The organism is uncultured Lactobacillus sp. (genome assembly GCF_945290125.1).
Lineage (GTDB): Bacteria > Bacillota > Bacilli > Lactobacillales > Lactobacillaceae > Lactobacillus > Lactobacillus rizhaonensis.
This window is the reverse complement of record NZ_CALYQV010000007.1, coordinates 1-48,692: the sequence shown is the minus strand read 5'-3', so window position 1 is coordinate 48,692 and position 48,692 is coordinate 1. Positions and strand designations below refer to the sequence as shown.

Here is a 48,692-nt window from a genome sequence, read left to right as displayed (position 1 = left end):
AGAGCACGTCATTAGTAATGATGAGGTCGGAGGTTCGAATCCTCTAGTCAGCATTCAGAAGAGTAAAATTAGTAAAATAACCTTGATATATCAATGTTTTCTGTTGGTAAGTTAAGGCTATTTTTTGTTTATTAAAGATAATTATGCACACAATTAGGTAGGCATTATGGCTGATATAGCAGGCTTTTTGCCCGCTTTTTTGTGCACTAAGTTTAATCAAAATTATAAAAATATTATTGAATTTGAAAAATTAGTTAAAAATTAAATTATAAGAGTATAATTGAATAATAAATTTTAAAGAACTAATAATTCTTAAGATTTAAAATATTTATTATGAGTTAAAACTAGAAGATCATAGGTAAAGTAGGATCTGCTTTGTTAGATTTAAAGGTTGAAGAAAGTTAAGCTAATTCATAGATTAAAAAACTATGTTAAAAACTATTGGCATATGTATTTGGTCAAGTTTTAGTCCATTGCAACATATTGCAGCCTTAGATTAATTTATAAATCTAATCAAAGCTTTTGGGAATAATAACTAAGAGATTTTTTACAAATCGGAAAGTGGATTATATTAACTCAATTCTAAATATAATGACTCATAAAATAAAATGGCAAACGGGTTAGTTGTATTTATACTAAAAGGTGGTTATTATGAATCGATATTATTTTAAAGCTAATTTTAAAATTGCAATAAAATCGAAAAAGAACTTTCTTTTAGTCTGTTTATTAATAATTTCTATGACTTTCTTCCTCTTTGTAGTTGAAACTCAAAAAATTGGCGATGGCTATCGCCAGTGGCGGGACTACTATGAATCTGTACAAGTAAATGAAGATTATTTTGATGGTAGTTCTCTTCGTCAAAAAAATTATAAACAAACTTATGCAAATTTATGCAAACAATCAGCTTATATTGCTGTTTTGCAAAATGGTGAAGTGTTTTCCGATCCACAGACTTATTTAAGAGGATCGGAAAATCTAATTGAGACAATGCTTGACGGTTATAAGAATAATTATAAAGGTGCTAAAACTCTTAATGTGCCGCCCAAATATGAACTTTACCAAAAACTGGCTACATACAAATACCTTTATCAACATCACATTCCAGTTGTGATGAACTCTAAAGCATCTTCAACATATTTAGTTTATATTTTGTCCATGTTAGGAAGCCTTATTTTCCTTTATATTCTTTTTATTTCAAATGATGTTTGGATATTGAAATTACGACATAGCAGTCTTTTGAAAAATATTCCTTATAGAAATAAAGATGAAATTTCTGGGAAAACTACAATCAATATTGTCTTAACTATCATCCCTGTGTTAATAGAAATTGTAGCTGCATATATTTTTGCGGGTGTGCGTAATGGTTTTGTTACGTTAAATTATCCTAATGTATTTTACTTTAATAAAATTTTCGCAATACCATTATGGGCTTATTGTTTATTATTTTTGGTATATGTTGTTCTGCTTGTATTATTTACTACATCATTGACTTTATTTCTTAATCAACTAACTAAGAATGTTTATTTAACAACTTTAATAGGGATGTTAGTTTATGCTATTTCTTATCTTCCTGGCACCATTAGTAAATATCTTTTTTGGCTACCATCATCATATCTAAATATTACTAATGTTTTTAATGGAACGGTAGCTAATACAACCGAATTGAATTTCTTAAATTGTTGTACTGGTGCACTAATATTAATGATTTGGTCACTAATATTTATGAGTTGTTTTAGTTATTTGGTCAATAAAGGGAAGAGAGTAAGATGAGATGGCATTATTTTATTTCTCAATTAAAAGCCTTTTTTGTTAATCCTAAAAATATCGGATTATATATTGCCACTGCTTTGTTATCTCTATATTTTGGCCTGGTAAGTGTACCTAATCATCATGTCATTAATCGTGTTGATCCATACTCTATTCAAAAAGAATATAAGAATGATACTGCCTTTCTTAAAAGTGCTAAAAAACAATATGAACAAGTAAGAAAGCCGTGGCTTACAATAGATCCAAGCGCAGGAGCAAAAGATGCGATTGAAACCTATCCTACAATACTTAAATATGATAAAAAAAGATTAGCAGCATTAAAAGCAAATGACTGGAAAGAGTATGCTTTATATTCTAGTAAGTGGTACAAGTATGTTGATAATTTGATCTTCGTTGAAGAAAATCAAAATTATATGTATCCAGTTGAGTATGGACATAATGGAATTTATAAAGAAAATGGGCATTATGGCTATCAACAAACTTATCACCTTTATAATGCACTTTTAGCTAGTAAAGCAAAATTAAATAAGAACGTGTTAGAAGAAAGAACAGCACTGCAGTGAATTCAAAACTCTTTATCTGGTTGGACAACTTTAATTTTAATAATAATTGTTATCTTTTTTGCAGCTGATATTCTTACTAATGATTATAAATATCGTACGGTAGTAAAAAATATTCCCCTAAGCAAAAGTACTATCTTGTGGCTAAAAACCGCAGTAGTTGAGATTAGCGTCCTGCTTGATTTCTTGATGGCTTTTATTATAGCAGTAGTATGTATTGCTCCCAAATATGGACTGGGATCATTTAATTTAAGGACTACTTTTTATATGGGAAGACTATATTTTAAAGTGCCATTTACTTATTTAACGTTAGGAACGTATTATTTGCAGCTGAGTATTTTTGCAATACTGATTGTGTTTATATTTATTCGTTTAACACTCTTGATATCTTTATTAAGCAGAAATGAATACGTTGCAGAAATTCTTTCCAGTTTATTTGCGGTAGCTGGGAAGGTACTGTATTTCTCATCGGGGATGGGTTTTGTTTATCCATTTTTACAATATTTGCCAACCACGTATTTTACAATTGGTGATAGCCTATCTGGTAACTTATCTTATTTAATGGATACTCCAGGATGGGGCTTCAATGCCGGAATTGTGCCTTTAGTACTAACAGTTTTAGCTATTGAACTAGTTATGTTGTTAATTTATAGGATAAAGAAAATACCTTTAATTAAATGAGGTGAAATGCAATGTTAAAAATTAATCATTTAACTCTAAATTTTGGTGAAAAAAAGATTTTTACTGATTTATCTCTTGCCTTTGAAAAGGGACAAATCATTGGATTAGTTGCACCTAATGGTACAGGTAAATCTACTTTAATTAATATTATTTTGCATAACCTTACACCTCAAAAAGGTTTTGTTGAATATAATGGGATGCGCTATAAAAATGAGCATGATATTGTTAAATTACATAAACAGATATGTGCTTTTCCCGATCAAAGTGAATTATTTCCATTTATGACTGGACGAGATCATTTAAAACTTTATGCGGACTTATGGAATAAGCCTGAAAAATCCGTTAATGGAATTATCGACGAACTGAATATGAGTAGTTATGTTGATCATAAAGTTGAGACCTGTTCATTAGGAATGAAGCAACGTTTATGTTTTGCAATGGTTGTGGCTGCTGATACTCCTGTTATGTTATTAGATGAGGTAATGAATGGACTAGATCCCAAAACGTAGCATTAATTTCAAAAGTGCTTGTTAATTTAAAAGAGAAACAAAAGCTAATTATTATGGCTTCACATTTATTATCGAATTTACAAACTTATGCGGATCGAGTCCTGTTTCTAAAAGATGGTGCTATAAATAAAGATTTTGATAATAAAAAGCCAGATAAACAATACTTGAAAGTTGAAAAAACTGAAGAACTTTTGGGATTTCTAAGTAATTTGAAGTATGAAGAATTACCCGATAACTTAATCTTGATACCTATTTCTGAAAATAATCAAGATGACCTAAAAGCATTATTTTTAGAGCTATTACAACACCATATTCAATGCTCAATAGGAAGAATAAGTATTGAAGAATTATTCGACAAAATTTATGAATAAAATAAAAGGTCTAAAAAATATATTGACATTTAATTATCAATAAAGATTACATCTTGAGTAATTCAATTATTGTTTTAGCCGTAACAAGACTGTGAGATGTACATCTTAAAAACAATGTTTTGGTCTTTAATAGTGAGAGCAAATTAATATATTTACTAAAAGAGGACAAAAACCTTATAAAAATATTGAGTAGAGTTAGTATTTATTATAAGGAGCAAGAGTAAGATGTCCTCTTTTTTATGCAATAAAAAAACTACTAGCAGCTTATCACAGGGATAAGTCATTGATAGGATAAATTATAGAACCGTTTTTTTGCGTACACTTTTGCTGTAAAATGAATTTATGATATTTATGAGGTGTTTTAATGGCAAATCAAAATTTGACCAATGCTAAAAAAGATAAAAAAGATGAATTTTATACCAGATGGGAAGAAATAGAAAAAGAAGTTAGTGCCTATATTGAATATAATAAAGATGTTTTTAAAGGAAAGACTATTTTATTACCGGCAGATGATCCATTCGAAAGTAACTTTTTTAAATATTTTGCGGTTCATTTTAATGATTACGGGCTAAAAAAGCTTATTGCTACAAGTTATGATTCTAGTCCTATTGTTAATCAACAACTTTCTTTATTTGGAGATGATGAAAAAGAAAAGAGAGCAGGTAAGGCTTATAAAATACAATTAACCTATGTAAATGACTTTGATAATGATGGCGTTTTTAACATAGAAGATGTGGAACAGGCTCTCCAAGCTGAGAAATTAAATTTGAATAGTTCTAAAGGATCAAAAGTACTTAGCTATTTACATGGTGATAAGGATTATGTTCCTGGAGATTTCAGAAGTAAAGAGGTAACAAAACTCCGCGATGAAGCTGATATTATTGTTACCAATCCACCGTTTTCATTATTTAGAGAATTTATGAATTGGGTTGAACCCTTAAGACGTTGTGTCTTAGTAATAGGCAATTTAAATGCTATTACTTATAAAGAAATTTTTCCTTTAATAAAAAATAATAATTTATGGCTTGGGGCTACAAACTTTAATACCGGAATGTATTTTAATGTTCCTAATAATTTTGAATATAAAAAGTCTTATCATTTCTTAAAAGAAATAGATGGTCAGAAGGTTAATCGTGTTCCTGGTGTTTGCTGGTTTACTAATCTTGAGCATGGGAGAAGACATGAACCCTTATCATTGATGTCTATGGCAGACAATATAAAATTTAGTAAACATAAGCAGGTTAAGGATCATCAATATCAAAAATATGATAACTATGATGCTATCGAAGTACCGTTTACTGATTCTATTCCTGCTGATTATAATGGCATCATGGGTGTTCCTATAACTTTTTTAGATAAATATAATCCTAATCAATTTGAAATATTAGGCATGTGTGAAAATAAAGACTTATATCACTTAAAAACAAGAGTTTTCACTACAGAAGAATGTCATCAGGCTTATGAAGCTAAATTTCATAAGAAAGGGACGTATGACTTAAATGCTTCTGGAGTTATAAACAAAGATGGAAGGTTCGAAAAGGTTTATCAAAGAGTTTTGATAAAAAGGATATAAAATAATATGCAAACTACATTAAAACAATATAAAATTAGTAAAATAGTAGATGGATTCGTTTACAATGAGTACGAAGGAAAAGGGTTGTTTGGCTTATCTGGTAAATTAACAATTCAACCAGAGTATCAACGAAATTATATTTATGCTGAAAAAAATCGTGAAGAAGCAGTTATTGATTCGCTTTTAAAAGGTTATCCGTTGGGACTAATTTATTTTAATAAAATTGGAGAAGACAAGTTTGAAGTTTTAGATGGTCAGCAACGTATAACCTCAATTGGTAGATTCACGAAAGGCAAATTTGCTATCAATATTAATGGTAATGAAACTTATTTTTCAGGTTTAAGTCAAGATCAAAAAGATAAGATTATGAATTCCAGTTTATTAGTTTATATTTGTGAGGGTTCAGAGAGTGAGATGAAGGAATGGTTTAAAACTATCAATATTGTAGGTATTCCACTTAATTCTCAAGAATTATTAAATGCTATTTACTCAGGGCCGTTTGTGACTATGGCTAAAGAAGAGTTTTCTAATAGTCAAAATGCAAATATTCAAAAATGGAGTGCATATATTAAAGGTGTAGCTAATAGACAAGATTACCTTAGAACAGCATTAGACTGGGTTAGCCAGGGTCGTATTGATGAATATATGTCTAAGCATCGCTATGATTATGATATAAATGAATTAAAATCTTACTTTAATACTGTTATTGATTGGATTTCAGGAATATTTATTATAGTAGAAAAACCTATGAACCAGCCTAATTGGGGTGAACTATATGAAGAGTATCATAAGAATGCATATGACCCTAATAAAATAAATAAACTTGTACAAGATTTAATGGCAGATTCTGATGTTACAAAAAAAGCTGGAATTTTTGAGTATGTCTTAAGTGGAGAAAAAGATCCTAAATTATTAAATATTAGAAAATTTTCGGATAATGATAAAAGAACAAAATATAAGTCTCAAACAAATCAAGCTAAAAAAGAGGGAACTTCTAATTGCCCAATTTGTAACACTGATAAAAATTATAAGCATACAGATTATATTTGGAAGTACAAGGAAATGGAAGGAGATCATATAAAGCCTTGGTCCGAAGGTGGAAGAACTGAACTTTCAAATCTCCAAATGTTATGTAAGCATCATAATAGTATGAAGTCTAATTATTGATTTACAAAAAACTAGGTTTTTGCTAAATTTGAGTAAAGAAAAGCTCTTTTATAATACATTGTATTATACCTATATCATTCATGAAAGATGTTACTGGTAATTTGAAAGCAAGTACTAAAGGCTATTTTGACATAGTAATAGTATTACTTCAGTTTTATAAAAATATACTATTATTTTTATTTTGTTGATTTAAGAATTGTTTAATGCTATTATTAAGCAACTAAAAATTTATAAAATAATAGTCTGTAACATTTTATTAGAAACATTTTATAACTAGTAACTTGTTTTATGACTTAATGCTGCTACTAGACTTTTAATGTATTAATCTTAGGGGTTTTTATGAAAGAGTAAGGTAGTATGATGAAACTATATTTTTTAGCTTATAGCAAGTGTTATAGTTCTTCTAACATTGCTTATAGCAAAAATCAGATTACTGTACATAAACAGTCTTTTTGTTAATTATTTTAATCTTTGTTTTAAAAAGGGATGTGAAAAATCATGAATTATTATAAAGCCTTTGATGCTGGAAGTAGTATATATCTGGTTGCATTTATGATTGATTATATTATAGAGCTGTTTAGTATTAACAGTTCAGGTATCAAGACTACCGCATTAGGACTGAAAATAATTACGAATATGAATGAGCATTCCTTAAACACTAATTTTTCATTAACATGGGGAATATTAATTTCGTATTTAGTATTTATCTTATTTTTTATGTCTGCCTTTTACTTTTTTAAAAAGATAAAAACCAGATGACTATATGGCAATGTGAGCTTGAATAATAGTCTTATTCAGAAGAATCATTTACTCTGATTAGCCTTGATTTATCAGCATTTCACGCAGATAAGTTAAGGCTGATTTTTTGTGTGGTAACAAATATTTTTCGGTGCAATAAACAAATTTACGGTGCAAAATAATTAAATTTTGCACTGATAAACTTTTAAATACACTGATACTTGGTATAAAATATGTGGGAAGAAACTAGTTTCTAAAGGAGACGTAATACTTTGAAAGTTTTTGATTACCAAACTTTAAATGGTTTGAAATTAACCACAAAGATAATTGAAAAACTCAATCTGATCTATGAGTTGAAAGGTAAAACGGATCATATCTCCTTAAAAGCGAAAGACATAATGAATAAGCTGTTAGTGGTCGCAAAGATTGAGAGTACAGACTCATCAAATCGAATTGAAGGAATTGCAACAAGTGACGTACGACTTAAGAAATTAATGGATCAAAAAACGACTCCGAAAAATCGCAGTGAAGAAGAAATTTCCGGCTATCGTGATGTTTTAGCTATAATCCATGACAATTATAAATATATCAAGATCACTCCTAATAATATATTGACATTACATAAGCAATTATTTAATTTTACTGAAAGCAGCTGGGGCGGTCAATTTAAGGACATTGATAATGCAATTATTACTACCTTTGCAGATGGTCATAAAGAAACTCGCTTTACTCCACCACCAGCATATATCACACCTGAATTAGTCCAAAGTTTATGTGAAACTTATAATAATGCAATTTGTGATAATTCCCTCCCACCATTAATACTAGCGGCAGCATTTATGTTGGATTTTGTATCAATTCATCCATTTAGAGATGGTAATGGCAGAATGTCACGCTTGTTAATGTTACTTGAATTACAACAATTAGGTTTCGGAGTTGGTAAGTATATTAGTTTGGAACGTTTAATTGAAAAAACTAAGGCGCAATATTACCGGACTTTGTTAGAAAGTTCAGGAAAGGCATGGATTAATAATGAAAACGATTATGGACCATATGTTGACTACTTTTTGAGTATCGTATTGCAAGCTTACCGTGAATTAGATTCACGAATTGATTTCACTAGTAATACGGAAAAGGATCCGGAATCATTGCTATTGAATAAAATTACTAATAGTTTAAAACCGCTATCTAGACAAGAACTAATGAATTTGGTACCGCAATATGGTGAAAGTACTATTAAACATGCTTTAGCTAGGTTGCGCAAAGAAGGAAAAATAGGTTTAGTAGGCAAAGGAAAAGCAAGTCGCTATATTGCAAATAACTAAAGCAGGGCAGTAAATAAATTATCGGTGCAAAATTTAATTATTTTGCACCGATAACTATAGCAACGGGCGAATTAAGAGAGTTATTTCAGATATTATCACTGACGATCTATTTCTGAAAACAGCAAGTTTATTAAAATTAATAAAATAACTAGGTAATATTAAAAATTTAATTAAACACTTATCCTAGTGAAGAATGGTTGACAACTATCTTTAGCGCTCTTTGAGTAGTTTGGATATCACGGATTCACTGGTATTTCTATTTAAGTATCTCATTTTAATATGAGCATTGATTGCTGTGCCAGACTGTGTAGAGCGTCAATCTGGAGCAGACAGATAGCTTGAGGTGCAATAGTAAGGCACTATTAGAAGTTTTATCTGATAATTTATAAGTTAAGGTATAGTTTAATGGAATATGTCATAAGCAAACTACTAGATACATCTGAATATACCAATAAAAGGCATAAGTTTTCTTTGTTCTGTAAGAAAGATGTGGTCAGTGGAATAGCATAGAAACCAAATAACTATTAATAGAATTTATTACAGGGTTATTTTATATGATACACTAAGGAAAAAATAGTTGTGCTTTTATAGTTCTGACAAAACACATCAAAGGTTAGTATCTATTAAATAAATTTGTTAGTTTATTTGAGGGCTCTATGAAAAATAAAAAACGAAAATTGCAATTTTAAGTTGAACGCTCTACTTGATCTGATAGATGCAATCTAATCTTCTTAAAATTGCAATTTTCGAACATTAATTTTTTATTTTAATTTTTTATTATTTTAATGTATACTAAATGCGTAAACGAATAGACAGGAACGACTAGTGCCATTGGCTCAGCCTGTTTTATGAAAGTCAAAAAAGATTTGGACTATATGAATAATACACATCTACAAAATTATATTTATATAGATGTCAACCTTACAGGAATTTATATCATAGCAGTTCTTTAATCATGATTAACAGAAAGTGATGAAATTATGTCTGAAATAATAGGGTACATGGCTGTTATAACCGCAATGTTTCGCCTTGCACAAATTTATAAGGATAAGCCCTTTTTTAAATTTATGAAACAGAATCGTGGGATACTCCTGCTTTCGTATTCTGTAATAACCCTCTTAGGATTTGGAATAGTACAGGGATTTGGCCGCTTATTCCCACCATTTATTACACTATTAGTAGTGTTTATGCTGCTTGGCGTTTTCTACATGCTTAGAGATCGTAAAATCAGCTAGTTTAAATTAAAATTACTAATTCTATAGCAATCGTTCCTAACTTAGTTAGTGGTGATTGCTATTTTTAATCTTCGGAATAAACTACCTTAATAAACCCTTTTTTTACTTATTTGGATGATGAAACAATGACTTGGGCAGTTTCTTCTCTTTATTGCAATTAGTATAAAGTATTTAATGAGAAAAGTTAGTTAGAAATTATTATGCAAGTTCTGCTTGTTTTATCTTGTTAACTTTTATCATTACAAGCAAAGTAGTAGTGAAAACTATGACGCTAAGTCCTAAAACGCCATAAAGTGCATAATTAACATTGATTGTTCCAGCAATAGATGTAAAAAACGTCGTCATTACTGGTCCTGCAATTGCTAAGATCGTATTTAAAAGACCTGCTGAAGATGCTAAAATTTTACGGTCTACTGAAACAACTAGCCATTGCATTAATTTAGGACTACTTGTACCAGCTAAAAACCCAAGGGTTGACATTAGGATAAGGCAAAATACAATATTTTTATTTAGAATAGCAATTGCCATAACAGCACTATTAACAGTAGATAATAAAGAAAGCTGGAAAAGTGAAACGTTCTTTAAGAGCTTAGTACCTATGGCACTACCTGAAGCTAATCCAATAGCTGCAGCAGCTCCTAAGAGTGCGATTGTGAAGCTATAGTTACCAATAAGCATACTTTTATGACCAGCGATAACAATTGAAATTAGTGGTTCTATTGAACTAAGTAAGCCATTAAGTAAGGCTACAACTAAAACGATGGTTAAGAGTCCATGTGCTTGTCGTACTTGTTTAAGTGAAGACTTGATTGTTGTAAAAAAGTTCTGATCATTAACCTCTTCTTTTTGAATGTGTTGCTTACGAACTTTCGAGCCTATATTGGCAAAAATTAATCCAGCCGCTAAGAAAGTTAATGCATTGACAATTGCTAATTCTGAGTAAGACATGAAAAGTAGGAGACCAGATCCAATAAATTGTGCAGCTAATGTAATTAACTGCGAGATACCACTGGTAAAACCTTGTGCTTCTGCCATTTCATTTTCTCCAACTAAGCCAACAATTAGGGGAGTTTGTAAGCCATCAGAATACATACCAGAAAGGTCAGATATAAAATTAAGTCCAATAACTATTAACACAAGATTCCAACCGTTAATGTTGGTTGCAAAGAGTATGCCAACTAGCATGTACAATGCAAAACGAATAATAGCAAGCCAGACAATTACACGATATTTATTATGTGTTCTGTCGGCCAAGTAACCACTAAGGCTTTGAACTAAATCTGGGAGAGATTCAGTAATAGCTATTAAAGATAATGCTAATGAATAATTTTGTAATTTGCTGGCATAGGTCATAAGAGCCAGGTAAAAAAGAATATTGCCTGCTCCAGATAACCAGCTAGCAATCGTGAATTTTCTATAATTTTTATTTTTTAAAAAGATACCCATGACTTCTGTTTCTCCTTCATCAAATATTATTTCTTCGTAATGATATTTACAGTATATTTTGACTATAATAAAAAATATAAAAGTTTCGTATTCGAAATTTTTTGTCAAATGGGAATGTTATATTGGAAATAAGAGGAGGAGTACATGACTATTGGTAACTTGTTAAAAAAATATCGCTTAAATAAAGAAAAAACGCAACGAGAATGGATAGGAAATATTGTAAGCCCTTCTTATTATTCTAAAGTAGAGAAGGGAATCCATCGTATATCTGCAGAAGACTTAATAAGTTTGTTAAATTATAATTCTGTTTCTTTAATTGATTTTTTTAGCGAATTAAATAATTCTAAGCAGAAGGGTTACAATCAAGAGCAGGAGTTAATGGATGTAATATATGATGCTTATTATCGCAATGCCAAAAATGAATTGGTAAAATTGAAAGAGATTGTTAAAGAAAGTGATTTACCTAATAAAGAAGATGATCTACTTTATCTAGATGCTTATATTGCGGATGTAAACAACGAGGATTTAAATGATAAAGAAAAGCAAGCTTTAAAAGATAAGATCTTTAGTAGACCCAATTTTGATAAATCTACGTTAGTCCTTTATTGCAATTCTATGATGTTTTATGATCTAGAAAGTAATGTGATAATTTCTAGAGGGATAATTAAACAATTTCAAGGATCAAATGATGTAAAAATTTTAGAAATGATTTTAACTGTTATTGGTAATTTATTAATCCAGTGCATTGAAGAAAAAAAGTATGATGAAACCAAATTTCTAATTAAGGCAGCAAATCAAATATCAACCAAACCAGAATTGTTCTTCTATAAAAATGCCATAGTATTACTTGAAAACATGATTAGGTATCACTATGACGCTAAGGATAAATATTTACGGATTTGTCATAAGGCAATTGAAAACTTTTCTTTATTAGGGATGCCTGAATATGGCAAAGAAATAAATAAATTTTTTGAAAAACAAAAATAAAAATATCGTATTTAAATAAAAATTGATGTAAGTCCCAAAAGTTAAACATCTTTTGGGACCCATTTTCTTAGCCAGTTATGAGATTAATCTTTTGGACTAACCTATAACTGAGTTAGTAGTCTTTAAAGCTGCTGCCTGAAATTCAGAGAAAAAGTCTTGGTTGCAAGGTTTCTTTTTTTACATTTACATTATGGCCAAGTCATTTAAGTAAAATAGGTATTTGAATCTACAGCTTGTTATTTTTGACGAAATTAATGAAAGAACGCAATTCAGGTGAATGGTTGTCTTTACGGTAGACAAGCTTCATATTATAACTTTGATCTACTTTTTCGGAAGCAAAAGGTTTCCAAACTATATTAGGGTCTGCCACTAGAAACTTCTGTACTAGTTTGTCAAGCATATAAGTAATACCCTTATTTAGAGAGCAATCAATCATAAGATTTTCAATAGAATAGTAATTTTTTATGTGAAAGTTACTTACCTTAGCTTTCAATGTTGAATAGAATGTTTCTTCAAAATAATCGGTTTTTTCGCTATTATAAAATAGTAAATTTTCTTTGCTTAATTCTTTTTCAGTAATTATTTCTTTTTTACATAAAGGATTTAATTTGCTAACCCCTAATTTCATTTGTCCACGAAAAATACTGATAAAGCTAAATAAATTACGATTAATAAAGTTATATGTACCATATTCGTTGATATATCCTAGATCTATGTTTCGTAAGGTTAAATCGGCTAGAATCCGTTCAATATTTTCTTCGTTAGGTAAAAAAGTGATATGAAGATGTCCCTTTGCTTGTTGATAAGTGAGTATTTGATCGCGCATTAAAACTCCATCAAACATTGAGTAATAGCCTATTTTTAAGTTAAAAAGATCATTGTTTTGCAGTTCATGCAGGTTACTAATAGTTTGGTTCATTTTTCGCAAATATTCTTGTACTTCGTCAGCAAAAACTATTCCTGCTCTAGTTAAAGAGATACTGTTGCTTTTACGTAAGAATAATGTAACGCCCAATTCTTTTTCAAGTTTATTAATTTTACGTGAAATTATTCGTTGTGTGGAATAGTTTTGCTCGGCTACCCTGTCAAAACTACCTTCTTTTGTCACTTTAATAAATAATTGTAATTGTTCAAAATCCATTTTAATCCGACGCTTTCTGACAGTGTGACGACACATTTACACCTCCATTATATTGTGATTACTTGATAATATGAAACTATAAATTATTTAACATGGAGGTTTTAAGTATGCAAGAAAAATTCCAATCACTTTATGAGCCAATTAAGTTGCCAAATGGTCTTGAATTGCCCAATAGGTTTGTTGTTGCACCAATGTCAATTGAAGGTGCCGATAAAAATGGTGCTCCAACAATGGAAGATGTTAACTTTTGGAAGAGAAGAGCTGATACGGCGGCACTTTTAATTACAGGTGAAACTAGCATTAGTCTTTATGGCATGACTTCCGAACATCAACTGGGACTTTTTGATTCGAATTTAGATGCATTTAAAAAAATAACTGCAGCTATGAAGTCTAAAGGCAATAAAGCAATTGTCCAGATGTTTCATGGTGGTTTTAAGGCACAAACTTCTTACGAAAAATTAGGTTCGGCTTATGGTCCCTCTGTTTTGGATACTGACATTTTAGGCTATCCTTTGACAGAATTAACAGATGAACAGATTCAGTTAATTATCAAGCAATTTGGTCACGCGACAGAACTAGCTATTGAAGCGGGCTTTGATGGTATTGAATTGTCAGCGAATTTTTATTTATTATATTCTTTCTTCTCGCGGTACTATAATAAACGTCAAGATAAATGGGGAGCTGCCAGTTTAGCAACGCGTTCAGCACTTGACTTAGCAGTCTTAGATGAAATGATTAAAATTATTAAAGCAGAAGCACCAAAAGATTTTATTCTTGGAGTTAGATTTAGGCCAGAAGATTATGTAGTCACTAGAAATATGTCGAAATCTGATGGTGGTGAAGTTAACCACACTCTTGATGATACGATTTATTTAATGCATGAAATGATGAAACGGCCGATTGATTATATTCACTCAATGGGTTGGGGTGGAGCTGGTGCCTATAAGAAACTTGAAAAGATTGGTGATCAACATCGTCAAGTAACTGGTACTATGAAAAAAGAAATTGATGGTAAGGTATTTAATTGTTAACGGTGGAATAGTAAATGCTGAAGATATGCTTGATTCTTTAAATTATGGAGATATGTTTTCCTTTGCCTCTTTAGCAGTAGTAGAACCTGATGTTAAAAATAAGATTGCTCAAGGACAAGACTTGAGTTTAAAAATTGGCGAAGATGCATGTTTGCCTAAATTACTTTCTTATCGTGCTGATTCATTTGTTTCTGCTAATCCTAAAATTGCTGAAGCTAATCCGGAATTAACTGGTAATACTGATGTGTCTAGTGGCGCCTCACAAGCATAAGTAAAGAACAATTTGTTTTAGTTTTAATTATATGAATTAAAACTTGAAAAATAGAAATTAGAGTCAATTTTTTAAAATTATTATTGTAAACCTGTTATGCAAGCAAAAATGGACTGTATAACAGGTTTTTTACTTATAACTTAAGTTAAAAAGTGAGTAATACATAATGAAAATGGTATATTCTTGAAACATGTTTCATAAAAATATTGACTTTTTGAAACAAAATGTTTATATTTTATATGTAAACGATTGCATAATCGCTTTTAAACTAGAAGTAGGAGTGAAGAAAATGTCTGAGAAAAAAGAAAGTAATTTTCTTAACGAAAAATTGATTCCTTTTTTTAACAAAATATCTAGTGCCAGACACATGGTTGCGCTGCGTGATGGAATGACAGCTGCTGTACCAATGATCATTATTGGTTCAATTTTTATGATTATTGGTCAGTTTCCTGTTAAAGGCTATTTGGACTTTATGGCCAGTATTTTTGGCCCCAATTGGTCCAATGTTGTGCAGTATATTACCAATGCGTCATTTCATATTATGGGGCTAGTGGCTGTAGCCGGTATTTCATATAGTTTAGCCAGAAGCTATAAAGATATTGATCCATTTTCAGCAATGATTGTGGCAATAGGAGCTTTTATCTTAACTATTCCAATGCAGGTAGGGAAAGATGGCGGATTACTAATCCCTCTGAATCAATTTGATTCATCAGGTTTGTTTACTGCATTATTAGTTGGGTTATTTGTCACTGACTTGTATGTTTGGCTGATGCATAAAAATTTGGTGTTTAAAATGCCAGATTCTGTTCCACCAGCTGTAAGCAATTCATTTGCGGCACTATTTCCGGGAGCAATCTCATTATTTGTAGTTTGGTTAATCAGAATTGGGGTTGAAGCGACTCCAATGAAGAGCATTCCTAATGTGATTACTTTCTTCTTACAGGCACCAATGAGTAAAGTAACCAATACTTTAGGCGGAGCAATCGTAATCGAATTAGTAGTATGTATACTCTGGTTCTTTGGTATTCATGGTGCTAACGCGATTTCCGGTGTTATTGACCCAGTATTATATGCTGCATTGAGCGTGAACTACACAGCTTTTAAGGCTAATAAGCCTCTTCCCAATATCATTACCAAAACATTTTTTGATAACTTTGTCCGGATAGGTGGATGTGGCGCTACGCTCGGTTTTGTAATTTTAATGGTTTTTGTTGCTAAAGATCAGGAAATGAAAGCACTTGGAAAGCTTTCTATCGGTCCAGCTATTTTTAACATTAATGAGCCGGTAGTCTTTGGTGTACCTATTGTATTAAATTACCGTATAATTATTCCGTTTATTTTAGCCCCAATGGCCAATATTATTGCAACATACACAGCAATGAAAATGGGTTGGGTCGCCAAAACAATCGGGATATATCCGCCTTGGACAACACCACCAATTTTATCCGGAATTCTTTCTACGGGACATATTTCCGGTGGAGTGATGCAACTGTTTAATATCATAATGGATACCTTGATATATTATGGCTTCTTTAAGAGTATGGATAATGCTAAACTAAAAGTTGAAAAAGAAATGGAGCAGACAAAAGCTTAAATTAAATCTAAACTGAGGAATAACGATGCGTACAAAGCAGAAACTGACAGCAACACAATTGCAAATATACAATTATATTGTAGCTAATAAAAAAGAAGTAAAAGATATTACTTTACGTGAGTTAGCTGGTATTCTGTCTGTTTCACCTGCTTCTGTAGTACGGACCATAAAAGCTTTAGGCTATAAGCATTATTACGATTTGCAAAATGAAATTAAGGAAGAGCTAAATAGAAATAAAGTAGTTGATGACATTACTTATCAGGCACAATATTATTTCTCGCAAGATTTTTTGACCGATTATGATCAAAAGATTGCTGCTTTTAAAAAGATTGCCAGCAAGACGACAGACTTTATCTTTTTTGGAATAGGCTCTTCCGGTGACTTATGTGAATACGGTGCCCGCCAGTTTGTTAATAATGGGCGCAATGCCTTTGCAATTGGCGATCCCTATTATCCAGTGGAGCTAAGCCGGGATTTATTTCATGGTAAAACCGTTATTGTACTATCAGTAAGTGGTGAGGGTCAACCGACTATTGACCAGGTAAAAAATTTTCGGCAATTAGGTGCGACAATTGTCAGTATTACTAATAATGAAAATAATACAATTGCACATTTGTCGGATTTAAATTTTGCTTATCATCTGGAATTTAAAATTATCGGTCAAACTATTAATTTAACCACCCAAGTTCCAGTTGTATATTTGCTTGAACGCTTATCGCGGGCACTGCAAGATAATAAATAAAAATTACTAAAATATTTAAGTCCCAAAAGTTAAACAGCTTTTGGGGCTTTTTATGATTAAATTGTCTAAACAAAAACTCTTACTATGGTATATGTCAGTGGAAACAATTTTTTCGAGATAGTAAGAATTAGATATTAGCTAACAGCTAGAAAACTACCTGATTTTAGGTTTCACACCATCAGTACCCAAGTATTTTTTAGTAACATTGCCATTTTTTGCATAATCTTCATTATAATTAGAGTGATGCGAGAAGTTAGTATAATTCAAAAATAGTAATGGCAAACTTGAAGTAGCCACTAAAAGTATTAAATTCTACGCTGGAATAATTATTATTGACTTAATTGGCTTAATTTTATGGGTATTGGTATCCTTTCTTTAAGGCTTATGATAAGCAATTATATGAGAAGGAAAAGAAAGCTTCTTAAGATTAAATATAGAAATGAGGTATAAAAATGAGTTTTAAGAAAGATTTTTTATGGGGTGGCGCGACTGCCGCTAACCAATATGAAGGAGCTTTTGATGTTGACGGTAAAGGACTTAGTGCTGCAGATGTGATCACACAGGGTTCCTATGAAAATCCTAGAAAAATAACATGGAAAAACCCTAAGACTGGGGAAACAGGATATGTGCCTTTAAGCATGGATGTTGATAAGATGAACTTTCCTGAGAATTCTGTGCCAGCTGTTCTTGATGGGTATTACTATCCTAGTCATAAAGCAACTGATTTTTATCATCATTATCGAGAAGATATCAAGTTAATGGCTGAAATGGGATTTAAATGCTTTAGAATGTCTATCAACTGGACAAGAATTTTTCCTAATGGCGATGATGAAGAGCCTAATGAAAAGGGACTAAAATTCTATCAATCTGTTTTTGAAGAACTGCAAAAGTACCATATTGAGCCGCTAGTAACTTTGTCACACTATGAAATGCCACTAAATTTAACGATTAAATATGGTGGTTGGAATAATAGAAAATTAATATACCTGTTTACTAGATATGCTGAAACGGTAATGAAGCGTTATAAAAGTCTAGTTAAATATTGGTTGACATTTAATGAAATTAACGCCTTAAATTTTTCAGGTTATATGGCAGGTGGAATTTTAAATCCAACTTCTCAAGATATTGCTCAAGCTGCTCATAACCAGTTTGTAGCAAGTGCCTTAACTGTAAAGGCTGGTCATGAAATAGATCCTTATAATAAAGTTGGTCAAATGCTCGCTTTCGCAGCAGAGTATCCGTATACTTGTGATCCTGCAGACCAGATAAAAGTTATGAATGATATGCACAGCTTTCTGTTTTATTCTGATGTGCAAACTGGTGGCAGGTATCCTGAATATAAGATTGAAGAATATAAAAGAAATGGTATAAAGCTTGATGATTGTCCAGAAGACTATGATTTACTGAAAGAATATTCAGCCGACTTTTTAAGTTTTTCCTGCTATTCTTCATCTACAACTACAGTTCATAAGGATCAAGCTGCTACAGCTGGTGGCAATTTCGCAGCAGGTGTTAAAAATCCCTACTTAAAGAGTAGTGAGTGGGGCTGGCCAACCGACCCTTACGTATTGCGCTATGCTCTTAACGTATTGTGGGATCGTTATCATAAACCGCTTTGGATTGTTGAAAATGGTTTGGGAGCGCGTGATCAAGTCACTGAAGATGGCAAGATTCATGATCCGTATCGAATTGATTACTTACAAAGTAATATTAAATCTATGAAAGAAGCTGTTGATATAGATGGAATTGACCTTATGGGTTATGAAATGTGGGGCTGTATTGACTTGGTTTCTGCTGGCACGGGTGAGATGTCTAAAAGATATGGTTTCGTTTATGTAGACCGGGATGATCAAGGAAATGGTAGTTTGAAACGTATCCCGAAGGATTCTTTTTACTGGTATAAAAAGGTCATCGCTTCTAACGGTGAAGATTTATCTAATTAATCGTACTCTTGTAAGAAAGCAACTGATTCAGTAAATTTTAGGTTGAAAGTTGGTTTTAACTACATTAAAAAGCTCTATTTTTAAAAAATAGGGCTTTTTTTGTGTGCAATTATATAGCAGTTATCCTTATATTAATTGGTTTGAAAATTGGTTCTATTTTAAGTGTGATTTACTAAATTGGTTACATTTGTTATTGATATAAAGCGTTTTCAATAATAGAATTTGGTTGATAGAAAAAAAAGCTGATTAAAGGGGGAGATTATTATTGCAAGTAATTTTAGCAAGTCATTCTCAAATGGCAAAAGGTTTAAAGCAAACCGTTGAATTGATTATGGGTAAACAGTCCAATTTGCATGCAAATGCCGCTTACGAAGATGAACAAGAATCTTTAAAAAAGCAGATTGCTGAACAAATAACACCCAATTCCCATGACCTGTATCTTTTTCTAACCGACATTATTGGGGGAAGTGTTAATACTACAATCGCACAAATGATTGAAGACAAAGAAAATATGTTTTTAGTAACGGGTATGAATTTACCTTTAGTACTAGCGGTTTTAACCGCTAAACTGGACAACTGTTCTTCTGACCAGGTAGCTAATAAATTAGAGGAGTACTGTGAAGAGGCACGTAAGGAACTTAAAGTTGTCCGTATAACTGCCCAAGAAGCAGAAGATTTCTAAAGAGGTGGTATTTAAATGATAAAAATGTTACGTGTTGATTATCGTTTAGTTCATGGTCAAGTTGCTTTTGCCTGGACTAATTTTTTATCAGCAGATGCGATTTTGTTGGCAAACGATGATGTTGCTAAAGATGATTTTCGTAAAAGAGTGTTAAATTTAGCCAAGCCTAATGGTGTCAAATTAATTTTTAAAAGTATTGCAGATTCTCTCAAAGCAATCAAAAGTGGAGTTACCGAAAAATACAAAGTCTTTATTGTGGTAGAGAACATTCAAGATGCATACGAGATGGCGAAAGGGACAGACGAAATTAAGCTAATTGATATTGGACTGGTGGCTGATCGAGAAAATACTAAAAATATTGCCAAATCTGTTTATGTTAATGAAAAAGAAATACAGCAATTGACTGAATTAGAAAATAAGGGTGTTGAGGTTGTAGTTAAACAAGCGCCTACTGATCGTGATGTTCAATTCTCTTCACTAGTTTAAAAAGGAGTGATGACAAATGGTAGGACAAGTAATAGGAATATTCTTTATTTCTTTAGTCGCTAATTCGCAGTACTTTCTTGGTACCAGTTTTATTGGCAGACCGATTGTAACCGGTATGTTTGTCGGATTATTATTTGGAAACCTCAAAGAAGGCCTGTTAATGGGAGCAGCTTCTGAATTAATCTTTATGGGATTAATGGGAATTGGAGCAAGTGTCCCTCCGGATGAAGTTATTGGCGGTATTCTAGGTACGGCTTTTGCCTTAAAAAACGGATTAGGTGTCAGTGCTGCGATAACTTTAGTATTGCCAATAGCATCTTTAAGTTTAATCGTTAAAAATATACTATATGTTTTGGTTTTTCCAGCAATGACTCACCGTGCAGATCATTTAGCGGATGAAGGCAAAATAACTAGAGCTGGAAATATGCACTTATGGATGTGCTTTTTACAAATTGCAGTGTTAACAATAGTGACTACTCTTGCTTTTGCAGTCGGAAGCAATGCTGTAGGCAATTTAATAAAAATGATTCCCAAGGCAGTAACCGATGGCTTAACCATTGCAACATATATTCTTCCAGCTATTGGCTTTGGGATGTTAATTAATATGACATATTCTAAAAAAGTTGCTCCATTTTTCTTTTTAGGATTTGTCTGTGCTGCATATTTAAAATTAAATACTATTGCTACAGCTATTATTGGTGCAATTTGTGCGGCAATAATGTACATCATCTTTGTTGAAATCAAAAGCAATAGTGAAAAGACAGCAGCTAAAGGGGATGAAATTTATGACGACTTCTAATCAAAGTGAAGGCAAAAAGCTGAGTAAAAAAGATTTAAGGGGTATTTTTTGGCGAACACTTCCAATGGAAGCTTCGTTTAACTATGAACGAATGATGAGTGCGGCTTTTGCCTATTCAATGACGGGAGTAATTAAAAAATTATATTCCGATCCAGAAGACCAAAAAGCTGCGATGAAAAGACATTTGGAATTTTTTAATTGTACTTCAGCAATGTCACCGTTTATTGTTGGTGTCGCAGCATCAATGGAAGAAAAGAAGGCTAACGACCCCAGCTTTGATGTTTCTTCAATCAATTCCATGAAAGCAGGTTTAATGGGGCCACTTTCCGGAATTGGTGATTCAATTTTCTGGGGCAGCTTAAGAATAATTGCAGCTGGTATCGGAGTTTCTTTAGCAAAACAGGGTAGTGTATTAGGTCCTATTTTATTTATTTTAATTTATAACATTCCGAACATGTTAGTGCGATATTTCGGTACAATGTGGGGTTATAAGCTAGGTGTATCACTGGTTGATAGGATGAAATCGGACCTGATGGACAACATTACTTATGCAATTAATATTTTAGGTAATACTGTTATTGGTAGTATGGTTGCATCAATGGTCGTCATTAAGATACCTTTAAAAATTTCTAGTGGTAAAGGTGCACCAACTGTCCAGTCCATTCTTGATTCTATTTTACCTGCATTATTGCCATTACTTCTGACATTCTTTATTGCTCATCTTTTAAAGAAGAAGGTAAATGTATTATATCTTTTATTAATAATTTTAGTTGTAAGTATTTTAGGTGCAATGTTTGGCTTTTTAGGAGTTTAAGATGCCCGAAAGCTCTAAACTAGAAAAAAGACTCTTTGAGATTTTGCTAATTCATTTTCGTTTTGTATACTATCGTAAACAACAATCTAAGTTAGTTAACTGGATATCACAACAGTTCTTTACGGATTATGAAAAGAAGCAAAAAGGTTTTTTCTTGACTAAAGCCGAAAATAAAAAATTATTGATTGTTAATTGTTCTGCACCGACCAAGTCTTTTATTGGAAAAAGAAGTTTTAAGATCAATCATTGGCTGAAAATACCAAAAATTATGACAATATTGCAATTTTTATCTTTATTGCTGTTAATAATTCTTATCTTCATAAGCAGCTATCTTTGGTACAGTGGGCAGTTGTTTCAATTATGTATCAGTTTAATTATCTGTGGAATTTTATCTATAATTGCAATTGGTCTGCCACAGTTTAAGTGCTTTTCACATATAGCGACATTAACTACTGCGATTATGATTGCTCAAAATAGTCAAATGGACCTGCTTTTCTTGAAAGAAGAGATGGTGGAATTGCCACATAAATTAATTGCTAATAGATACAGTAAGATTGTGTGGTTGAGAGATATTTACAATGGTGAGCAGCTATTATCAACTAAAAATAAAGTTGATAATAGTGTTGAAGAAATGATGTTTGCTGCGGATAAGACCCAGGATAACCAATTTGTGGTTAGAAATGTTAATCGTTACGGGAATGAAGTAGTTCCCAAATCATTAATAGTTTCTTTACAGCAATTAGAACGGCTATCTAAAGAGATAATGATTTAGATAGAAATAAGTTTTTAAATCTTAGATGCTGCTAATTAGGCTTTGAAGTTTAATTAGCAGCATTTTTTGTAGATTGTGACACATAAAAACATAGATAGAGTCTAAAGATAATCATTTAAAGAAGCCAAATAAAGTATGTAAGTTATGAAACTGTAAGGCTAGCAAGAAAGATTAGAGAACTAGCTTTAAAAGAATTTTTAAGTAGTATTTTAAAGTAAAAAAGACCTGTTTCTCAAACGTAAGAAACAGGTCTATATTTAAAAACAATAATTATAATAGCCGTACCTAAAATAAAATGTAAGACTTTTTAATTATTTAAAAATGAGCAAAACTATGTGCCTTTAACGGATACTTAGAAGTATCATAGCCAATTGCTTCACAGTTGCGTGAGGCAATAATTTGGAACGGTATAATGAGATTAAATGGTGATAGTTCATCATTATGTAATGAGGGAACTTTAAGAATTTTAGCACCAGAATCAAAGGCAATATTTTGGTCAGTGATAATAAAGATATGTTTAGTTATTTGTTTAAGAAATTCAATATATTTATTTGCTAAGGATTTTTCTGGTCCGTTGGCAATAATTAAAAAGATATATTGATCTGCATCAAAGGCCATCTCATAACCATGAATCAGTTCTCCGAATTCATGCACGCTTAAAGGAGCATGGAAAGTTTCATATAATTTCAAATAGGCTTCCATTGCTGTTGCGTAATTATAACCATATCCCGCAATAGCTCCTTTTCTCATAGTAACCAATTCGTTTTTATGTTGTTGATAGAATTTTTCTGCAGTGTTCAGAGTTGTAGGTAGTTTAGTAATATCTTCTTTAGTTTGAGTTAAAAAGTCCTGGTATTTTGCTTCATTGAGTTTGTTTTGTGCCAATCCCAGTCGTAAAGCTAAGACTAACCCCAACATAATTGTAGAAGTATACCCCCGAGTCTCTACGGGAATACCTTCATCACCTGTATTTAAGTAAATAACGTTATCTGCTTCTTGAGCTATTTTACTTTTAGTTTCTTCTGAAATAGCAACAGTATTAAAATTAAGACTGTTTGCCTTTCGTATTGCATCCAGTGTGGAACTTGATGTACCAGATTGAGAAATTCCTATTAATAAGGTTTCATCCGGCTTGAAGTATAACGAAGGTACAAAATAATGAGTAAAGTTATCAGGTATAACTGCTTGTGTATCCAAAGTAGTAAACTTGTTAAAATACATTGAAATTAAAGTAGAAGCATGAAAGCTAGTACCTGAACCGGTGAAATATACTTTTTTAATGTCCTTCTGTTGTACGAGCTTAATCAGACTATCAGCAATGGTCCCCTCAGTATCCAGAATTTTTTGCAGCCTTTCAGGTTGGTTATAAATATTGTCAATAATTTTCATTTTAAAACCTCTTTTAATTTGTACTATAAAATTAAGAAATATTTAGTTCAAAAAAATGATAGAAGAAACAAGCTGTAAATTTATAATATTTCTTAATTAACTAGATTTTATATTTGATTTTTGAAGTAAACAATCAAAAATAGACCACATTTGGAAATACCAGCAAAATGCAAACCAATTTTAGAACCAATTAAATAAAATTAGTTAACTTATATATTAATAGAGATAAATAATTCCTTGAGTGCTAGAATAAATTTAAGTTTAAAGTGCAACATTAAGGATTTAACAATAATGCAAACCAATTTCATTAGAAGCTTAAGACGCTTATTTATATTTATTCAAGATAAGTGGTGATAAAAATTGATTACTAATAAATTAAAAAATTATTTAACACCTCAGGAACGAGAAATAAGTTCAGAATGGCAAATTCAGTTACTTAGTTCAGAAGTGATTGAACAAAGTGATTTCTGGGATGATCTTTTTATGAATGAAGTGGGTTCAATATTGCGACGGCTTTTTTTGTTAAAGTATCAAAACGATCCATTTTCTCTGATTAAATCCTTTATACCGCAAAGGTTAGTTAGAAATAAGCCTAAACAGAGTAATGATATATCCAAGCAGAATCTGGAATTAGATATAGACTATATCAATAAGGCGGATAGAATTAAGAAAAATATTCTTTTAACTTGGCCCACTTCAGAAGAATGTCGGCTTTTGTTATTGAAGCAGGAAGCACAGGTCTTTGTTGAAAAGAATTATATTTTGTGTGATAAAAATATTATTAGGTATGAAGAAGAAATTATTATTCCAGATAAAATTGAGTATGAAGATTAAAAATGACTAGTTTTTTATATACTGCAGCTAAAGAAAAAATTATCTCTTTAATTGAAAGTAATGAGATTTCTATGGATCAGAGATTACCTTCTGAAAGAGCTTTGGCTCAAAAATTAGGGTTTACACGAATGACAATTAAAAAAGCGCTGAATAGTTTAGTTGATGATCACGTTTTAATTCGTCATCCCGGAGATGGCACCTATCTTTTACACGGCAAACATTCAGGAAGAATTGATGCTGGTGATGATGCTCCCTGGTCATTAACTCAGACTATAAAAATAAAAGGGGGAGTTCCTAACAGTGAAATAAAATCATTTAAATTAGTTTATGATGTTCCGATGCTAACTAAAATATTTCCTGATTTCACAGAATTTTATGAGCTAATTAGAATAAGAAAATTTGATGATATCGTTTTTTCGATTCAGAAAGCATATATACCTTTTAGGCTATTTGAAGATGCTCACCGTTATGACTTTAGTAAAATATCATTATATGATTATCTGAGCTACAAAAATATGCGTCCTGCTCTTTTCCACAGAAAAATTAGAACTTGTCCTGTAACTAGTGACTCGCTTTTCAAAAATTTTAACGTTGGACCAAGTAAATTAGTTTTAAGTGTGGAATACTTGGGTTATACGAAACCCGATTGTTTAGTTGAGTATACTCAATCTTATTTTGATTCCAATCAGGTTGATTTCAAAGTCGAAATTCCATACTCTTTTAAATAAATGCTAGTAATTCATACTAGAAAAGTTAAAATCATCTCTTTAGTAATCTATTGGTTACAGTAGAAATATTAGAAGAACGGCAATTTTACACGCGCTGTAACTTTTATACTTTTTAATAAAAAGCTTAAAATATCGAATACGACATTTTTTATTTGCCTTGCTTTGTTAATATACCATTATGATAATAAAAAAATTAAAAGCAAGGAGAAAATAAATGACTAAATTTAATATTCGAGGTGGCTTTGGCGATTCTTCTAAGCCTGATGTAAATGCTCGTGAACAAGATAACCTTTACTTGGCTGTAAACTCAAAATGGTTAAAGGACAATCCTGTCCCTGCAGGTGAATCATCGATTAATGGTTTTGACATAGCAGAACAGCAAACACGCAAACACCTTTTAAAAGACTTTTCTGCTTTTGTTGCTGGTAAAAAACCAGTTCCTCAAGTTAAGAACTTTAACAAAGCAGTTGAATTTTACCGTGTAGCTGAAGATGAAGAAAAAAGGGCTGCTGACGGTGCTGCTTCAATTAAGGAAGACTTGACTTTTTTAACCGGTTTCAACGATTTAGCAGATGTCAATAAGAACTTGGCGAATTTGTTGCTAGCTGACAACTTGCCCTTTAAATTTGAAGTGGAACCAGATTTCAAAGATGCACAGTTGAATATTGTCACTTTTTACCGGCAAAATTTGATTTTGTCCGATACCAGTTATTATGGTAATGAAAAAACTGCTAACTTGCTTGATGTTTGGCAAAAGTAAACCATTAACTTGCTGGTAATGAGTGGTATTAAGCAGGATGAAGCTGAACAATACGCCACAGGAGCAGTTAAATTGGATCAGCGTTTGGCGCAGGTTTATCAATCAGCAGAATATAATTCAGAGATTGAAAATATCTATCATCCAATGAGTGTGACAGAATTTGAAAGCCAGAGTAAAAATATTCATTTAGCTGCTTTGCTGAAAGAAACCGGACTTGAAGTTGCTAAGAAAGTTAATGTTACTGAACCAGGTTATTTAGATAAATTTGATGAATTGTTTAATGAAGAACATTTCTCTGAATTAAAGGGTTGGCTAATCGGGTATTTTATTAATCAAGCTGCTCAATATTTATCACGTGAATTTAGAGAAGCAATACTGCCACTAAGAAAAGCAATGTACGGCATAGATTCTTTAGTTACAGACGAGCGCTTTGCTTATGATGAGACGGTCAGACTATTTGGTGATGTCATTGGCCAATATTATGGCGAAAAATACTTGGGTGCTGAAGCCAAAGCTGATGCTACTAAAATCGTTAAGAATATGATTGCAGTTTACCAAGATCATTTAAAAAAGAATACTTGGCTGTCAGATACCACTAAGAAAAAGGCATTAAAGAAGCTCGATACTTTAGTCTTAAAAATCGGCTATCCAGAGCATGTTCAAGGGTTTTATGACAAATTCAAAGTAACTCCAGCTTTAGAGGGTGGCAGCTTATATAGTAATGTTAAAGAAAATAGCCAAATTAAGCTTAAGGATAACTTTGTAAATATCAACAGACCCATTGACCGCACACTTTGGGAAATGTCAGCGATAGAAGCTAATGCTTGTTATGAACCATTGAGTAATGATATTACTTTCCCGGCACTTTTACTGCAAAAGCCTTTTTATGATTTACAGCAAGATCGAGCAGCTAATTATGGTGGCTTTGGTACAGTGGTAGGACACGAGATTTCACATGCGTTTGATAATAACGGCGCACAATTTGATGAATTGGGTAATATGAAGAACTGGTGGACTGACGAAGACTATGCTGAGTTTAATAAAAGGGTCAAAGCTGAGATTAAGCTGTTTGACGGTGTTGAAGTTGGTACGAGCAAGATTAACGGTAAATTGACAGTTTCAGAAAATATCGGTGATCAGGGCGGCTTGACAGTAGCTGTTGCAGCTAACAAGCAAGAAGGTGGAGACGCTAAAGCTTTGTTTGAAAACTACGCGCGGTTTTGGGGAACAAATGCCAAACCTGAGTTATGGGAACTGGCCGCTGCCTTAGATGTTCATGCTTTTCCTCAGGCTAGAGTAAATGTACAGGCACAATGTCAAGAGGAATTCTATCAAGCTTTTAATGTTAAAGAAGGAGATGGTATGTGGCTTGATCCGGATAAACGAGTACAAGTCTGGTAAAAAGTTGCAAAAATTTAATACTATAAATTAAGTATTTTTTAAGAAAATCAGCTCCTGCTTTGTGCTAAAACAGATATAGGTCCAACACGTGATGCTAGAAAAATAGTAAAAATAATTTTTTAGGCAGGAGAAAATAATAATGAAAAATATTCAAAGACTAACTATTATATTGGCGATTATTTTGTGGCTTGTTGTGATTGGTATTTTTGCAGTTGCTATCTCTAACAATCAGTTGTGGAGTATGGGTCCGGTTATTGCATATAACCGACCGCAAAACGCTCTTGGCTGGTTAATTGTAGCTGCTATTGCGGCAACAGCGGTCAGTGTAATTTTAAAACTGACAAGGGATAAGTAAGATAAAAAGGGAATGTTGTGCCATTAAAATTGCCCTAAATAAATATGCGACCAGAAAAGGAAAGCTGCTGGTTTTATTTTTGAACCAGCTCATAGAAACCTAGTGCACAAAAGAATACGAATGATCATAATAAACGTTCACAAATTATTTCTTTGGAATATTTTATTATATTAAACGGAAACAACCCTTAAGAAGTTGCCGCTGCAATAATCAAAATGACAGACAATAGATAAGACAGATACCTGACATGTATTAAATACTGTCAGGTATTTTTGCTCACTTAATATAGATGAAGTATAATGGCTTCTTATATTAATATTATGTTGCGTCTTTGGCATTTAGATAATTACATTATTTAAATTTATTGCGTTAAAGAATAACTGTAAGGAGATAATTACAATGAAAAAATTGATGGGCATTTTCACTTGGTGCACTCAATTGCAGGCTTATCCGGTCAAGGGCGAATGACACCTTTAGGAAATGGCAAGGCAATATGGGATAATGGTACTTTTCTCAAGCTAATCCCTAATGGCTGGGGTGATCATGATTTTACGGCGGAATCTGCTTTAAAAGTAATGCAGAAAAATGAAGTAGAAAAAGCAGTTTTACTGCAAGGCAGCTTATATGGCTTTCAAAATTACTATTCTTATCAAGCTGTTAAAAAGTACCCTGAGAAATTTATTGCGGCATTTTCAGTGGACCCATTTGCAGATGATGCAATGAAAATTGTTAGGCGTCATGTGGAAGATTTGGGTTTCAGAGCAATTAAATTTGAAATTAGTCAGGGCGGTGGCTTACAAGGCTACCATCAACCATTTCGTTTGGATACTGCACCTGAATTAGACAAACTTTTTCACTTTTTTGCGGATTATCCTGGATTTGTGATCGCTGTTGATTATGGTAATTATAGGCAAATTAGCTATGAACCAGAAGCAATTGTTAACTTGGCAAAACGATATCCCAAACTGGATTTTGTTGTTTGCCATCTGTCTTTTCCCAATGCCGACCATTTGAATCGCTTGGAAAATGCTTTAGAACAATGGCAACCGTATCCTAATATCACTACGGAAATTTCAGCGATTCAAGATATTGAAAATGAAACTGATTTTCCGTTTCCACGTTGCCAAAAAGATGTTGCACTAGCCAAAAAGATTCTGGGGGCTAAAAGGATTTTTTGGGGCACAGATTCCCCGTTGTCATCAACTTTTAATTCGTACCATAATTTAGCAACTTGGCTGGCAGCTACTAATATTTTCACTGAGGCAGAATTAGAAGATGTCATGTATAATAATGCTAACCGCATTTATTTTAAGCCGCAAAATGTGCAGGCAATGCGTGATAGCGCAGATCCTGTTTTAAAAAAATGATAAGAGGCCCTAGAAAATGAAAGAGACAAAAGTTTTGGTAACTGGAATTGTTCCAGATGCAGGTCTAACGGAGTTAAAAAAGAATTTCACAGTAACTTGTAAACCAGAAGCAGCTGGTAGAGCTTGGGTTTTAGCGCATTTAGCTGAATACGATGGGTTGATACTTACTGGAATGAAAGGCGATCGGGAACTGATTGATGCCGGCACTAATTTAAAAATTATTACCGCTAATGGCGTTGGCTTTGATCACATTGATATTGATTATGCAAAGCAAAAAGGAATTGTTGTGGCCAATTGTCCTAAAAGTGTTCTCATTCCCACTGCTGAAATGACATTTGCCTTACTTTTAGCAACCGTAAGACGCCTGCACTTTTATGACAAAACAATTCGCCAAGGAAAATGGGTTAATGTTTCTCAGCCGGAAAATATGGGAACAGGACTCCAGGGAAAGACGCTGGGTATTTATGGTATGGGTCGTATTGGTTCTGAGGTAGCAAAGTATGCCCAAGTTTTTGGCATGAAAGTTATTTACCATAATAGACATCGTTTAAGTTCTGCAGAGGAAGCAAAAAAGAATGTTCATTATGTAGATTTTGCTACTTTAGTTAAAACAGCTGATGTAATCACTCTGCATGCTCCTGCTACAGCAGGCGTTTTCAACGCCCAAGTTTTTAAACAAATGAAAAATACAGCTTATATTATCAATGTTGCCCGGGGTAAATTGATTAAACAAAATGATTTAATTGCCGCATTGCAAAACGGTGATATTGCGGGAGCAGGTTTAGATGTCTATGAAACTGAACCCAAAGTGCCACAAGCACTCTGCAAATTAGACAATGTAATTTTGTCACCTCACGCGGGTTCTGGCACCCTGGCTGCACGCATAAATATCACTACTGAGGCCTCACAAAATCTCATTTCATATTTAAGGGATCACAAGCCATTAAACCAAGTTAATTAGCACAAAATAAGTATGAATAAAAACCAAGTTTTGCTTGGCTTTTTTCTTTTACCGTAATATAATATGAAGCTAACTACATGAAGCATACTTCATATTAATAAGAAGGTGAGATTATCACAAATTTGGTTAAAGAAAATAGGAAAAAGCTGCATTTAACGCAGCGTGAACTTGCCGCTAAAGTGGGTGTCACTGAAAGAACGATTATCTCAGTAGAAAAGGGGAAATATAAGCCCTCACTCGTCTTGGCGTATAAACTGGCGCAAGTTTTTAGAACTGATATTGAAACCTTGTTTTGTTTAGAGGAGTACTTAGAAAATGAAAAAGAATAAGAAAAGAAAGCTCAAATATTATTTCTCAGCATGCTTTTTTACATTATCAGCACTTCTTGAGTTGGCGCTGATCAGTTTAGAAATTCTGCAGCACCGTAGGCAAATCGATATACCGAAAAATATTGTTTATGCAGTTTCTGCTATTAGTTTTGCTGCTTATCTTTATTATAAAGCTAAAACTGTGGGCACAGATAAAGATGATGAGGATGAGCGTGATGAATTTATTGCAGTGAAAACTGATCACCAAATGTATAAAATAGCTAACTGGTTAATTTATATTCTGAGCCTGGTTTTTCTGACTGGGGCGGCGTTCATGTATGAAGCTCAAGGGTTTACGACACTGGTCATAATATTGATAACCATTGCCGCTACTTTAAGTGTTTTATGGAACTTATTATTATTAATTGAAATGATTATAGGTATTACTAATGAACTTAGAAATTAATAAGGCCTAAATATTTATAAGGATATAAAACTGGTTCTGCATTTTAGTATAAAATTTGTCCCACTTACTTTCCTGATAGTGACCTCTTAGTCAAATAGTATTGTAAACATGGCTTTCCTCAAGTTTAATTAATTTATCATCTTTGATGAATGAAAAGATTATTAACAAAACTGAGGGAGAAACGTAATGATTTACCATAACTATTCACATTTAAAATTCTTTTGGCTCAATGTTTTCGGTTTGATATACAGTACTTTAAATATCTTTGCTGCTTATATGCTTAGCAGCTTGATAAATATGGCAACCATAAGACAATTTTCAGCTTTACCTTCTTTAATGCTGCAGATCATAGTAGCGTTAACTATAATCTTAATTTCAGGATTAATATTTAATTACTTAAAAACCGATGCAGTTAAGCAGATTAACACTAAGTTGAGATCTAAAGTACTGAAAGGGATGCTGCTAAATAAAGAAGAAGACAGCTCTGATTTAGGCTTTTTAACTAACGACTTTAAGTTATTAGAAACTAATCGTTATGAAGCTGAAATTGAAATTCTGATCTATGCCTATACCGTTATTTTGGCGCTGGGTTATGCTTTATATTTAAACTGGTTTGTTACCTTAATTTATTTCGTGGGCTCAGCAATCCCTACAATCGTCTCCAACTTTTTTCAAAAACCAATTCAAAAGGCATCAGGTGATTGGACTAAGGCCAACGATAAATATGTCAGTCAAACTAAAAATATTTTAGCTGGCACCGGAACATTTAATTTATACGGCAAGCAAGACAATGCTGTCAGGCAAAATAAACGTGCCGTTAATCGCTTGGAAGAAAAACTGGCCAAAATGAATGTGCTGAATAATAATACTAATACTTACCTTAATGTTATCGCGATTGCCAGTGCCTTTTTATTACCATTTGCTTTTGGGTCATTTCTGGTAGTCAATGGTCAAATTACACTAGGGGCATTATTTGCCATCACTCAGCTTTCTAACTCTTTTGTTAATCCTATCCTGCAAATTTTGAATGAACGAAACAATCTATCTACCACTATGGGTATCGTTAACAAGATCAAGCAGTTTATTGCTAAAGGAGAACAAAAACAGCAAAATGGTGTTGCTAATGATGACTTTAAGCAACTAGAAATAAAAGATCTGACTTTAAAACGACAAGGTAAAGAATTGGCTAGTCAAATTAATTTCGCAGTCGCAAAAGGACAAAAGGTTGCGGTCATTGGACCGTCCGGCTCTGGTAAATCCACCATGCTCCAATATTTAATGTATGGTGATTATGGTCAGGCACAAGAAGAGTTGCTTAATCAAAAAGCTGTTAAGCCCGGTACTTTTACTAATCTGTTTGCATATTCAAGTCAAAGCGCGGTCATCTTTGCCGACTCATTATGGTTTAACCTAACCTTGGGTGCGGATATTTCTAGAGAAAAAGTAACAGAGGTTTGTGAACGTTTAGAACTGGGGCAGCTGGTTAAAGAAAAAGGTTTTGACTACCAATTAGGTGATAATGCCGACCAATTATCTGGTGGGCAATTAGCTCGAATTGAATTAGCAAGGGCAATTTTAGCCAAACGACCAATTTTATTACTGGATGAGGTTAATGCCTCACTAGATAAGACTACTTCTCAAGCAATTCATAATTATCTGTTTGACTCAGACTTTACTTTCATTGAGGTTATTCACCACTATGAACCGGCAGAACTGAAGCGTTATGATGCCGTGATTGATTTCAATAATTATATCTAGAATTTATATTTCGAAAAAAATCTATAGTTAACAAAAAGCTTACTTTCTAAAAAAGAAAATAAGCTTTTTTGTATATAAAAATTAAAACTACAACATTTGCTGCAGTTTTATTAAATTTCTTCGATAAGTAACCCACAGCGGAAATTGAAAACTAATTCAATAAGTAAAAAGATAATAATTGCTGAAACATTTTGTGAAAACGGAACATAGCTTTTAATCATAGGCGGAATTAATAATAAAGCTGCGATCATGACAACTATTAAAACTGAGGACTTGGGATTAGGAATAACTTTATAATGAGCGTCAGTCTTATTAATAATCATTTTTGGTGAGCGATTTAGTCCACCCTGGGTGAGTTGCAGTGTGTCTCCTTTTTTTAAGTTTAGTTTTAAAGCATAACCAGCAGCAATACTGCCTACCCTTAAAACATTGACTATTACAGTTGTAGGTTTACCCATTGAAATATTATTTTTTGATCGTTGAACTGTAATCATACCGGTACACTTTCTTTAATAATAGTTGTTTAGGATTAGCTTATTAATAAAACAAATCAATGTCAATGTTATTTACTAAAAAAAATTATGTTTACAAAACAAAATATATAAACTATAATTTTAGTGTAAGTTGATGTAAGCGATAACAAGAAGGAGGTAATGAATTGTGCAGTTAGTAAATGTCAGAGTTGATAGCCGTCTGATTCATGGTCAAGTAGCTCGTGTGTGGACTGGGCAATTAGGAGCAGAACGATTAATGGTCGTTGGCGACAAAGTTTCTAAAGATGACTTGGAAAAAAACAGCTTTAAAACTAGCTCGTCCTACCCAAGCAGCCTTAAGTATTTTGCCACCAGATCGTGCAAGTAACAATATTGTTCAAGGACGCTATGCGGACCAAAAAATATTTATTATTACACGTGAACCAGAAGCTCTAGTTAAGATGGTTGATGCCGGAGTACCGATTAAAGAAGTTAACGTTGGTAATTTGCCAAGTGGTGAAGGCAGACTGCAACTGTTCAAGAGCGTGGGAGTTAATGACGAAGAAATAAAGGCTTTTAAGGAACTTGATTCTCGGGGAGTAAAACTTTACCACCAGATGGTGCCGAACGATCCTAGAGAAGACTTTATGTCTGAATTAAATAAACGGATGGAGAAATAATAATGAATTCATTGAGTGTAGTTCAAATAATTTTGCTGTCTTTGTTTGCTTTCTTCCAAATCAATGAAATTATCACAGTTGGTATTGGTTTTGGTAACCCTGTTAACGCTGGCTTAATTGCAGGACTGATTGTCGGCGATATGAAATTAGGTTTGGCCGTAGGAGCAACATTACAGTTAATGATATTAGGTGTCGGTACTTTTGGTGGTGCTTCGATTCCTGATTATGCCACTGGCGCAATCATAGGTACTGCAATTGCGCATATTTCAGGAAAAGGTATTAACTATGGTATTGGTGTTGCTATTCCTGTTTGCCTATTGATGGTGCAACTTGATATTTTGGCTCGTTTTGCTAATACCTACTTTGCGCACAGAATTGATAAGGCAATCGATCGTAACAATGATAAAGCTGTTATACGAAATAGTCTTTATGGGGCTATCCCGTGGGGGCTTTCACGGTCAGTGCCTGTATGTTAATTTTCGGTGAAGCATTTGTCAAAAATGTACTGAACTATATGCCACAGTGGTTAATGGGTGGATTGAAATCCGCCGGAACTATGTTACCAGCTGTTGGTATCGCTATCTTAATGCATTATCTGCCTATTAAGAAATTTGGTGCATACATGATTTTTGGCTTTGTAGCCGCTGCTTATTTAAACGTACCGATGCTTGGTGTTGCACTTGTCGGAGTCGGCTTTGCCATTAATCGTTATAATTCTATCATTCATGATAAAAACCAGTCTGGTAGCAGTAACAATGGCTTAAATACAGAAAAAGCTGCTGAAATGGGTATTGTTGATAAAGGAGTAATTACCGGTGATGAAGAATAATACTACATAAAAAACTACGACGGAACAAAGTCATAAGTTAACTAAAAAAGATATTCGTAGCGCTAACTTACGCTGGATTTTTACCTCTGCATTAAGCTGGAACTACGAAACGATGATGGCTCCAGGTTATATTGGTTCACAAATGCCAATCTTACATAAGTTGTATGGTGACAAGCCTGAAGATATAAAAAAAATGATGCGGGCGCAGTCTGAATACTTCAACACCAGTCCGCATATGGGTTCCATTATCCAAGGTGTCGACATTGCTCTTGAAGAAAAAGAGGGTATTAAGTCAGTTGACGGTGTAAGAGGTATTAAAACTGGTCTTATGGGATCATTTGCTGCCGTAGGTGACACCTTATTAGGTACCGTTCAATCAACTATCTTTGGTGCGATTGCATCATATATGGCCCTTAAAGGTAACCCATTTGGTGCTATTTTATGGATGGTTGCACTAGGCGTTCTCTACATTTGGGCTTATACTTGGATGCCATTTGCCTACAAGCAAGGTGTCAACTTAGTTACTTCAATGAGTTCTAAGCTTAATGCACTGACTGATTCAGCAACTTTGCTGGGGGTAACAGTTGTAGGAGCTTTAATTCCAACTGTTATTACGTTAAAGATTCCGTTCATCTTTAGAGCTGGAAAAGTTTCGATGAAATTGCAGGATATTTTTAACCAAATTATGCCATCGCTTCTGCCAGTTTTGCTAGTTGCCTTTATTTATTGGCTGCTGGATCGTAAACATATGAACTCAACTAGAGCAACTTGGTTTGTTTTAATTTTGGCTATTGTTTTGTTCAACTTGAAAGTTGTTGCTTAATAACAGGAAATATAGAAATTAAAAAGTAATCAGATTATCTGCTGAGAAAAAGCATATTACTAAATTTAAGCAGGTAAAGTAAGAAAAAACGGATGTATTTTCAATAATAATACAACCGTCTTTTCTTTGAACTGCAAAAAATATTTGCTATCATAATTGCAAAAACGCTGTAATATCAGCAATTATGGGTAGAATATCAGGTTCTAAAAGTTTATATTTTTAAGAAATTAATATTAATAGCACCTGTTATAACAACCAAATATGAAAAATGAGAAGATAAGATGGCTAATATCAGACAGGTAGCTAAGTTAGCAGGTGTTTCAGCAAGTACAGTCTCACGAATATTAAATGATGACACTTCTTTAAATGTTACTGATCAAACACGGATCAAAGTTTTAGCGGCTACAAAAAAATTAAATTATCATATCAAAAATAAAAGTAAAAAATGTCCAGTTGTTGGTGTATTAACAACTGTGGACTTGGATCAAGTAGCAGAATATACGTATTACCAACAAATAAAACAGGGAATCATTGAAGAACTCAAAAGAGAAAAAATGACATTGAGTTCTATCTATTATTTAAATAACTCTTTGGATAGTTCATTTTGGGATGGCGTGTATTATTGGGATGGCGTGATTGTTATCGGCGACTTGTCCGAATCAGCCATTAGCGAACTAAAAAAATTAAACTCTAATATCGTAATTATTGAAGCAAGATATAAAAATAATTCCGTCAAGCTGGTTAATGCTAATTTAACTGCCGGAGTAAAAGAAGCTTTAACACAACTAGAAAAATTTGCTCAAACTAATATTGTATATGTTGGTGGTCCCCGCTATATGACTAATTTGCAGGGAGAAAAAACTCAAGCAAAAGGTGAAGTTCGTTTAAATTGCTACCGAGAGTGGATGAAGTTGCACGACCAAGATGAGTGTTCAATCCTTACTCCGGACTGGAGCATTGAAGATGGCGTACAGGCGGGTAAAAAGATTGCACAATTACCTACTTTACCCAAGGGAATTTTAGCTGGAAATGATCAATTGGCAATTGGAATAATGCAGGAATTGCATACAAAGGGTTTTCATGCTCCTACCGATTATCACATTATTGGGTTTGATAATATTCAAATTGCACAATATTATATTCCCAGACTGTCATCAGTTTCTGTTCCTGAAAAAGACTTAGGTATAACTGCTGTCCATTTAATTAGAGAAGACATAATAGAAAAAAAGGCACGCGCCGCTACAACGTTATTAGAAGTTAAACTAATTTTGCGAGAAAGTACTGGCAATTAATATTGGAGGCCAATGATGTCAAATTATTATCCCAAGCAGTTAAGCGGAGATCAGACTAAGACTTTATTAACAAATCCTGATCGTGGCTTTCGCTTTGAAGTTTATTTAGATGTAAAAACAGGTAAGAGCATTTATGAATATGCTGATCAAGATGCTATCGTTGCTTTGAAAAGAGAAGCGTCACTGTATACTAATGATCAGCCGCGAATAGTGCAGGTTTATTTTTATTTAACAGGTTATCAGCATAAACCGCTGGATGCACAAGCTTTTAACCACATGAATGCCTTTTTTGACGAACTTGCTAAGTTAAACTTAAAGGCACTGCTGCGTTTTGCATATATTTCTGAAGATAAAAGACCTTATAGACAAGCTCCCAGTGTGCGCAGGGTACAGCAACATTTAGAACAGTTATCAGGGTGGCTGCAGGAACACCGCAGGCAGATTCACGCTTTACAAGCTGGAATCATTGGTCCTTGGGGTGAGTGGTCTCAACATGCTCGTTACTGATGAATCAACCATTCTTAATAGTTTGTTGTTAAATTCTCCCCAAGATTTGATGGTTCAAGTACGCTACTTAAATATTAAAAATCGTAATATAAATGTTACTGAAAAATGGAATGAACAGCGAATTGGCTTTCATGATGATTTTCTAATTGGTATTGACCACGAATGGAATACGGCTGGTAAAAATCATGAATCTAATGAATACCAGCAATTGCTAAGAGAATCAAAAAATACAGTTGTTGATGGAGAAAGCATTTGGTTATTTGCTAATCCTATGTATTTAAAAACAAAATATGTCGATCCTGAATTGATGACGCAAAGAATGGTTGAAAATCATTTCACTACTTTGAGTATTGCGCATAATTACCACGAAATCGAAACTAATTCATATTTTAACGTGACACTAGAAAATGAATTAAAAAGAACTGACAAATCAGAAGGACTTAAGTTTCCTCAAACAGGTTCGTTTGAATATTAGAAACATGTTCTTGTTACACCAGATTTATTAGATGAAAAGCATTGGCCATATCAATCATCATGGTTTTGGGATCAGAAGAAGCAGCCAATTAAACGTAATTATTTTGAATATTTACGTGATTATTTAGGCTACCGCTTAGAAGCTACACAAATTAGCTATAATTCTGCTTTAAATGCTGCAGTCTACCTTACAATGAAAAACACTGGTTTCGCTGCACCTTTAGCTTTGGCGAAAATAGAATTGCTGGCTGTGAATAAGCAGCAGGATGTTATTGGTAAAACTTTAGTAGAAAAAAGCACTTTACAAATTAACAATGAAATAACTACGGTTATTCCATTGACTAAATCTGAACAGCCTGACAAAATCGGAGTTAAGCTTCTTGCTACTAATGGTAGTACGGCAGGTCTGGCTAATGGGCTGATGGTATCAATTGGTTTAAATTATGACCGAGGAATCATTATGAAAAAAGTATTTAAGAAACTAACTTTAATAGCTGTATTTTTAAGGCTATTTCTTTTATCAAGTCAGCAAAGTTTATCTTCAGTAAAGGCCGCAACCGTTACTGGATATGACGAAAAGCTCCTAACCGAACAACAAAATCAAGAAATGGCTAACAATACTGATCGCGGCTTTCGTTTAGAGTTAAATTTAAATGTTAAGACCGGCAAGGGCTTATGGGCTAATGCGGATAAAACGGATAGCGCAAATGCAAAATGCGGTAGCTACATTTTCTGATGATAATCCGCGACTTGCACAAGTATACTTTTATCTAACAGATTATAAAAATAAGCCATTAGATCAAGCGGCCTTTAATAATATGGATCAATATTTCCAAAAGTTAAAGCAATATCATTTGCAGGCTGTATTGCGCTTTGCTTACATTTGGGATGATGCTGAATGATGCTCATCCAAAGTCTCAGGAACCTACAGCTGAGCAGGTAGTTGCACATATTAAGCAACTAGCTCCCTGGATTGCCCAGCATCGCGATCAAATAGCGAATTTACAAGCAGGGTTTATTGGAGCTTGGGGAGAATGAGACAGCGGTGCCCGCGCAGCCGTATGAACGAAAAAGAAATTCTCCAAGCCTTGTTAGCTAATACCCCTAAAGACTTATTTATCCAAGTCAGATATTATAATATTAAGTCACGAAATATTGACCCGCAAAGTTCTGACTGGCAAAGAGTTGGATTTCATGATGATTACTTAATTGGTCGCCCTCACGTTTGGAATACTGCAGGCGCTGATCCTAATTCTGCTGAATGGAAGTCAATGGCAGAACAATCTCAGACTGTACCGGTTGACGGTGAAATGATTTGGGGTTCTGCCAATACATCAGACAATAACGGTCAGTTAATTTCTGCACCACTGATTGCTCAACGTCTAGCAGTTCATCATTTTACTTCATTGAGTATAGCTCATAATTATAAAGAAGACGGCAAATACTATTCTTTGAATGCTTGGAAACGGCAACTAGTAACACCTGCACTTTTAGACCAATATAAATTACCGTATCAGAAATCATGGTTTAAAGATACTAATGATAATGAAGCAAGTCGTTCTTGGTATGAATATATCAGGAATTATCTGGGCTACCGCTTAGCAGTTAAAGATATCAGCTATCAAGTAAATGAACAGAATATCGACTATCAAGTTAATCTAACTAATTATGGCCTGGCTGCTCCTGTCCTAATTAATAAAGCAGAACTAGTATTACTGGATGCAACTAAAAATGTAGTGGCTACTAAAGATGTAACTGATACTGCTTACCTACAGTCTTTGCAAACTTTACCAATCAAATGGCAGGTAGATAAAGCCTTAGTCGGTCACGCAAAATATTTAGCCTTTAAGTTTACTGGTTACAGTAATACGGGAAACCGCTTGGCCAATAATATTAATTTTGCAGATGGCTATAATTATTTGCTGACACTTAATTAGATATCGTATTACTATAATTGAACTTTAAAAAGCTGCTGGATTACGTTTTAAAACGTTAGTTCAGCGGTTTTTTTTACTTAATTTAAATTAAAAACGAGATTAGTTTTTGTTTTAAATTAAGCTACTGTAACTTTAGAAGCCATAATAAATTTGATTAAAATATGATAAAATCATTATTAATTACTTTTGCCGGTTTCTAGTGAGTTTCATAAAGTCAGGTGTTATTATTCATGAAGAGCACATATTTTAAAGCAAATTTCAATATTGCACGCAAATCTAAGAAAAACATTCTGCTAATGGGAGCCTTAATTGTGTTCATGGTTTTCTTCGTTTTATTGGTTGGAAATCAGAATCTGGGCGACAATTACCGTCAGTGGCAGTCATACTATGACTCACTGGAAATTAATATCAGCTATTTTAACGGTAACTTATTACGTAAGCAAAAATATAAACAAACTTATGACAATTTAAACGCCCAGGAAGGTTGTATTGCCAGCCTGCAAAATGGTGAAGTTTTAGAGTCGCCACAAACATATTTAGAGAGTTCACTTAACTTATTTCAAACTATGCTTGATGGTTATCAAAATAATTATTTGGGTGCCAGTACCTTAAATGTACCCCCTAAATACCAATTGCGTCAGGGACTGGTTACATATAAATATCTTTATCAGCATCATATACCAGCTGCAATGAGCTCAAAAGTATCTGTAACTTATTTAATTTATATTGTGAACTTCATAGCTGTCCTGATCTTCTTTTATATCTTGCTTATTGCTAATGATGTGTGGATGGTTAAATTAGATCATGAAACGGTTTTACGTAATATTCCGTATCGTGTTGAAGATGAAGTAAAAGGTAAAACAATGATTAATCTGGTTTTAACTTTAGTACCACTAAATATTGGTTTAATTGGCGCATATCTGTTTGCTGGCCTTCTTAACGGCTTTTGCAGTTTGAATTATCCTAATGTTTTTTATTTTAATAAAATTAGGGCAATTCCTATATGGCTGGATTGCTTAATCTTTTTGTTCTATACAGCGGTCTTGGTGGTCTTTGTGACCAGTCTGACTCTACTTCTTAACCAACTGACCAAAAACGTTTATTTAAGTACCTTTATTGGTATTGCTCTTTATGTTTTATCTTATTTACCTAGTAAGTTGCTTAAAGCGATTATTTGGCTACCGTCTGTATACTTAAATGTTAATGATGTGCTTAACGGTACTGTGGCAAGTAAAACTGGATTTGCCGGACTAAATTTTGCCACCGCAGCAATAATATTGTTAATTTGGTCACTTGTCTGTGTAGTTTGGTTTAGGTATTTGGTTAATAAAAAGGGGGCTGCACGATGAGATGGCGCTATTTTCTTTTCCAATTAAAGGCATTTTTGCTCAATCCTAAAAATATTGGTCTATTTATTGCTACTATTATTATGTCTCTTTATTTTGGTTTGGTGAGTGTGCCCAATCATGAAGTAATTGAGCGGGTCGATGCTAAACCAATTCAAAAAGAATATATTGACGACACTGCTTTTCTCAAAGTAGCACGGCAAGAGATAGCTTATTCCAATAAACCGGGTTATTTTTATTTTCCCAGTAAGGGTGCTGTAGATGCGGTTGGTACGTATCCAAAAGTTTTAGCATGCGATAAACAGCTTTTAAGGGCTTTAAAGAAAAATGACTGGCAAACATATACTAAGTATGCTAGCAGACGTTATCAATATATTGATAATCTGATTCATACAGAAGGAAACCAAAATTTCTTGTATCCAGCTGCTTATAATAAAAGTAATAATTACCAACAGGATGGGCATTTTGGTTATCAACGCACGCGTCATTTATACAATGCACTTTTAGCTGGTAAAAAGAACAGGCAAACGCCGCTGGACAAAAATATTCTGGAAGAACGCACTGCTTTGCAGGTAATGCAAAATTCGCTTTCTGGCTGGACGGTTTTAATATTAGTAGTAATAGTTTGCTTCTTTACTGCTGACATTGTGACTAATGACCGGAAATATTATACGGTACTGGAAAATATTCCCTTAAGTAAACGGACCATTCTCTGGCTTAAAACAGGGGTTGTAGAAGTAGGAGTGCTACTAGATTTTATTGTAGCTAGTGTAATAGCTCTTTTCTGTCTTGCACCTAGATATGGTATGGGGACATTAAGATTAAATACAGTCGCCTATTTAGGCCGGATCAATTTCAAACTTATCTTTAAAACGGAAACACTGGGTATGTATTATTTACAATTCATTATTTTTGCAATCATTGTTTCGTTTATTTTTATCAGGCTCACGATTTTATTATCGTTAACTTTTCGTAATGATTATGTAGCAGGGATGCTTAGTAGTTTGTTTGCTATCAGTGCCAAGGTACTATACTTCTCGTTCGGAATGGGCTTTGTTCACCCGGTTTTGGAGAAGTTGCCCATGACTTATTTTTCAATTGGTGACAGCACTACAGGCAATTTAGCTTATTTAATGGATACTCCTGGCTGGGGCTTTAACTCAGGGCTGGGGCCACTACTTGTAGCTATGCTTGCCATCGAAACATTACTGTTTCTGTTTACCCAAATTAAAAGTATTCCTTTAGTTAGGCGGGGTGATTAAAATGTTAGAACTAAAAGATGTCAGATTGGCTTTTGGAAAAAACGTTGTTTTGGATGACATTAACCTCAAATTTAAACAAGGAGAAATAGTTGGCTTGGTTGCTCCTAATGGGACAGGTAAGTCAACCCTGATTAATGTTATTTTGCATAATTTAACACCGCAAAAAGGATTCGTTGAGTATGAAGGTACACGTTATCAAAGTCAAAAAGATACGATTAAATTACACCAGCAAATCTGCTCTTTTCCCGAACAAAGTGATTTATTTCCTTTCATGACGGGGCGGGACCATCTTAATTTATATGCTGATCTTTGGCACAATTCTGCTAAACCTGTTGACCAAATTATTGCTGACTTGCAAATGAAAAGTTATGTTGATCGGAAAGTGCAGACATATTCTTTGGGAATGAAGCAGAGACTATGCTTTGCCATGGTAGTAGCAGCTGATTCTCCAGTAATGCTTTTAGATGAGGTAATGAATGGACTCGACCCTCAGAATGTGGCTTTAATTTCACAAATACTTCTTAAATTAAAAGAGGAAAAGAAGCTGATCATTATGGCCTCACATCTTTTGTCCAACTTGCAGCAGTATGCTGATAGAGTCTTATTTATGGGTAAGGGACATATCATTGAAGATTTAGACAATAAAAAGCAAAAAAAGCATTATTTAAAAATGCAGTCTAGTCCTGAAGCTACTAAGCTGCTGTCTGATTATCATTATGAGACTCTGCCCAATAATCTGCTACTGGTTCCTTTGGCAGAAATTACCCCAGACAAGCTGACTCAGCTGCTAGCAAACCTAGTGAAAGCCGATATTCAGTACTCGGTTGAAAGAATTGATATCGAAGACTTATTTAACAAATTTTATAATTAGTTTAGAGCTTTAACCCGATTTAATATTTGTAAAAAGTAAGTAGCCGTAGTTTGCATGTTCATACTGGTTAAAAAATGAATAATTGAAACAGCTAAATCATCATTGGCAGTATTGTGAAAGCTGAGAATTGCATTTAAAAATTTGCGACCAACAATTAGCAACATTTCGTTATCTGGTAAGTCAATCTGATTTATTTGTGTGAGCAGTTTATCTGCAAATTTAAACTGACTATTTGTAATTAAGCCAATTACAGCTTCAAACAGTGCCGCTATACCAAAATGAAATGTACCATCTCCCGCTTTTTTAATAAAAGAAATATTATTGATAACCTGAACAGAAATTTGGTAAATGATTCTGGGGCTAATAATCGGGATAACATTGGCAAACAGTGAAAGAAATTCATGACCCCAAACAGTTATTTTACTTAATTGCTGGTTTAGTTCATTTTGTTGAGCTATAGGAAAAATGTTGTGCTGTGAAGTTTTATAATACAAACTGCAAGCAATTGCTGCATAATCGAGATCAAAAGGATCTTGACTTGATCTATATTTATTTAAAGCAGATTGAGCCAGTTTTTCCAAATAGTCTTTATCGTGATTACTCCAGGATTTTTCTAAAATAAGTGCAATATGATCCTGCGGGTCTAGTTTGGCAAGCGCAATATATTCAGTTGCTGATAAACTGATTCTTTCGCATAGTTTTAATACCCGGTTAAAGTCCATATGGCCTTGATCATTTTCCCACCGGGATAGCATCTGAATGGAACAAATACCTTTAGCTGCTTCTTTAAGAGTAATATGCTGTTTTCTTCTTAATTGTTTAAATTCAATTCCTGATTGCATGTTGTTTTGTCCTTTTTGATATATTATGGCACTTTTTTCTCATATATGAGAAAAGAAAGATATTCAAAAATTAGTCATGCTTTAATATAGCTAATCAAAAAATATCTTAACTGTTTTAATAATGAAAAAGGAGTAGAAAAATGCAATCTTCATTAAAATTTGCGCCTAAATGCAAATTAGGTGCATACACACTTTTAGCAATAGTCAGTGCGTTTGGCAATGTTGTGATTGCTTATGTCACCAAGATCATGTTAAATGCAGCGCAATATCGTCAAGGCGACAGTAGTAATTTAATTAAAATTGCTGGCATTGGTGCTGCAACAATCTTAATTATTATGTTGTCTAATTTTGTATACCGCTATATCAAGTGTTCTATTATTCAAGATGTCAATGTTTATCTTAAAGAGAAAACGATGGGTTATCTGATTGAACAACGCAGTGATTCACAAAAGGATGGCTTAAGCCTGATGACCAACGATCTTAAACAGATTGAGACGTCTAAGACTATAAATGAACTAATGATCATTGCAGAATTAGTTTCTTTTCTACTGTCAGTTGTGGTTGGTTTAATCAATTCTTGGATTTTAACATTAATTTTTATGGTAACTACTTTAATTCCCGGACTGGTGCAAAGAGCATTTACCAAAACCGTTCAAGCTAAAGCAAAAGTCTGGGAGACAAATAACGTTTCGTATACCCAGAGTGTGAATGACGGGCTGAACGGAGCGCAAACTGTTGGATTGTACGATGCTCTAAGTTCGACTATTAGTAAAGTCGTTAACAGTGCCAAAAGAATGGAAGAGGCATTAAAGTCATTAAATTTCACACAAGCTGCAGCGGGAGAAGTCATTATGGCTTTCGCAGATATTTTCAGCTTTATACTGCCATTTTTAGTAGGTGCTATCTTAATGCTGCAAGGACAGATCGGTGTTGGTACCTTAATTATGATAGTGCAACTATCAAATGAATTTATTAATCCGATAGTTAATATTTTTCAGCAATTAAATGCTATTAAGTCTACTAAACCAATGTGGAATAAAGTAGAGCAGGCTCTGTCTTTTTCAGCTGACAGTACTAAAAGTGCGAAAACTGGTCAATTTACTGGTTTGAAAGTTGAAGATGCCACTTATAGTCAAGGTGGGAGAAAGATTTTTGCTTATCTTAACTTGGCGGTAGCACCTAACGAAAAAATTTTACTCATGGCACCTAGTGGTTGGGGTAAGACTACACTGTTGAACTTAATGCTGGGTAAAATTAAGCCAAATGAGGGGCATGTCTTTATTGATGATAAAGATGTTACCGGTAATTGGGCTGAAGCTCACGATAATTTTAGTTACGTCAACCAAAAGCCGTTTATCTTTGATGATACAATCAAATTTAATATTCTATTAGGTCGAAAGGTTTCTGCAGCAAGTTTGGCTGAAGCAGTTGAATCGGCGGGACTAACTGAACTCGTGAATGAAAAAGGCTGGGACTATCAAGTTGGCGAAAAGGGGGCAAATTTATCCGGAGGACAAATCCAAAGAATTGAAATTGCACGTGCTTTTCTCTCTGAACGGCCCGTATTGCTGGCAGATGAGGCTACTAGTGCCCTTGATCCAGATCTGTCACTTGCAATTCATAAAACGTTATTAAAAAAGCCTAATTTGGCAGTAATTGAAGTGGCTCATAAAATTTCTGCCACTGAAAAATCATTGTTTGATCGGATAATTAATTTAAATGGAGAAAATGAAGAATAAAGAAGTATTAATACGCTATATTGATGATGATGGAGTTGTTAAAGTATGGCCTGGTAAGGCTAAAAACCGGCTGTTGATTTTACAATATTTGGCAACTAAATTTGAACCAGCTAAAAAATATTCTGAGCAGGAAGTGAACCTGATTTTAATGCACTTTGTGTCAGACTATGTTACTAGAAGACGAGATCTAATTGAAAATCATTTTTTGAACAGAACAGATGACGGCAGAGTTTACTGGCTGAATGAAGAAAATGGAGTAAAGTATTAGGATTTAATTTAATATAATTAAGGACTAGTGGCGCATTAACCGCTTGTCCTTTTTGTTTTGGCGAAAAGCTACAAATTAATTTAGCAGCCTTTGTAGTAAAATTTAATTTGTGTAATAGCAACTGCAATATAAAATAATCTAGAAAGACTAAAAGGGGTATTTTTATAGCCTTAAATAACAAAAATATGAAATTTAATTGACTGGTATATAAAAATAACATATAATTTTCATAATTATCGTACAGTGAAGGCTATTAGTAAATTGACTGTTGCTGCTAAGCTGAGAATCTATTTGAAATGAAAATTAGCTGAATTTTGATTCTTAGTTAAATTTAAGTACACCTTTTAGGCGGTAAGTTTAGACTATTTCAAAAATGTTAGGTAATATTCACGGAGATTTCTATATGAAAAAAAAGTTTTATTCGCTCTACAAGATTTTTCTTATTAATGCTTTTAGCAACAAAATTGCACTAATGTTTAACATTGTCTTCCCAGTTATATATTTTGCTATATCTAATGCTCCTGTTTTTATTAATAACTACACTGTCAGTAAGAGTAAACTAATTAGCGGCAGTGCATACTATTTTGCCTATATTGCTTTAACAACTGTTCTAAACTCAGTGATTCTGGCAATGGTTGAGTATCGTGACTACGGCTATTATAAAGTTATTTACATGGTAACAAATTCAAAATATCTAGTATTGATTAGTCAATTTTTATCGCAATGGACGTTTTTAATAATAGAATTATTTCTATTTAACTTAATTACCGCACTAATGTTTAAATCTTTTGCCTATCTAGGTTATTTACTGTTAACCACTATCATAGCTGCGACTGTGTTGGTTTTGCCTTTAACTATGGGCTTGTATTTTTTGTTAACAACAAAATTAAAGTTGCAAACTTACAATATTGTTATTACATTAATTATTTTGGCCTCATTCATGGTGTCAGCTGTTGAAGCAAAAAATAAACTGTTAAATTTATTATTACTATGTACGCCCGTTAAATACCTGATGAAGGGGTATGAAGTAATAATGCAAATGTTGTTTTCTAGAGTAAATTGGGCAACCCTTGCTAATTTATTGATCGTTATTCTAATTTATGTCCTATTTGGGATGATTTTTATTGCGAAACAAAATATTTCTACAATTTTTGAAAAATAGTTGTAAGGAGACAATATGGAAATTAAGCATTTGAACTTTTCTTATAAAAATAAAGAAATCTTTGCCGATTTTAACGCAAAATTTATTGCCGATCAGTTAAATATAATCATTGGCAGTAATGGTGCTGGTAAAACGACTTTACTTAATCTTATCTATGGCTTTATTGATAGTCCTGCTACAGCTATGATAGGTTTTCCTTCTATGCCTAATATTATTTATAAATTTCAAAATATGTCTTTCTTTGATGAGCTGACGGTAAAACAAGTAATAAATTTTTTTAAATCAATGAATGATCACACTGCTACAAGTACTAATGCGCAAACTAGTTTTTATAATGAGATTATAAAAGGATTAATAAATACCAAACTAAGGTCTTTATCCGGTGGAGAATACCAGTCTGTTATGGTTTATTGTACTAGCATAATGGAGCGGGAATTATATTTATTCGATGAACCTCTTAGTGGAATTGACAGTTATATTGAAAATTTAATTCTAGACTTAATTGTATCTTTAGTTGTTGAGAAAAAGAAAAAAGTTATTATGACTTTGCACCAGCTGGATAAATTAAATTCCATGCAGGCGCATATTGTATTCGTTGGGAACAAAAAATGTGTTTTTCAAGGTACCTACAGTGAAATGTTACACATTGCAGATACAGATGATATTGATATTGCATTTAAGAAAATGCGATCAGGCAATATCTTGTTAAATCAAGAGTAACTATCATTTTGATTTATAAGAGGTAATAAAAATAATTAAGCTGAACAGACTATTTTGGTTTGCATGGTGTATTAATCAGCAATGCATTACTAATTAAAATGAAGTGGCTTAAATAATGGCTCTTTGTCAAATTCTGTTGATAATAGAGTAAATGAATAGAACCAAGCAGCAAGTAAACTACTTGGTTCTTTTGTGTTAATTAAGAAGTGAAATAAGTCCGCGATAGCAGCTTTGGTGAATTAGTTGAGCGACTTTAGCTGGGGCAACCTTGGGATGTTTGGCCCACCATTTTTGTGTTTCTAATAAACTGACAAAATAAAGACTGGCAAAGTATTCTAAAATATCGGGAGCAATCTTTTCCTTTTGTAATATCTGCCTGATTTCTTTTTTTACACTATTTTCGATTTCGCGACTGGGATTAAATGTTGCGGTTTTGATGCTAAGTAGAAGTGGCAGAAATTTAATTTGTGGCGCTATATCATTCAGTGCAGCAATAGTTCTGGTCA

General features: G+C 33.2%; 49 protein-coding genes and 4 pseudogenes. 47 read left to right on the top strand and 6 right to left on the bottom strand.

The window, feature by feature from the left end; all coding sequences use genetic code 11:
* Positions 1 to 651 precede the first annotated feature (651 nt).
* The 8 genes from Q0K80_RS02365 to Q0K80_RS02330 all read left to right on the top strand — a co-directional run bounded on the left by Q0K80_RS02365 (position 652) and on the right by Q0K80_RS02330 (position 8,691).
* Complete coding sequence (locus tag Q0K80_RS02365) at positions 652 to 1,770, top strand: ABC transporter permease (RefSeq protein ID WP_294602592.1); 1,119 nt, start codon at positions 652 to 654, stop codon at positions 1,768 to 1,770.
* Positions 1,767 to 2,330: a hypothetical protein gene (locus Q0K80_RS02360; protein WP_294602589.1), complete on the top strand. Its 564-nt coding sequence runs from the start codon at positions 1,767 to 1,769 to the stop codon at positions 2,328 to 2,330. The genes Q0K80_RS02365 and Q0K80_RS02360 overlap by 4 nt, the downstream gene beginning before the upstream one ends.
* Positions 2,331 to 2,465: 135 nt before the next feature.
* A complete protein-coding gene (locus tag Q0K80_RS02355; RefSeq protein ID WP_294602587.1) occupies positions 2,466 to 3,008 on the top strand; it encodes a hypothetical protein in 543 nt (180 codons plus the stop codon).
* An 11-nt stretch (positions 3,009 to 3,019) separates the two neighbouring features.
* Positions 3,020 to 3,517: an ABC transporter ATP-binding protein gene (locus tag Q0K80_RS02350; protein ID WP_294602584.1), complete on the top strand. Its 498-nt coding sequence runs from the start codon at positions 3,020 to 3,022 to the stop codon at positions 3,515 to 3,517.
* Positions 3,518 to 3,570: 53 nt separating this feature from the next.
* Complete coding sequence (locus tag Q0K80_RS02345) at positions 3,571 to 3,888, top strand: hypothetical protein (protein WP_294602581.1); 318 nt, start codon at positions 3,571 to 3,573, stop codon at positions 3,886 to 3,888.
* A 364-nt stretch (positions 3,889 to 4,252) separates the two neighbouring features.
* Positions 4,253 to 5,461 carry an adenine-specific methyltransferase EcoRI family protein gene (locus tag Q0K80_RS02340; RefSeq protein WP_294602578.1) on the top strand — a complete coding sequence of 403 codons (1,209 nt, stop codon included), beginning with the start codon at positions 4,253 to 4,255 and terminating at the stop codon, positions 5,459 to 5,461.
* 6 nt (positions 5,462 to 5,467) lie between these two features.
* Positions 5,468 to 6,628: a DUF262 domain-containing protein gene (locus tag Q0K80_RS02335; RefSeq protein WP_294602575.1), complete on the top strand. Its 1,161-nt coding sequence runs from the start codon at positions 5,468 to 5,470 to the stop codon at positions 6,626 to 6,628.
* A 1,010-nt stretch (positions 6,629 to 7,638) separates the two neighbouring features.
* Positions 7,639 to 8,691, top strand: coding sequence for a Fic family protein (locus Q0K80_RS02330; RefSeq protein ID WP_294602573.1), 1,053 nt, complete (start codon positions 7,639 to 7,641; stop codon positions 8,689 to 8,691).
* A 1,433-nt stretch (positions 8,692 to 10,124) separates the two neighbouring features.
* Here Q0K80_RS02330 and Q0K80_RS02325 read toward each other — a convergent pair.
* Positions 10,125 to 11,372, bottom strand: a complete 1,248-nt coding sequence (locus tag Q0K80_RS02325) for an MFS transporter (protein WP_294602570.1) — start codon at positions 11,370 to 11,372, stop codon at positions 10,125 to 10,127.
* A 144-nt stretch (positions 11,373 to 11,516) separates the two neighbouring features.
* Here Q0K80_RS02325 and Q0K80_RS02320 point away from each other — a divergent pair, with 144 nt between their 5' ends.
* The gene (locus Q0K80_RS02320; RefSeq protein WP_294602567.1) at positions 11,517 to 12,359 is read left to right on the top strand and encodes a helix-turn-helix domain-containing protein; all 843 of its coding nucleotides are present in this window, start codon (positions 11,517 to 11,519) and stop codon (positions 12,357 to 12,359) included.
* 226 nt (positions 12,360 to 12,585) lie between these two features.
* Here the strand turns inward: Q0K80_RS02320 and Q0K80_RS02315 are convergent, their stop codons facing one another.
* Positions 12,586 to 13,536: a LysR family transcriptional regulator gene (locus tag Q0K80_RS02315; RefSeq protein WP_294602565.1), complete on the bottom strand. Its 951-nt coding sequence runs from the start codon at positions 13,534 to 13,536 to the stop codon at positions 12,586 to 12,588.
* 71 nt (positions 13,537 to 13,607) lie between these two features.
* Between Q0K80_RS02315 and Q0K80_RS02310 the strand changes: the two genes are divergently transcribed.
* From Q0K80_RS02310 to Q0K80_RS02265, 10 genes are all read left to right on the top strand, one after another.
* On the top strand, positions 13,608 to 14,531 hold the full coding sequence (locus Q0K80_RS02310; RefSeq protein WP_294602562.1) for a hypothetical protein: 924 nt from the start codon (positions 13,608 to 13,610) through the stop codon (positions 14,529 to 14,531).
* A complete protein-coding gene (locus Q0K80_RS02305) occupies positions 14,509 to 14,802 on the top strand; it encodes a hypothetical protein (protein ID WP_294602559.1) in 294 nt (97 codons plus the stop codon). Before Q0K80_RS02310 ends, Q0K80_RS02305 begins: the two co-directional genes overlap by 23 nt.
* 289 nt (positions 14,803 to 15,091) lie before the next feature.
* A complete protein-coding gene (gene celB, locus Q0K80_RS02300; protein ID WP_294602556.1) occupies positions 15,092 to 16,396 on the top strand; it encodes a PTS cellobiose transporter subunit IIC in 1,305 nt (434 codons plus the stop codon).
* Between the two features lie 25 nt (positions 16,397 to 16,421).
* A complete protein-coding gene (locus Q0K80_RS02295) occupies positions 16,422 to 17,138 on the top strand; it encodes a MurR/RpiR family transcriptional regulator (RefSeq protein WP_294602554.1) in 717 nt (238 codons plus the stop codon).
* Between the two features lie 452 nt (positions 17,139 to 17,590).
* Positions 17,591 to 19,081, top strand: a complete 1,491-nt coding sequence (locus Q0K80_RS02290) for a family 1 glycosylhydrolase (RefSeq protein ID WP_294602551.1) — start codon at positions 17,591 to 17,593, stop codon at positions 19,079 to 19,081.
* Positions 19,082 to 19,346: 265 nt separating this feature from the next.
* On the top strand, positions 19,347 to 19,763 hold the full coding sequence (locus tag Q0K80_RS02285) for a PTS sugar transporter subunit IIA (protein ID WP_294602549.1): 417 nt from the start codon (positions 19,347 to 19,349) through the stop codon (positions 19,761 to 19,763).
* A 15-nt stretch (positions 19,764 to 19,778) separates the two neighbouring features.
* Positions 19,779 to 20,249 (top strand): PTS sugar transporter subunit IIB, encoded by a 471-nt coding sequence (locus Q0K80_RS02280; RefSeq protein WP_294602546.1) that lies wholly within the window; start codon positions 19,779 to 19,781, stop codon positions 20,247 to 20,249.
* 16 nt (positions 20,250 to 20,265) lie between these two features.
* A complete protein-coding gene (locus Q0K80_RS02275) occupies positions 20,266 to 21,048 on the top strand; it encodes a PTS sugar transporter subunit IIC (protein WP_294602544.1) in 783 nt (260 codons plus the stop codon).
* Complete coding sequence (locus Q0K80_RS02270) at positions 21,035 to 21,862, top strand: PTS system mannose/fructose/sorbose family transporter subunit IID (protein ID WP_046324018.1); 828 nt, start codon at positions 21,035 to 21,037, stop codon at positions 21,860 to 21,862. The genes Q0K80_RS02275 and Q0K80_RS02270 overlap by 14 nt, the downstream gene beginning before the upstream one ends.
* Before the next feature lies 1 nt (position 21,863).
* On the top strand, positions 21,864 to 22,634 hold the full coding sequence (locus Q0K80_RS02265; protein ID WP_294602540.1) for a hypothetical protein: 771 nt from the start codon (positions 21,864 to 21,866) through the stop codon (positions 22,632 to 22,634).
* Positions 22,635 to 22,949: 315 nt separating this feature from the next.
* Here the strand turns inward: Q0K80_RS02265 and Q0K80_RS02260 are convergent, their stop codons facing one another.
* Positions 22,950 to 24,023, bottom strand: a complete 1,074-nt coding sequence (locus Q0K80_RS02260) for an SIS domain-containing protein (RefSeq protein ID WP_294602537.1) — start codon at positions 24,021 to 24,023, stop codon at positions 22,950 to 22,952.
* 360 nt (positions 24,024 to 24,383) lie between these two features.
* Here Q0K80_RS02260 and Q0K80_RS02255 point away from each other — a divergent pair, with 360 nt between their 5' ends.
* The 10 genes and pseudogenes from Q0K80_RS02255 (at position 24,384) to Q0K80_RS02210 (ending at position 32,961) form a co-directional block, all read left to right on the top strand.
* The gene (locus Q0K80_RS02255) at positions 24,384 to 24,857 is read left to right on the top strand and encodes a hypothetical protein (protein WP_294602535.1); all 474 of its coding nucleotides are present in this window, start codon (positions 24,384 to 24,386) and stop codon (positions 24,855 to 24,857) included.
* 2 nt (positions 24,858 to 24,859) lie between these two features.
* On the top strand, positions 24,860 to 25,585 hold the full coding sequence (locus Q0K80_RS02250) for a GntR family transcriptional regulator (RefSeq protein ID WP_294602533.1): 726 nt from the start codon (positions 24,860 to 24,862) through the stop codon (positions 25,583 to 25,585).
* Positions 25,586 to 25,799: 214 nt separating this feature from the next.
* A pseudogene (locus tag Q0K80_RS02245) lies at positions 25,800 to 26,984 on the top strand (M13 family peptidase); the annotation flags it as partial.
* 162 nt (positions 26,985 to 27,146) lie between these two features.
* Positions 27,147 to 27,746: a M13-type metalloendopeptidase gene (locus tag Q0K80_RS02240; RefSeq protein WP_294602600.1), complete on the top strand. Its 600-nt coding sequence runs from the start codon at positions 27,147 to 27,149 to the stop codon at positions 27,744 to 27,746.
* A 139-nt stretch (positions 27,747 to 27,885) separates the two neighbouring features.
* Positions 27,886 to 28,101, top strand: coding sequence for a hypothetical protein (locus Q0K80_RS02235; protein WP_294602531.1), 216 nt, complete (start codon positions 27,886 to 27,888; stop codon positions 28,099 to 28,101).
* 407 nt (positions 28,102 to 28,508) lie between these two features.
* The gene (locus Q0K80_RS02230; RefSeq protein WP_294602597.1) at positions 28,509 to 29,468 is read left to right on the top strand and encodes an amidohydrolase family protein; all 960 of its coding nucleotides are present in this window, start codon (positions 28,509 to 28,511) and stop codon (positions 29,466 to 29,468) included.
* Between the two features lie 16 nt (positions 29,469 to 29,484).
* Positions 29,485 to 30,429 carry an NAD(P)-dependent oxidoreductase gene (locus Q0K80_RS02225; protein ID WP_294602528.1) on the top strand — a complete coding sequence of 315 codons (945 nt, stop codon included), beginning with the start codon at positions 29,485 to 29,487 and terminating at the stop codon, positions 30,427 to 30,429.
* A 122-nt stretch (positions 30,430 to 30,551) separates the two neighbouring features.
* Positions 30,552 to 30,758, top strand: a complete 207-nt coding sequence (locus Q0K80_RS02220) for a helix-turn-helix transcriptional regulator (RefSeq protein WP_365934833.1) — start codon at positions 30,552 to 30,554, stop codon at positions 30,756 to 30,758.
* Positions 30,745 to 31,203 carry a hypothetical protein gene (locus tag Q0K80_RS02215; RefSeq protein WP_294602525.1) on the top strand — a complete coding sequence of 153 codons (459 nt, stop codon included), beginning with the start codon at positions 30,745 to 30,747 and terminating at the stop codon, positions 31,201 to 31,203. Before Q0K80_RS02220 ends, Q0K80_RS02215 begins: the two co-directional genes overlap by 14 nt.
* A 186-nt stretch (positions 31,204 to 31,389) precedes the next feature.
* The gene (locus Q0K80_RS02210; protein ID WP_294602523.1) at positions 31,390 to 32,961 is read left to right on the top strand and encodes an ABC transporter ATP-binding protein; all 1,572 of its coding nucleotides are present in this window, start codon (positions 31,390 to 31,392) and stop codon (positions 32,959 to 32,961) included.
* A 110-nt stretch (positions 32,962 to 33,071) separates the two neighbouring features.
* Here Q0K80_RS02210 and Q0K80_RS02205 read toward each other — a convergent pair whose 3' ends face one another.
* Positions 33,072 to 33,455: a hypothetical protein gene (locus Q0K80_RS02205; RefSeq protein ID WP_294602520.1), complete on the bottom strand. Its 384-nt coding sequence runs from the start codon at positions 33,453 to 33,455 to the stop codon at positions 33,072 to 33,074.
* A gap of 166 nt (positions 33,456 to 33,621) precedes the next feature.
* On the opposite strand from Q0K80_RS02205, the gene Q0K80_RS02200 reads away from it, so the two are divergent.
* The 14 genes and pseudogenes from Q0K80_RS02200 (at position 33,622) to Q0K80_RS02130 (ending at position 43,455) form a co-directional block, all read left to right on the top strand.
* Positions 33,622 to 33,822, top strand: coding sequence for a PTS sugar transporter subunit IIB (locus Q0K80_RS02200; protein ID WP_294602517.1), 201 nt, complete (start codon positions 33,622 to 33,624; stop codon positions 33,820 to 33,822).
* Positions 33,800 to 34,114, top strand: a complete 315-nt coding sequence (locus Q0K80_RS02195) for a PTS sugar transporter subunit IIB (protein WP_294602513.1) — start codon at positions 33,800 to 33,802, stop codon at positions 34,112 to 34,114. Before Q0K80_RS02200 ends, Q0K80_RS02195 begins: the two co-directional genes overlap by 23 nt.
* A gap of 2 nt (positions 34,115 to 34,116) precedes the next feature.
* Positions 34,117 to 34,943, top strand: a pseudogene (locus Q0K80_RS10360) (PTS sugar transporter subunit IIC).
* A gap of 46 nt (positions 34,944 to 34,989) precedes the next feature.
* Positions 34,990 to 35,766: pseudogene (locus Q0K80_RS02180) on the top strand (PTS system mannose/fructose/sorbose family transporter subunit IID); the annotation flags it as partial.
* Positions 35,767 to 36,047: 281 nt separating this feature from the next.
* Positions 36,048 to 37,058, top strand: a complete 1,011-nt coding sequence (locus Q0K80_RS02175) for a substrate-binding domain-containing protein (protein ID WP_294602505.1) — start codon at positions 36,048 to 36,050, stop codon at positions 37,056 to 37,058.
* A 12-nt stretch (positions 37,059 to 37,070) separates the two neighbouring features.
* Positions 37,071 to 37,565, top strand: coding sequence for a DUF4874 domain-containing protein (locus Q0K80_RS02170; RefSeq protein ID WP_294602502.1), 495 nt, complete (start codon positions 37,071 to 37,073; stop codon positions 37,563 to 37,565).
* Positions 37,552 to 38,040, top strand: a complete 489-nt coding sequence (locus tag Q0K80_RS02165; RefSeq protein ID WP_294602500.1) for a DUF4832 domain-containing protein — start codon at positions 37,552 to 37,554, stop codon at positions 38,038 to 38,040. The genes Q0K80_RS02170 and Q0K80_RS02165 overlap by 14 nt, the downstream gene beginning before the upstream one ends.
* An 81-nt stretch (positions 38,041 to 38,121) precedes the next feature.
* A pseudogene (locus tag Q0K80_RS02160) lies at positions 38,122 to 38,775 on the top strand (DUF4832 domain-containing protein); the annotation flags it as partial.
* Positions 38,747 to 38,941, top strand: a complete 195-nt coding sequence (locus tag Q0K80_RS02155; RefSeq protein WP_294602498.1) for a DUF4874 domain-containing protein — start codon at positions 38,747 to 38,749, stop codon at positions 38,939 to 38,941. The pseudogene Q0K80_RS02160 and the gene Q0K80_RS02155, both read left to right, overlap by 29 nt.
* Entirely contained in the window at positions 38,928 to 39,077 is a 150-nt protein-coding gene (locus Q0K80_RS02150; protein ID WP_294602496.1) for a DUF4874 domain-containing protein, read from the top strand. Before Q0K80_RS02155 ends, Q0K80_RS02150 begins: the two co-directional genes overlap by 14 nt.
* On the top strand, positions 39,074 to 39,976 hold the full coding sequence (locus tag Q0K80_RS02145; RefSeq protein ID WP_294602493.1) for a DUF4832 domain-containing protein: 903 nt from the start codon (positions 39,074 to 39,076) through the stop codon (positions 39,974 to 39,976). The genes Q0K80_RS02150 and Q0K80_RS02145 overlap by 4 nt, the downstream gene beginning before the upstream one ends.
* A 230-nt stretch (positions 39,977 to 40,206) precedes the next feature.
* Positions 40,207 to 41,325, top strand: coding sequence for an ABC transporter permease (locus tag Q0K80_RS02140; protein WP_294602491.1), 1,119 nt, complete (start codon positions 40,207 to 40,209; stop codon positions 41,323 to 41,325).
* On the top strand, positions 41,322 to 42,584 hold the full coding sequence (locus Q0K80_RS02135) for a tellurium resistance protein TerC (protein WP_294602488.1): 1,263 nt from the start codon (positions 41,322 to 41,324) through the stop codon (positions 42,582 to 42,584). The genes Q0K80_RS02140 and Q0K80_RS02135 overlap by 4 nt, the downstream gene beginning before the upstream one ends.
* Position 42,585: 1 nt before the next feature.
* On the top strand, positions 42,586 to 43,455 hold the full coding sequence (locus Q0K80_RS02130) for an ATP-binding cassette domain-containing protein (RefSeq protein WP_294602485.1): 870 nt from the start codon (positions 42,586 to 42,588) through the stop codon (positions 43,453 to 43,455).
* On the opposite strand, the gene Q0K80_RS02125 is transcribed toward Q0K80_RS02130, so the two are convergent.
* Positions 43,452 to 44,297, bottom strand: a complete 846-nt coding sequence (locus tag Q0K80_RS02125) for a helix-turn-helix transcriptional regulator (protein WP_294602482.1) — start codon at positions 44,295 to 44,297, stop codon at positions 43,452 to 43,454. The genes Q0K80_RS02130 and Q0K80_RS02125 overlap by 4 nt on opposite strands.
* A gap of 140 nt (positions 44,298 to 44,437) precedes the next feature.
* Here Q0K80_RS02125 and Q0K80_RS02120 point away from each other — a divergent pair, with 140 nt between their 5' ends.
* The 4 genes from Q0K80_RS02120 (at position 44,438) to Q0K80_RS02105 (ending at position 48,186) form a co-directional block, all read left to right on the top strand.
* Positions 44,438 to 46,036, top strand: a complete 1,599-nt coding sequence (locus tag Q0K80_RS02120) for an ABC transporter ATP-binding protein (RefSeq protein ID WP_294602479.1) — start codon at positions 44,438 to 44,440, stop codon at positions 46,034 to 46,036.
* Positions 46,026 to 46,304 (top strand): DUF2087 domain-containing protein, encoded by a 279-nt coding sequence (locus Q0K80_RS02115; protein WP_294602477.1) that lies wholly within the window; start codon positions 46,026 to 46,028, stop codon positions 46,302 to 46,304. The genes Q0K80_RS02120 and Q0K80_RS02115 overlap by 11 nt, the downstream gene beginning before the upstream one ends.
* A gap of 403 nt (positions 46,305 to 46,707) precedes the next feature.
* The gene (locus Q0K80_RS02110) at positions 46,708 to 47,466 is read left to right on the top strand and encodes a hypothetical protein (protein ID WP_294602474.1); all 759 of its coding nucleotides are present in this window, start codon (positions 46,708 to 46,710) and stop codon (positions 47,464 to 47,466) included.
* A 15-nt stretch (positions 47,467 to 47,481) separates the two neighbouring features.
* Positions 47,482 to 48,186, top strand: coding sequence for an ATP-binding cassette domain-containing protein (locus Q0K80_RS02105; RefSeq protein ID WP_294602470.1), 705 nt, complete (start codon positions 47,482 to 47,484; stop codon positions 48,184 to 48,186).
* Positions 48,187 to 48,381: 195 nt separating this feature from the next.
* Here the strand turns inward: Q0K80_RS02105 and Q0K80_RS02100 are convergent.
* Positions 48,382 to 48,692 (bottom strand): hypothetical protein (locus Q0K80_RS02100; protein WP_294602467.1); only part of this gene is annotated, 311 nt, incomplete at its 5' end.

Bases quoted from the DNA above. Each gene is read 5' to 3' on its own strand.
- Q0K80_RS02365 (WP_294602592.1), top strand. From the start codon at position 652: ATGAATCGATATTATTTTAAAGCTAATTTTAAAATTGCAATAAAATCG.
- Q0K80_RS02360 (WP_294602589.1), top strand. From the start codon at position 1,767: ATGAGATGGCATTATTTTATTTCTCAATTAAAAGCCTTTTTTGTTAAT.
- Q0K80_RS02350 (WP_294602584.1), top strand. From the start codon at position 3,020: ATGTTAAAAATTAATCATTTAACTCTAAATTTTGGTGAAAAAAAGATT.
- Q0K80_RS02345 (WP_294602581.1), top strand. From the start codon at position 3,571: ATGGCTTCACATTTATTATCGAATTTACAAACTTATGCGGATCGAGTC.
- Q0K80_RS02340 (WP_294602578.1), top strand. From the start codon at position 4,253: ATGGCAAATCAAAATTTGACCAATGCTAAAAAAGATAAAAAAGATGAA.
- Q0K80_RS02335 (WP_294602575.1), top strand. From the start codon at position 5,468: ATGCAAACTACATTAAAACAATATAAAATTAGTAAAATAGTAGATGGA.
- Q0K80_RS02325 (WP_294602570.1), bottom strand. From the start codon at position 11,372: ATGGGTATCTTTTTAAAAAATAAAAATTATAGAAAATTCACGATTGCT.
- Q0K80_RS02320 (WP_294602567.1), top strand. From the start codon at position 11,517: ATGACTATTGGTAACTTGTTAAAAAAATATCGCTTAAATAAAGAAAAA.
- Q0K80_RS02315 (WP_294602565.1), bottom strand. From the start codon at position 13,536: ATGTGTCGTCACACTGTCAGAAAGCGTCGGATTAAAATGGATTTTGAA.
- Q0K80_RS02310 (WP_294602562.1), top strand. From the start codon at position 13,608: ATGCAAGAAAAATTCCAATCACTTTATGAGCCAATTAAGTTGCCAAAT.
- Q0K80_RS02305 (WP_294602559.1), top strand. From the start codon at position 14,509: ATGGTAAGGTATTTAATTGTTAACGGTGGAATAGTAAATGCTGAAGAT.
- celB (WP_294602556.1), top strand. From the start codon at position 15,092: ATGTCTGAGAAAAAAGAAAGTAATTTTCTTAACGAAAAATTGATTCCT.
- Q0K80_RS02295 (WP_294602554.1), top strand. From the start codon at position 16,422: ATGCGTACAAAGCAGAAACTGACAGCAACACAATTGCAAATATACAAT.
- Q0K80_RS02290 (WP_294602551.1), top strand. From the start codon at position 17,591: ATGAGTTTTAAGAAAGATTTTTTATGGGGTGGCGCGACTGCCGCTAAC.
- Q0K80_RS02280 (WP_294602546.1), top strand. From the start codon at position 19,779: ATGATAAAAATGTTACGTGTTGATTATCGTTTAGTTCATGGTCAAGTT.
- Q0K80_RS02275 (WP_294602544.1), top strand. From the start codon at position 20,266: ATGGTAGGACAAGTAATAGGAATATTCTTTATTTCTTTAGTCGCTAAT.
- Q0K80_RS02270 (WP_046324018.1), top strand. From the start codon at position 21,035: ATGACGACTTCTAATCAAAGTGAAGGCAAAAAGCTGAGTAAAAAAGAT.
- Q0K80_RS02265 (WP_294602540.1), top strand. From the start codon at position 21,864: ATGCCCGAAAGCTCTAAACTAGAAAAAAGACTCTTTGAGATTTTGCTA.
- Q0K80_RS02260 (WP_294602537.1), bottom strand. From the start codon at position 24,023: ATGAAAATTATTGACAATATTTATAACCAACCTGAAAGGCTGCAAAAA.
- Q0K80_RS02250 (WP_294602533.1), top strand. From the start codon at position 24,860: ATGACTAGTTTTTTATATACTGCAGCTAAAGAAAAAATTATCTCTTTA.
- Q0K80_RS02240 (WP_294602600.1), top strand. From the start codon at position 27,147: ATGTCAGCGATAGAAGCTAATGCTTGTTATGAACCATTGAGTAATGAT.
- Q0K80_RS02235 (WP_294602531.1), top strand. From the start codon at position 27,886: ATGAAAAATATTCAAAGACTAACTATTATATTGGCGATTATTTTGTGG.
- Q0K80_RS02225 (WP_294602528.1), top strand. From the start codon at position 29,485: ATGAAAGAGACAAAAGTTTTGGTAACTGGAATTGTTCCAGATGCAGGT.
- Q0K80_RS02215 (WP_294602525.1), top strand. From the start codon at position 30,745: ATGAAAAAGAATAAGAAAAGAAAGCTCAAATATTATTTCTCAGCATGC.
- Q0K80_RS02210 (WP_294602523.1), top strand. From the start codon at position 31,390: ATGATTTACCATAACTATTCACATTTAAAATTCTTTTGGCTCAATGTT.
- Q0K80_RS02205 (WP_294602520.1), bottom strand. From the start codon at position 33,455: ATGATTACAGTTCAACGATCAAAAAATAATATTTCAATGGGTAAACCT.
- Q0K80_RS02175 (WP_294602505.1), top strand. From the start codon at position 36,048: ATGGCTAATATCAGACAGGTAGCTAAGTTAGCAGGTGTTTCAGCAAGT.
- Q0K80_RS02170 (WP_294602502.1), top strand. From the start codon at position 37,071: ATGATGTCAAATTATTATCCCAAGCAGTTAAGCGGAGATCAGACTAAG.
- Q0K80_RS02165 (WP_294602500.1), top strand. From the start codon at position 37,552: ATGCTCGTTACTGATGAATCAACCATTCTTAATAGTTTGTTGTTAAAT.
- Q0K80_RS02155 (WP_294602498.1), top strand. From the start codon at position 38,747: ATGCAAAATGCGGTAGCTACATTTTCTGATGATAATCCGCGACTTGCA.
- Q0K80_RS02150 (WP_294602496.1), top strand. From the start codon at position 38,928: ATGATGCTGAATGATGCTCATCCAAAGTCTCAGGAACCTACAGCTGAG.
- Q0K80_RS02145 (WP_294602493.1), top strand. From the start codon at position 39,074: ATGAGACAGCGGTGCCCGCGCAGCCGTATGAACGAAAAAGAAATTCTC.
- Q0K80_RS02140 (WP_294602491.1), top strand. From the start codon at position 40,207: ATGAAGAGCACATATTTTAAAGCAAATTTCAATATTGCACGCAAATCT.
- Q0K80_RS02135 (WP_294602488.1), top strand. From the start codon at position 41,322: ATGAGATGGCGCTATTTTCTTTTCCAATTAAAGGCATTTTTGCTCAAT.
- Q0K80_RS02130 (WP_294602485.1), top strand. From the start codon at position 42,586: ATGTTAGAACTAAAAGATGTCAGATTGGCTTTTGGAAAAAACGTTGTT.
- Q0K80_RS02125 (WP_294602482.1), bottom strand. From the start codon at position 44,297: ATGCAATCAGGAATTGAATTTAAACAATTAAGAAGAAAACAGCATATT.
- Q0K80_RS02120 (WP_294602479.1), top strand. From the start codon at position 44,438: ATGCAATCTTCATTAAAATTTGCGCCTAAATGCAAATTAGGTGCATAC.
- Q0K80_RS02115 (WP_294602477.1), top strand. From the start codon at position 46,026: ATGAAGAATAAAGAAGTATTAATACGCTATATTGATGATGATGGAGTT.
- Q0K80_RS02110 (WP_294602474.1), top strand. From the start codon at position 46,708: ATGAAAAAAAAGTTTTATTCGCTCTACAAGATTTTTCTTATTAATGCT.
- Q0K80_RS02105 (WP_294602470.1), top strand. From the start codon at position 47,482: ATGGAAATTAAGCATTTGAACTTTTCTTATAAAAATAAAGAAATCTTT.